We start from the raw sequence: 57,671 nt of genomic DNA on the forward strand, positions 1-57,671 counted from the left end.
GGTACTCGGCGTAGCACAGCGGGCAGTCCGGGTGCGCATCGAACATCTCGTCGTCGACGAAGGCAGTAGCCAGGGTGCGTTCGCCGTCGGGGCTGGCGAGGATGTCGGCTTCGGCCGGGTGAACCAGGCGCTCGTCGAACTCGTGGTGGCCGGCGATGTGGTCGAAGTGGGTGTGGCTGGCCACGGCCAGCAGCGGGCGGTCGGTGAGCCAGGGCAGTTGTTCGCGCAGGCTGACCAGGCCGGAGCCACTGTCCACCAGCACGTCGCGCTCGCGTCCCTGGATGTGCCACATGTTGCAGCGGTAGAAGGGGCGGACGTAGGGCTCGTGGATCAGGCTGACGCCGTCGTAGCAGTGACGGACCTCGAACCAGCGGTCACGGGTGACGATCTTCATGAGTCGGATTCCGGGTGGGATGCGCGACGCGTCCGGCGCGCGGGTGACTGTGCATTCACCCTAACCTCTCCCAGAGGGAGAGGGAACCGTTCGGAACCTGGGGGGGGGGAGTGGCCGGCGCCGGTAGCTGCGCCAGACACCCGGCTCCGCGCGTTTCCCGCTCCCTCTGGGAGAGGGCAGGGCGGCGGGGCGGGTTGGGGATAACCCGCCCCACGTCGCAAGCAACGTAGGGCGAATAACCGCTTGCGGTTATCCGCCGATGGCCGTGGTGCGAGGGCCGATGGCGGATAACGCTGGCGCGTTATGCGCCCTACGGGACCTGGGTTACGGCGCGAAGGGCGCCGCTTCCATCACTTCCACGATCAGCGGGCGATCGCTCGGCGCGGTGCGCAGCAGCTCCTGCAGGTGGTCGTGGTCGCGGGCGCGCTCGGCGGCGCAGCCGAAGCCGCGGGCAATGGCGAGGAAGTCCGGGGTGTAGATGTCCACGCCCAGTGGGGTGATGTCGCGGCGTTCCATGTAGCGCTTGATCTCGCCGTAACCGTGGTTGTTCCACAGCAGCACGACGATGCCCACCTTGGCTTCCACGGCGCTGGCCAGTTCGGTCATGGTGAACTGCAGGCCACCGTCGCCCATCAGGCTGATCACCGGGCGGCCCGGCTCACCGAGCTTGGCGCCAATGGCGGCCGGCAGGCCGTAGCCCAGGGTGCCGTAGCCGGTGGAGGCGTTGAACCAGCGACGACCGCCGTCCAGTTCCACCAGGTGGTTGCCGCTGTAGACGGTCTGGGTCGAGTCGCCGACGAAGCGCGCGTCGGGCAGCACTTCGAGGATCTTGTCGAACAGGGTGCGGTAGTGCGCCCAGCCGCTGAAGTCCTCGGCCAGTTGCGCGCGCACCTTGGCTGCGCGCTGGGCGCCGGGGCTGGCGGCGTCGGCCTCGCGGGCAGGCAGCAGCTCCAGCAGGGCGCGCATGGCGGTGCGGGCGTCGGCCTGGATGGCGATGGTCGGCGCGAAGTTGCGCATCAGCTGCTGCGGGTCGATGTCGATGCGGATCAGCTCGCCGCCGATCTTGAAGTTGCCGTCGAACACCACGTCGTAGTCGGTCTCGCCCAGCTCGGTGCCGATGGCCAGCACCACGTCAGCCTCCAGCGCCAGTTCACGGACCGGGATCAGCGACTGGTTGCTGCCGATCAGCAGCGGGTGGCTCGGCTGCAGCAGGCCCTTGGCGTTGATGGTCTGCGCGGTCGGCGCATCGAGGGCAATGGCCAGCGCGCGGGCTTCGGCCTGGGCGGCTACGCAGCCACCACCGAGCAGCAGCAGCGGCTTCTGTGCCTTGGCCAGCTTGGCGGCGGCCTCGTGCAGCGGCGAGCGGGCCGGGGCCGGGCGGGCCAGCTGCACGCGCGGCAGCACCTGCATGTGGTCGGCCGGAGCGGTGATGATGTCCAGCGGCAGCTCGATGTGTACCGGGCGCGGGCGCTCGCTGTCGAACACGGCGAAGGCGCGGGCCAGCACGGCCGGCAGCTCGTCGACGCTCATCAGGGTGTGGCTGAAGGCGCTGACGCCGGCAACCATGGCGCGCTGGTTCGGCAGCTCGTGCAGGTAGCCGTTGCCGTGGGCCAGGCGCGAGCGCTCGTTGACGCTGGAGATCACCAGCATGGGGATGGAGTCGGCGTAGGCCTGGCCCATGGCAGTGAGGATGTTGGTCATGCCCGGGCCGGTGATGATGAAGCAGGTGCCCGGCTTGCCGGTGACGCGCGCGTAGCCGTCGGCCATGAAGCCGGCGCCCTGTTCGTGGCGCGGGGTGATGTGGCGGATGCCGCTGTGGGGCAGACCGCGGTACAGCTCGACGGTGTGTACGCCGGGGATGCCGAAGACGGTATCGACGCCCCAGGCTTCGAGTTGCTTGACGAGGAATTCGCCGCAGGTGGTCATGGCAGTTCCTTACTATTCGTGGGTGAGGTCATCATGCAAAAGGGCGCGGAGATCAGCTCGCCGCGCCCTCTTGCCTAGCGCAAGTTCTTATCAGGCCGCGTCGGCTACCGGCGCCGGGCGGGGCGACAGCAGGCTGACGACGATGAAGCTGACCAGGCCGATGGCCAGGCTGTAGTAGATCGGGGTATTGGCGTCGAGGCCATCCTTGAACATGAACACCAGGGCGGTGATGAAGCCCAGGGCCATGCTGGTGATGGCGCCGGCGGTGGTGGCGCGCTTCCAGTAGATGGCGCCGATCAGCGGGATCAGCATGCCGCCCACCAGCAGGTTGTACGCCAGGGTCAGGGCGTTGAGCACGTCGTTCACCACCAGGGCGATGCCCAGTACCACGATACCGGTGAGCAGGGTGCAGATGCGGTTCAGGCTCAGGCGGGTGGAACGCTGGCCGGTGAAGATCGGCAGCAGGTCTTCGGTGATGGTGGTGGAGGCGGCAAGCAGGCCGGCGCTGGCGGTGGACATCATCGCGGCCAGGGCAGCGGCGATCACCAGGCCGCGGATACCGTCCGGCAGGGCGGCGCTGACGATGGCGGCGAAGGCGTTGTTGACGTTGTCCAGGTCAGGCAGCAGGACCTTGGCGCACATGCCGATCAGCGCGCCGACCAGGCCGTAGATCACGCAGTACACGCCAGCGGCGGTGCCGGCGTACTTGGTGACCTTGTCGTCGCGGGCGGTGAACACGCGCTGCCAGATGTCCTGGCCGATCAGGATGCCGAAGAAGTAGATCAGGAAGTAGGTGATGATCGTGTCGTAGCCGATGGTGTGGAAGCTGAAGGCGCTGGCCGGCAGCTTGGCGACCAGCTCGTCCCAACCGCCGACGCGGTACAGGCAGATCGGCAGCAGGATGAACATCAGGCCGACGGTCTTGATGATGAACTGCACGATGTCGGTCAGGGTCAGGGACCACATGCCGCCGATGGTGGAGTAGATCACCACGACGCCGCCGCCCAGCAGTACGGACACCCAGAACGGCAGGCCGAACAGGACCTGCATCACGGTGCCGATGGCCAGGGTGGAGACCACGCCGATCATCAGCGCGTAGGCGAACATGATCACCGCCGAAGCCTGGCGTGCCATGGGGTTGTAGCGGCGCTCCAGGACCTGGGTAACGGTGAAGATGCGCAGCTTGAGCAGCGGTTTGGCGAGGAACAGGTTCAGCGCGATGATGCCCGCGCCCAGGGCGGCGCACAGCCAGAAGCCGGAGATGCCATGGACGTAGCCCAGGCGCACGGTGCCCACGGTGGAGGCGCCGCCCAGCACGGTGGCGGCCATGGTGCCCATGTAGAACGACGGGCCGAGGTTGCGGCCGGCCACGAGGTAGTCTTCGTGGGTCTTGGCGCGGCGCATGCCGTACCAGCCCAGCCACAACATGCCAGCGGCATATATCAGTACGACGATCAGATCTAATGCCATGGTCGGCTCCTCACACTTGCATTGTCATTGTTGCCGCGCGCTTGTGGCGTGCGGTAGGGCATCGGACCGGCGGCAACCGGTCCGATGGGGGCTTTCAGGTAGAGCGTTTCGCGTCAGGCCACGAAGCCTGGATCAGGCAGACGTCTCGCTGATGCTGCGGACCGGGCGGTCATGGCTGCCGACCCAGCGCGGGCCCTTGGGGCCATAGACGCCAGCGGGTTCGGGGAAGGTGCGCAGCAGGGCAAGGTAGAGCAGGGCGGCCATGCCGAGGGTCACCGGCAGGCTGATGTCGATACCGCCGGCCAGGTTGCCCAGTGGGCCGACGAACTGGCCCGGCAGGTTGACGAAGCACAGGCCCATTGCCGCGCTCGGGATCCACGCACCCATGCCGCGCCAGTTCCAGCCGTTGTGGAACCAGTAGGCGCCGCCTTCCTGGCCACGGGTGAACACCTGCAGGTCATCGGCGTGGTAGAAGCCACGGCGGATCACCAGGCCGAGGATCATGATCACCATCCAGGGGCTGGTGCAGGTGATGATCAGCACGGCGAAGGTGGACACGCTCTGCACCAGGTTCGCGGCGAAGCGACCGATGAAGATGAAGGCGATGGACAGCAGGCCGATCAGCAGGGTGGCCTGCACACGGTTAAGCAGGCGCGGGAACACGCTGGACATGTCCAGGCCGGTGCCATACAGCGAGGTGGTGCCGGTGGACATGCCGCCGATCACCGCGATCAGGCACACCGGCAGGAAGAACCAGCTCGGCGATACGGCCAGCAGGCCGCCGACGTAGTTGTTCTGGGCGATGTAGTCCGGGGCGTTGACCGCAACGATGGTGGCGGTGGCCAGGCCGAACAGGAACGGGATCAGGGTCGCCAGCTGGGCGCAGATCACCGCCAGCATGATGCGCTTCTGCGAGGTCTGGCGCGGGATGTAGCGCGCCCAGTCACCGAGGAAGGCGCCGAAGGACACCGGGTTGCTCATGGCCAGCAGGGCGGCGCCGATGAAGGCAGCCCAGAAACCTTCGCTGCCCATCTGCACGGTGCCGGCGTAGCCAGCGTCGAAGGGGCCTGCGAAGGCGAACAGGCCGAGCAGGAACAGCAGGCTCGCGGCCCACACGGCGATCTTGTTGACCATCAGCATGAAGCGGAAGCCGTAGATGCAGACGATCAGCACCAGCACGGCGAACAGACCGTAGGCCAGGCCCAGGGTCAGGTCGGTTTCCGGCAGGTCGAACAGGCGCTTGGCGCCGCCGATCAGCGCATCGCCCGAGCTCCACACGGAGAGCGAGAAGAAGGCGACGGCGGTGAGCAGCGACAGGAACGAGCCGACGATCCGCCCGTGCACGCCGAAGTGGGCACCCGAGGAGACCGCGTTGTTGGTGCCGTTGAGCGGGCCGAACAGGCCCATGGGCGCGAGGATGAGCGAACCGACCAGCACGCCGAGGACGATGGCCCAGACGCCGGCCTGGAAGGACAGCCCGAAGAGCACCGGGAAGCTGCCGAGCACGGCGGTGGCGAAGGTGTTGGCGCCACCGAAGATCATGCGGAACAGGTCGGTGGGCGTGGCGTTGCGTTCGCTATCGGGGATCTGTTCGACCCCGAATGTCTCGATCGTTGTGATTGCGTGTGCGTTGTTCTTGTTATCCATGACTTCCTCCCGGGGAGCCCTGTCTTTATGGCGTCGGCGACGGTGACAGGTGCTCGTGTGTGGCCAGCCAGCGGCCCTGTTTCGGATCACGGCGGAAGACGATGGTCTCCCGTTCGTGGTTCAGGCTTTCCTCTCCCTGGATGCGCAGCCGCGTGGTGACGTCGTGGCAGAACACGGCCACGTCTTCGCCCTGCAGGCTCACAAAGGTGTTGCTCGAAAGGCAGTCAAGGACCTCGAAACCATCGTCACGCAGCCAGCTTTCCCACACCTCGCGGTAAGCCGCGCGCGAAAGCAGCGGCTGCGGCCAGGTGTGGAAGATGAAACTGGCGTCTTCGCTGAAGGCGGCGAAGTAGGCTTCGGTGTCGGTGCGCGCGAAGGCTGCCACGAGAACGCGGGCAGCCTCCAGCACCTGTGCTACGCAGGCGTCATTATTCATTGGTGTGCTCGTGCGCTCAGCGGCGCTCTACGCCCGGGAGGATGCAGAGCATTTCGTACAGCAGGTTGGCGCCGAGCAACGAGGTGTTGCCGGTGGTGTCGTAGGGCGGGGAGACCTCGACCAGGTCGCAGCCGATGATGTCCAGGCCCTGGCAGCCACGGACGATCTCGATCGCCTGAATGGTGGTCAGGCCGCCGATTTCCGGGGTGCCGGTACCGGGCGCCCAGGCCGGGTCGATGCCGTCGATGTCGAAGGACAGGTAAACCGGGCCGCCGCCGACTTTCTCGCGGACTTCGGCCATCAGCGGTTCCAGCGACTTGTGCCAGCACTCTTCGGCCTGCACCACGCGGAAGCCCTGCTTGCGGCTCCAGTTGAAGTCTTCGGCGGTGTAGCCCTGCGCACGCAGGCCGATCTGCACCACGCGGTCGCAGTCCAGCAGGCCTTCTTCCACGGCGCGGCGGAAGGTGGTGCCGTGGGCGATCTTCTCGCCGAACATGTGGTCGTTCACATCGGCGTGGGCGTCGATGTGGACCAGGCCGACCTTGCCGTGCTTCTTGTGGATGGCACGCAGGATCGGCAGGGTGATGGTGTGGTCGCCGCCCAGGGTCAGCGGGAGGATGCCGTGGTCGAGGATCTTGTCGTAGGACTCCTCGATGATGCGCACCGCTTCCATCAGGTTGAAGGTGTTGATCGCCACGTCGCCGATGTCGGCGATGTTCAGCGAGTCGAACGGCGCGGCGCCAGTGGCCATGTTGTACGGCCGGATCATCACCGACTCGGCGCGGATTTCGCGCGGCCCGAAACGAGTGCCGGAGCGCAGGGAGGTGCCGATGTCCAGGGGCACGCCGACGAAGGCGGCGTCCAGCTCGTTGAGCTCTTCGGGGGACTGGATATGCGGCAGGCGCATCATGGTGGCGATGCCGCCGAAACGCGGCATTTCGTTACCGCCCAGGGGCTGGTGAAGTTTCTTGTCCATGGGGAGGGCCTCAGGCTGATCGCTGTCTTCGTGGAAACAGGCTTGTTGAATACTGAGATCGGATTCTCATCAGACTGGGTAGTGGAAAAAATCGCTGGCTACAAATAATCACTTCAGAGTTTTCTAAACTAATGGCGGTCGCTAGACTGCGCCACCTGGCCGCAGCAGACGGCTCGCCGGGCTTGTGGTCTGCGGTTCCTGAATAGATAGCTGGCTTGCTATCATCCGTTTTTCAGGTACAGAAAGTACTGAACTAGAGCGGCCTGGCCGCGGTTTTGCGGAGTCTTCATGAGCGCGAGCGCACTGCCCGACGTCAAACTGCTGCGGATTTTCGCCTGCGTGGTGCGCAGCCAGGGCTTCGCCGCCGCCCAGCAGGAGCTGAACCTGTCGACCTCGGCAATCAGTACCTACATGAGCCAGTTGGAGAACCAACTGGGCATCGTGCTCTGCCACCGCGGCCGGGGCGGCTTCGGGCTGACCAGCAAGGGCGAGCTGTTCCACCAGGAAACCCTGCGCATCCTCGGCGAACTGGAAGGCTTCGAACGCTACGCGGCGACCCTCAAGGGCGAGCTGCGCGGCACCCTGAACCTCGGCGTGCTGGACTCCACCGTGAGCGATCCGGCGCTGCCGCTGGCCGACGTGATCGGCTCCTTCAGCAGCCTGCACCCGGCGGTGCACCTGCATCTGCAGGTACAGAGCCCGTACGAGCTGCAACTGGCGGTGCTGGATAACCGTCTTGACCTGGCCATCGGCTCTTTCTTCAGCCGGATGAACGGCCTGGTCTACCAGCCTCTTTATAGAGAGCAGCACTGGCTGTACTGCAGCGACCGCCACCCGCTGTTCGACGGCCGGCGCATCCCCGCCGAGCTGATCACCCAGCAGCGCATGGTCGGCCGTGGCTACTGGAGCCAGGCGGAACTGGCGCGGCACGGCTTCAAGCACAGCGCCGGCACCGTGGAGAGTATGGAAGCGCAGCTGATCCTGATCCTCTCCGGCGGCTACATCGGCTACCTGCCCGAGCACTACGCGCACCCCTGGGTAGAGCAGGGCCGCCTGCGTGCGCTGCTGCCGGCGACCTTCGGCTACCAGGCGCCGTTCTCGCTGATCCTTCGCCGTGGCCGGTCCCGCGAGCCGCTGATCCAGAACTTCCGCGACCTGCTGCGCACCCAGCCGAGTCAGTCATGAGCCGCGCCCGCTGCCCGCGCTGCGAGCGTCCGCTGAACCATTGCCTGTGCGCGCTGATCCCGCATCTGGACAACCGCACCCGCGTGCTCCTGCTGCAGCACCCGAGCGAGGTCGGGCATGCGCTGAATACCGCACGCCTGGCGGCGCTTGGCCTGGTCAATGCAGAACTGCTGGTCGGCGAGGATTTCAGTGGCCTCGACCTGTCCGCCTGGGATGCCTGCCTGCTGTTCCCCGGTGAATCCGCCGTGGCGCTGGCCGAGCTGGCCGCGCAGCCTGTGGATAAACCACGCCTGCTGGTGGTGCCCGACGGCACCTGGCGCAAGGCGCGCAAGCTGCTGCACCTCAACCCGAACCTCGCGGCGCTGCCGCGAGTCGTGCTGCCGGAAGGGCTGACCTCGCGCTACCGCCTGCGCAAGGCGCCGGCCGAGGGTGCGCTGTCGACCATCGAGGCGGTAGTCCATGCGCTCGATGCGCTGGATGCGCCGCAGTCCCACGCCGACCTGCTGCGTCCGTTCGATGCACTGATCGAAGGGCAGATTGCGGCGATGGGGGAGGAAACCTTCTTGCGCAACCACGGGCCGCGTAGCTCATAGCGCGATCCGCTGGCCGGGCCGGTGGATGCCCTGCGGTCCGCGCGCGGAATCGATGGGTATCGCTGCGCTCCACACCATCCTACGTCGTGATTGTCCTGTGAATATCTATGCTTGCGGGGACAAGGTGCGGTAGCGCTCCACCAGCAGGGGAATGGCGCGCTCGCGCCAGAAAGTGCAGCTGACCATCCCGCTGGACATGCCACCGTGGGCATGGCGCGGCAGGTGCACGTGGCTGGGATGATGCAGGCCGGTGCCGGCCAGTTGCTCGAAAAGCCGCGTGAGCAGCTGCGTCAGCTCCGTCTCGCTGGCGGGCCAGGGTGTGGCGGCGAGGTGCTCGGCCATTTCCCGCCACAGGTACGGGTCGCCGCGCAGGCCCCACTGGATGGGTTCTTCGTGGAAGAGGTCGGCCACTGAGGTGAGACGGGACATGGGGGACTTCCTTGTGGAGTGTTCCTGAGGCCGCGTGGGCGGGGAGTGCAGTGTCACCGCTCTCGAGGGAGTCTGGAAAGGTCGTCCGCGCATCGATTTCTGCCCGACGGGCATCCCCGTGCCAGCACCGCCGTTATACTGCGCCCCTCATTCCCCTTCGCGAGGTGTTCGTCCGATGCGCAATTGATGCCGCCGTGGTTTCACGGCCCGCTTCCTTCCCTGGCCCGTTCCCGGGGGATTTCCGGCATCAATCTGGTAGTGCGCATGACGAGCCCGTTCACCCTGGCGCTGCAAGGCGTCTCATTCCAATTGCCCAGCGGCGAGCCGCTGCTGAGCGACCTCAATGAAACTTTCGACGAGCGCCGCACCGCGCTGGTCGGGCGCAATGGCGTGGGCAAGTCCGTGCTGGCGCGGATCATGGCCGGCGAGCTGCCTGCCAGCGCTGGCCGCTGCCAGGCGTTCGGGCCGGTGCATTACCTGCCGCAGCGTATCGAGCCGCAGGCGTTCCGCAGCGTTGCCGAGCTGGCCGGTGTGCAACCCCTGCTGGATGCGCTGACGCGAGTCGAGGCCGGTGGAGTCGATCCCGCGGACTTCGAACGCCTCGACGGCCACTGGGATGTCCGCGCGCGCCTGGAGGCCGAGCTGGCTGCTGCCGGGCTCGCCCATCTGCTGCCGGACACGCCCGCCTCGCGTCTCAGCGGCGGCGAATGCACGCGGGTGGCGCTGCTTGGCGCGTGGCTCAGCGGGGCGGACTGGTTGATCCTCGATGAGCCGAGCAATCACCTTGACCGCGCCGGCCGCGAGGCCCTGCGTGAGCAGCTGCAACGCTGGCGCGGCGGCCTGATCCTGATCAGCCATGACCCTCTGCTGCTGGACGACATGCAGCGCATCGTCGAGTTGTCGCCCTCGGGCCTGCGCAGTTATTCCGGCGGCCATGCCTTCTACCGCGAGGTACGCCAGCAGGAGCAGGACAGCGCCCAGCGCGAGTTGCAGCGGCGCAAGCTGGAGCGCGATCGCCAGCACCACGCCATGCAGGAACAGCGCGAGCGCCAGGAACACCGGCAGGCGAAGGGGCGCAAGGAGGCGAAGCAAGCCAACCAGGCGAAGATCCTCGTCGACCGGCAGAAGGAGCGCAGCCAGACCAGCATTGCGCGTCTGGCCACACAACAGGAAGAGCGTCGGGAGCGGCTGGCGCGGGACGTTCACGAGGCTTTCGGGCAGTTGCGCGAAGACGCCATGGTGGTCCTGAACGCACCGGACTGCGAGCTGCCCGAGTCCCGTGGCGTGTTGCTGCTGGAGGCACTGCGCCTGCCGTTCGGCAATGCCGCGCCACTGGACTTGCAGTTGAGCGGCCCGCGCCGCGTAGCGGTCAGCGGGCGCAACGGCAGCGGCAAGTCGACCCTGCTCAAGGTGCTCGCGGGCGTGCTCGACCCTGCGGCGGGCTCGTGCGAAGTGCGGGTGCGCAGTGCCTATCTGGATCAGCATCTGGCCGCGCTCTCGCCCGAGCGCTCGGTGCTGGACCTGCTGCAGGAGCGCAATCGCGTGGCGGACCCTTCGGTGTTGCGCACCCGGCTGGCGCAACTGGGATTGCCGGCGGCACGGGTCGAGCTGTCCAGTGGCCTGCTCAGCGGCGGTGAGCGGCTGAAGGCGGCGCTGGCCTGCGAGCTCTATGCCGAGCATCCGGCGCAGCTGCTGCTCCTGGATGAGCCGGACAACCACCTCGACCTGCCATCGCGCGAAGCGCTGGAAAACCTGCTGCGGCAATACCGCGGCGCGCTGCTGGTGGTGTCCCACGACGAGGCATTGCTTGCCCGGCTGGAGCTGGAGGCGCGGCTGGAATGTGCGGAGGACGGTTGGCGCTGGTTGGTCGGCTGAGGCTTTACCGGCCGGGAAGAGCTGGGTAGGATCGACCTCCCTCTCTTTCCGGCTGCCTCTGCCGTGTTCCGCCCAGGCGTTGATTCGCGAAGCGGGCATTCATGCTGCCGACGCTCCAACGGCCGTCACCTTGCGTGGCGCGCTATCCCTTTGTGATCTGCTGAATCAGGATGCATTCATGCTCATTCGCCAACGCATCGCTGCGGATAATCCGCGGCTGCTCGATATCTGGCTGGGCGCCGTGCGCGCGACCCACCACTTTCTCCAGGCGTCGGACATCGACGCACTGCTGCCCCAGGTCCGTGACCTCTACCTGCCCGCCGTCGAGGTCTGGGTGGCGGTGGACGACGATGACCGTCCGCTGGGTTTCATCGGGCTCAACGACAGCCATGTGGAAATGCTCTTCATCGACCCGGAACGGCGTGGCCAGGGCATCGGCCGCGCACTGCTCGATTTCACGCGCGAAAAGCGCGGCACGCTGAGCGTCGACGTCAACGAGCAGAACCCGCAGGCGGTGGGGTTCTATCTGCATTACGGCTTTGTCCAGACCGGGCGTTCGCCGCTTGATGGCGAAGGCCGGCCCTTCCCTTTGCTGCATATGAGTCTGCCTGCCGGGGCGTAAACGACCCGCTTTTGTAGGATGGCGTGGAGCGAAGCGATACCCATCACAAGGCTGTCAAGCAAATCTGATGGGTATCGCAAGCTCCACCCATCCTACTGCCTGCTTCCTGGCTGCCTGGAAAGAGACTCGCTATGTCGCCGTACAGCCTCAGACGGTTGCGCGGCTTACGCCGTCTCGCCGCTGCCGAAGCGAATGCTCCGCGCGCCGAGCTTGAGCAGGCTGTCGGCGAACAGGTCGCTGGCGGTCTGGCGGCAATCCCAGGCGGCTTCCCAGTCTTCCTGGCGGCGCCAGTGCAGGCGGCCGACCAGGCGCTGCGGTTCGCCTTCGGCGTGCAGCTCGCTGGCGAGGTAGCCCGTGCGTAGATAGAACAGTTCCTGCAGGTGCGACAGGTAATCGCCCAGGCGCGCGGCGATGTGCGGGCGTTGCTGCGGCGTTACGTCGATCTCGATCTGCAGGATGAAGTGCGGATTGTCCACGCAGGCATGGGCGGTGATCGGGGCGGGTTGCGTCATGTTCCTGGGCTCCCTGGCTTGAACCGAATGCCTGGCGAGGGTAAAACCTCAACTTAAGTTGAGGTCAATAGCCCATGAAAAATACTTCTTCCTGCTCCAAGCACCGCGAGCTGAGTGTCGGCGAGCTGGCCAAACGCGCCGGCGTGGCGGTTTCCGCGCTGCACTTCTACGAGGCCAGGGGCCTGATCAGCAGTTCGCGCAATGCCGGCAACCAGCGCCGCTATTCACGTGACACGCTGCGCCGGGTGGCGGTGATCAAGGTCGCGCAACGGGTGGGCATTCCCCTGGGCGAGATCGCCGAGGCGCTGGGCTCGCTGCCGACCGGGCACAACCCGACGGCAGCGGACTGGGCGCGATTGTCGGCACGCTGGCGGGAGGACCTGAACGAGCGGATCGAGAAGTTGCTGCTGCTGCGCGATCAGCTCGACGGCTGCATCGGCTGCGGCTGCCTGTCGATGGAGGCCTGCCCGCTGCGCAATCCGGGGGACCGCTTGGCGGAGGAGGGGCCGGGGGCGCATTGGCGGGGGAGGTAGAGTGAGTGTGCAGGGGGCTCAAGAGCTGAGGAGCCCCTCTCCCTTCAGGGAGAGGGTTAGGGGGAAGGGAAAACCGCGTGCCGAAGCTGAACGAAGTACTTACCGCTCCCGCAAAGCCTCCCACCGCGCCTTGAGCACTGGCTTCAAGATGTAGTCCAGCACGCTCTTCTCGCCGGTGATGATATCCACGGTCGCCACCATGCCGGGGATGATCAGCAGGGGCTTGGCATCGGTGCCCAGGTGGTTCTTGTCGGTGCGCACCTGGATCATGTAGAAGCTGTTGCCCTTGTCGTCGGTGATAGTGTCGGCGCTGATCACTTCCAGCTTGGCCTTGAGCCCGCCGTAGATGGTGTAGTCGTAGGCGGTGAACTTCACCGTGGCCGGCTGGCCGGGGTGGAGGAAGGCGATGTCCTGCGGGCGCACCCGTGCTTCCACCAGCAGGTTGTCCTCCAGCGGGACGATTTCCACCATGTCGTTGCCCGGCTGCACCACGCCGCCGATGGTGTTGACCTTGAGCTGCTTGACGATGCCGCGTAGGGGCGCGACCACCAGGGTGCGGTTGACCTTGTCATCGATGGCACGGCTGGTGGCGGTGAGCTTGTTGAGGTCGGTGCGGACGTCGTTGAGTTCCTTCAGCGCGTCGCTGCGAAAGCCCAGTTTCGACTCTTCCACCTTGCGCTGGATCTCGTTCACCGCCGCCTCGGCTCGGGGGATGGCGAGGTTGGTGGCGTTGAGGTCACCATTGATTTCCACCGCGCTGCGGCGCAGGCGCAGCAGTTCCACCGGGGAGACCGCGCCGGCCTTCACCAGCGGCTCGGACATGTTGATCTCCTGCTGTACCAGCCCGAGGCTCGAGCGGTACTGCTGGACCTTGGCGCGGAACTCCTGCAGCTCCTGGCCCTTCTGCCGCAGCTGTTCCTGGAGGATGTTCAGCTCGCTGTTCTGCCGTTGCATGCGGGTCTGGTAGAGCGCCAGCTGGTCCTCCACCACCTGCGGCGCGGCCTTCTTCAGGTCGTCGGTGAACACCGGCTCACGCCCTTCGGCTTCCGCGCTCAGGCGTTCGACACGGGCTTCGAGGGAGTTGCGGTCGGCCTCGGTCTCGCCCTTGTTGGAGGAGAATCGGGTGTCGTCCAGGCGCAGCAGCGGCTGTCCCTTGTTCACCACCTGGCCCTCGCGGACGAAGATTTCCGAGACGATGCCGCCCTCCAGGTTCTGGATGGTCTGCACCTTGGAGGAGGGAATGGCCTTGCCTTCGCCCTTGGTCACTTCCTCGATATCGGCGAAGTAGGCCCAGGTGATGGCCGCTACCAGCAGCCCGAGCGCCGCCCAGAGGGTGATGCGGGTGGCGTTGGGCGAGTCTTCCAGCAGGGTGCCCTGGACCTCGGGCATGAATTCGGTGTCGCGGGCGCCGTTGCCGCCCAGGTAGCCGCGGATCGATTGCGAAAAGTGCATGGCCATTACCCCGCTGCCGGGCCGACATGGCCCTTGCGCAATGCTTCGATGACCGCGTCTTTCGGGCCGTCTGCGACGATTCGGCCGCTGTCGAGCACCAGCAGGCGGTCGACCAGGCTGAGCATCGATGTGCGGTGGGTGACCAGCAGCAGCGTCTTGTCGCGGCAGGCCTCGTGCAGGCGTTTGCGCAGGATTTCCTCGCTGCTGTTGTCCATGGCGCTGGTGGGTTCGTCGAGCAGCAGAATCGGCGGGTCGAGCAGCATCGCGCGGGCCATCAGCACGGCCTGGCGCTGGCCGCCGGAGAGCAGCTGACCGCGTTCGCCCACCGGTCGGTCGAAGCCGGCCGGGTGTTGCCGGGCCAGTTCGCTGACGCCGGTCAGTTCGGCCACTTCGAGCATCCGCGCATCGCTGACGTAGCGCGCGCCGAGGGTCAGGTTGTCGCGCAGGCTGCCGGCCAGCAGCGGCAGGTCATGGGCCACGTAGCCGATCTGCTGGCGCAGGTCGGAGACATCCAGCTGGCGCAGGTCCAGGCCGTCGAGCAGGATCTGCCCTTCGTCCGGGTGGTAGAAGCCCATCAGCAGACGGCCGAAGGTGCTCTTGCCCGAACCGCTCTTGCCGATGATGCCGATCTTCTCGCCGGGGGCCATGCGCAGGCTGACGTGGTTCAGCGCCGGGGTAGTCTGCTCCGGATAGCTGAAGCTCAGCTGGCGGACTTCCAGCGCGCCGTGCAGCTGGGTGCGCTCCAGCGGGCGCTGGCGGGCCTGGCGCTCCTGCGGCAGTTCCATCAGCGCGTCGGTGCTCTTCATGGTCAGGCGTGCCTGCTGGTAGCGGGTGATCAGCCCGGCGATCTGCCCCAGCGGGGCGAGCACGCGGCTGTTGAGCATGTAGCTGGCGACCAGTGCGCCGACGCTGAGGTTGCCGTCGAGGATGCTGTAGACCCCGGCGCAGATCATCGCCAGGCCGGCGAACTGCTGGAGGAACAGGGTGCCGTTAGTGGCCAGCGCGCTGAGGAAGCGCGCGTGGTTGTCCAGCCGCGCCAGGGCGCCGTGGGTGGATTCCCAGCGGTACTGGCGCTCGCTTTCTGCGCCGCAGGCCTTGAGGGTTTCCAGGCCGCCGAGGGTCTCGATCAGCAGGGCCTGGCGTTCGGCACCCAGGGTCAGGCTCTTCTGCACGGTGTCGCGCAGGCGGCTCTGGATGATCAGGGCGAACACGATGGTGATGGGGAAGGCCAGCAGCGGCACGGCCACCAGCCAGCCGCCCAGCAGGCCGATGACCAGGATCATCAGGAGCGAGAAGGGCAGGTCGATCAGGCTGGTCAGGGTCAGCGCGGTGAGGAATTCGCGCAGGCCCTGGAAGTCATGGATGCTCTGCGCGAAGCCGCCGACGGTCTCGGGCTTGGCCTTGAGCGACATGCCGGTGATGCGTTCGAACAGGGTGGCGGAGAGAACCACGTCGGTCTTCTTGCCGGCCATGTCCAGCAGGTTGGAGCGCAGCACCCGCAGCAGCAGTTCGAACAGCGTGCCGATCAGCAGGCCGGCGGCGAGCACCCAGAGGGTCGACAGCGCCTGGTTGGGCACCACGCGGTCGTAGGTCTGCATGACGAACAACGGCACCAGCATGCCCAGCAGGTTGATCAGCAGGCTGGCGACCAGGGCGTCCGTATAGAGCCAGCGCGACAGCCGCAGGGTGTCGCGGAACCAGGCTTCGACGCGCGGTACCAGCGGTTTGCGCGCCGCTTCCAGTTCGTGACGCGGGCGCGCGAAGAGGGCCTGGCCGCTGTACTGGGCGGCCAGCTCGTCGGCGCCGACGGCCTGTTCGCCGCCTTCGGTCTCGCAGGGCAGGATCAGCGCCTGGCCGTCTTCGCGCCACTGGCGCAGCACGGCGCTGCGGCCGTCGTTGAGCAGCAGCAGGACCGGCAGGTTCAGGTTGGAGATGCTGCGCAACTCGCGTCGCAGCAAGCGGCCCTGCAGGCCGGCACGGGCGGCGGCCCGCGGCAGCAGGGCGGCGGAGAGTCGCTGGTCGCGCAGCGGCAGGCCGGCGGACAGGCTGTTGCGGCTCACCGCGCAGCCATGCAGGCGGCAGAGGATCAGCAGTCCGTCGAGCAGGGGATCGTCATGGCTCAGGCGCGGATCGCCCGGTGCGGGTGTGCCGCGCTCCTGGATGATCATGGTCACGCTACTTCCTCCCGGGCCGGGACGACCCGCGCCAGCGGCACCCGGCGAACACTTGCAGGTGTTCGCCGGCTGTGGCCGGTCGTCGGGTTTTCCGTGCCCCTTCGTATCGCTTCACGGCCGTCGCCCCGACGCCGGGCAGCGCGGGGCAGAGTGACGAGCGCGTGCGATTTTCTTATTTCAGATCAGGCAGGCGTGCCTCATTCTTCACATCCGACAGGGCCACGGCCTCGTGCGGCGCGACGACATGCTGCGAGCGCAGCAGGGCGCCCATGCTGCCGAGCACGCGGTACATCGAGTATTCCTCGGTGTAGCGGACCTCGGTGTAGCGGCGGTTGGCGGTGAACAGTTCGTTCTCGCTGTCCAGCAGGTCGAGCAGGGTGCGCTGGCCAAGGGTGAACTGCTGCTGGTATGCCTCGCGCACCTTGCGGGTGTAGTCGGCATATTCGCGGGCGGGCTGGGTCTGCTTCTTGGAGTTCTCCATCGCGTCCCAGGCCAGCGAGAGGTTTTCGTTGAGCAGCCGCAGCGCGTTGTTGCGGATGTCCTGGGCCTCGTTGATCTGGTGCGAGGTGGCGTTCAGGTGGGCCTTGTCGCGCATCCCGTTGAACAGGTTGTAGCGCATCACCACCTGGGCTTCCCAGCTGTTGTAGTGGCCTTCGTCGCCGTCGACATTGTTGTTGGCGGCCTTGGCCAGCTCGGCGTCGAAGCGCGGGTAGAAGGGCGCCTTGGCGGCCTCGTACTGGGCCTCGGCGGCGTTGACGTCGGCCTGGGCCGATTTCAGCAGCGGGTTTTCATTGAGCATGCCCTGGCGCGCGGCGAGCAAGTCCGCCGGGACTTCCGCCTTCACGGTGGAGGGCGCTTCGAGCTGGTCCGGCATGCGGCCGGTGGCGCTATAGAAGCTGGCCTCGGCATCGGCCAGGTTCACCTCTTCGGTGTAGAGGTTGTTCTGCGCCAGGGCCAGACGGGCGATGGCCTGGTCGTTGTCGGCGGTACTGCCGACACCACGCTCGCTGCGCAGGCGGATCTGGTCGCCGATGCGTTCGTGGGCCTGCAGGTTGTTCTTGGCCAGCGTCACCATCTCGCGGCGCTTGAGCACATCGAGGTAGACCTCGACGGTGCGCAGGGCGGCGGTTTCCGAGGTGCCGAGGATACGGAAGGCCTTGGCGTTGACGTTGGACTCGTTGCGCTTGACCTCGTTGGGGGTGCCGAAGCCGTCGAACAACATCTGCCGCAGACGGATTTCCGCATCGCCGCGGGTCAGGGTCTCGTCGTTGTGGTTACCCGCTGCGCGGGTGCTGGGGCTGTCGGTGTTCTCGCGGCCATAGCCCGCGACAAGATCGACGGTTGGCAGGTAGCCGCCCCTGGCGAATTTGAGCTCTTCATCCGCGGTGAGACGGCTGTTTACGCTCTGGCTGATTTCCGGGTGGTATTGCAGCGTGCTTTGTATAGCTTCGGTCAGCGTCATGGCTTGCCCATGAGTCCCCGACACCGCCAAAAATACACCGCTCCATAGTGCCGCGTTACGACTGCGCATGGCTTTGCTCCTGGTGTTCTTGTACTTCGATGCTCTTTGGTCGCCAATTTATTGGCTTTTTTCTCTTATCAAGCGTTTCACGCCTGTAACATCAGAGCTAAGAACAACTTTTCGAAAACCTCAGAAGAATTTTTCACAAGGGTTATTCGGAAAAAATCTTATGAGCCGTGTGAAAAGCAGCACATTGTTTCTGCGTGCAAGCCCTCGTGTTTCCTGGGTATGGGCCGGAGCAGGCGCTTGCAGAAGAAGCCAGGTACGGTTTGTAGCAGTTAGGGCGGGGACCACCGCAGAAGGACAAGAATCGCGTGGCCAGCATGACAAAAAATTGTCGCTGGCTTTTTGATGCAAAAGCGCTAGCAGTCCTTTTCGCACCCTTCGCAACTTTCTTCGCAGCATCCGGATACAAGCGTGCCATGGCCTGTTTCGGTCAATCGTGCGTCGGTGGAACCGGCCACGGGATGTGCAGCGGAGGAAGGACTCATGGCTACTTTGATGGGTGTCGTCAGCAAGGTAATCGGCGAAGTGTTTGCGGTAGCCGCCGATGGATCGCGTCGTCCTTTGGAACAGGGAGACAAGGTTTTTGTCGGTGAGCAGCTGGTCACCGGCGCCAACGGCGCAGTCGCGCTGAAGATCGCGGGAGGCGGCGAAATCACGCTGGGGCGTGACAGCGCCCTGCCGCTGACCTCACAGATGCTGTCGGCCGCGCACCAGGCAGACCAGGGTGACCAGTCGGTTGCCCAGCAGCAGCCGGCGACGCCGACCCAGCAGGACGTCACCGACGTCAAGGCCTTGCAGGCCGCCATCGCCGCGGGCATGGACCCGACCCAGGCTGCCGAAGCCACCGCCGCCGGCCCGAGCGCCGCGGGCGCCGCCAACGGCAAACCCGGTGGCGGGCACTCCTTTGTGCTGCTGACCGAAGTGGGCGGGCATATCGACCCGACCATCGGCTTCCCCACCGGGCCCATCGGGTCCGGGCCCCTGCCCCTGCGTGAGTTCGACGGCACCCCGGACGTGCGTCCCGAGGCCGAACCGCCCGTCGTGCCGCCGGATGGCGTGCCGAGCGCCGGCCCCAGCGGCCCTGGTGGCTCCAACGTGTTCGAGGCCGGCCTGCCCGGCGGTATTCCCGATGGTGTGGGGGAGGGGGCGACCCACTCCGGCACTCTGGGCTACAGCTTTGGGCCAGATGGCGTTGGCAGCTTCTCCTGGGGCACCGCAGGGCTGCCCAGCCTGACCTCCGGTGGCGTCGCCATTACCTATAGCGTCAGCCCCGATGGTCATGTGCTCACCGGCAGCGCCAATGGCACGCCGGTCTTCACCGTGACCCTCACCGATATCAACACCGGTGCCTTCGAGGTCACCCTGCTGCAGCCGGTGGATCACCCGGTCAAGGGTTCCGAAGACACCCTGAACTTCGATATCCCCTACACCATCACCGACGGCAACGGCACCCCGGCCAACGGCACGCTGACCGTGGGTATCGTCGACGATGCGCCGCAGGCCAGCCTGTCCGCCGACATTGGCGTGGACGTGCTGCTGCAGACCCATGACGCCAACACCGCTGGCGCTGCCTTCGACACCTCCACCGCCGACTACAGCTCGGCCTTCCAGGTGACCGCCAACTACGGCGGCGATGGCGCCGGCACCACCCAGCTCAGCTACAACCTGAACCTGGTAGGCGGCAACGGCACCGACTCGGGCCTGACCAGCGGCGGCGCGACCATCTACCTGTACAGCGTGGGCGGCGCCATCGTCGCTTCCACCTCCGCCAGCGCCGCTGGCATCTCCGGCGAGAACACCATCTTCAGCCTGTCGGTGAACGGCAATAGCGGTGTGGTCACCCTGACCCAGTTCAGCGCCGTGGACCATGCCCTGCCGGGCAGCGATGGCAACTACGCCAGCCAGAACGCCGTGCTCGATTCCGGACTGGTGCAACTGCAGGGCAACCTGACGGTGACCGACCGTGATGGCGATAGCGTTTCCTCCAGCAGCTCGCTGGACCTCGGCGGTCGCGTCAGCTTCACCGACGACGGGCCGACCATCGCCGTGGGCGATACCGAAGGCCTGCACCTGACGGTGGACGAGTCCGCCCTGGGGACCGACGCCACCAGCAGCGTGGCGGCGGGCGATCTGTTCAACGCCCAGTTCGGCGCTGACGGCGCCGGCTCGATCACCTACAAGGTCGAGACCCAGGACAACACCGACAGCGGCCTGAAAGACACCGCCACCGGCAGCCAGATCTTCCTGTTCAATACCGCCAGCGGCGTCGAAGGCCGCGTGGGTGGCGTGAACGGTGAAGTTGCGTTCCGCGTGACCCTCGGGCAGGACGGCAAGATCACCCTGGATCAGGTCCGCGCGCTGGTGCACCCGGACAACACCGACTCCAATGATCCGCTCAGCATCGGTGCAGGCAAGATCAGCCTGACCGCCACCGTGACCGACGCCGATGGCGACCATCAGAGTGCCGGGCTCGATCTGGGCAGCAAGCTGACCTTCCTCGACGACGGCCCGAGTATTTCCGTGGGCAGCACCGAAGGTCTGCACCTGACGGTGGACGAATCCGCCCTGGGGACCGACGCCACCAGCAGCGTGGCGGTCGCCGATCTGTTCAACGCCCAGTTCGGCGCTGACGGTGCCGGCTCGATCACCTACAAGGTCGAAACCCAGGACAACACCGACAGCGGCCTGAAAGACACCGCCACCGGCAACCAGATCTTCCTGTTCAACACCGCCAGCGGTGTGGAAGGCCGCGTGGGCGGCGTGAACGGTGAAGTCGCCTTCCGCGTCACCCTCGGGCAGGACGGCAAGATCACCCTGGATCAGGTCCGTGCTCTGGTGCACCCGGACAACACCGACTCCAATGATCCGCTCAGCATCGGCGCCGGCAAGATCAGCCTGACCGCCACCGTGACCGACGCCGATGGCGACCATCAGAGCGCCGGCCTCGACTTGGGCAGCAAGCTGACCTTCCTCGACGACGGCCCGCGCATCGCGCCCATCGAAGGCGGCGACCTGCACCTGAGCGTGGACGAAACCACCCTGGGCCAACCGGCGACCAGCACTGGCTCGGTGGCCGAGCTGTTCAACGGCCAGTTCGGCGCCGATGGCGAAGGGTCGATCACCTACAAGATCGAAGCCGCCAACAACACTGACAGCGGCCTGACCGATACCGCCAGTGGCCAGCGGGTAATCCTCTTCAACACCGCCAATGGAGTGGAAGGGCGCCTGGAAACCAGCGGCGAAACTGCCTTCCGCGTGACCCTCGGACCGGACGGCAAGGTCACCTTGGAGCAACTGCGCGCGCTGGTGCATTCCGACACCAGTGATCCCAATGATTCGCTGAACCTGGCCGGCAAGATCGCCCTCAGCGCGATCATCACCGACAAGGACGGCGACAGCGCGACCACCTCGATCGACCTGGGCGGTAAGCTGACCTTCCTCGACGATGGTCCGAGCATCACGCCGAACACCGCTCATGACCTCCAGCTGACCGTGGATGAATCCACCCTGAACCTGGATGCCACCAGCACAGCCAGTGTTTCCGACCTGTTCACCGCGCACTTCGGTGCCGATGGTCCGGGGCAGATCACCTATAAAATCGAGACCGAGGACAACACCGACAGCGGCCTGAAGGACACGGCCAGCGGTGACCAGATCTTCCTGTTCAACACCGCCAGCGGTGTGGAAGGCCGGGTCGGTGGCGAGAACGGCGCGGTCGCCTTCCGCGTGACCCTGGGCCAGGACGGCAAGATCACCCTCGACCAGGTGCGCGCCGTCGTGCATCCGACTCCGGGTGACAACAACGAAGGGGTAAGCCTCGATGCGAACACCCTGACCCTGACCGCCACCATCACCGACAAGGACGGCGACAGCACCTCGGCGAAAATCGACCTGGGTAGCAAGCTGACCTTCCTCGACGATGGCCCGAGCATCGCGCCATGCGAGGACGTGGACATCAAGCTGACGGTGGATGAGACCCACCTGAACGTCGATGCCACCAGCTCGGCCACGGTGTCCGACCTGTTCACCGCGCACTTCGGCAACGACGGCGCGGGCACGATCACCTACAAGGTCGAGACCAATGACAACACCGACAGCGGCCTGAAGGACACGGCCACTGGCAGCAAGATCTTCCTGTTCAACACCGCCAGCGGTGTGGAAGGCCGCGTCGGGGGGGAAGACGGCACCGTCGCCTTCCGCGTGACCCTGGGCCAGGACGGCAAGATCACCCTCGACCAGGTGCGCGCCGTCGTGCATCCGGACACCACGAAGTCCAATGAAGGCGTCAGCCTCGCGCCCGACAGCGTGACCCTCACTGCCACCATCACCGACAAGGACGGTGACAGCGCCCAGGCCCACATCGACCTGAGCGGCAAGCTGACCTTCCTCGACGATGGCCCTAGCATCGCGCCGAGCACCACCGCCGACATCAAGCTGACCGTGGACGAAACCCACCTCGGCGTGCCGGACACCAGCAGCGCTTCGGTGGCCGACCTCTTCACCACCCACTTCGGTGCGGACGGCGCCGGTACCATCACCTACAAGCTGGCCGGAGCCGACAACACCGACAGCGGGCTGAAAGATACCCAGAGCGGTGAGAAGGTCTACCTCTACAACACCGACAACGGCATCGAAGGTCGCCTGCAGGGCACCGATACCGTCGCTTTCCGCATCTACGTCGATGGCGACGGCAAGGTCACCCTGGAGCAACTGCGTGCCCTGGCGCACCCGGACACCGGCAACCCCGATGATTCGCTGAGCCTGACCGGCCAGGTCACCCTGACTGCGACCATCACCGACAAGGATGGCGACAGCGCCAGCGCCCACATCGACCTGGGCAGCAAGCTGACCTTCCTCGACGACGGCCCGAGCATCGTGCCGTGCCTGGACGCCGACATCAGCCTGGAGGTGGACGAGTCCGACCTGTCGAACAACGCCCGCGTCGAAGTCAGCCTGGTGTCCCAGTTGTTCACGCCGAGCTTCGGCGCTGACGGCGCGGGCACCATCACCTACAAGGTGACCACAGTCGATGGCACCGACAGTGGCGTGCAGACCACCCAGGGCCAGGCCATCCTGCTCTACAACGTGAATGGCACCGTGGTTGGCAAGGTCGCCGCTACCGGCGACATCGCCTTCGTGGTCAGCGAGGACCAGGGCGCGCTCATGCTCGACCAGCGCCTGGCACTCAAGCACCCGGATACCACCAACCCGGATGAGGCACTGCGCCTGCCCGACGGCAAGATCACCCTCACCGCCACCATCACCGATGGCGACGGCGACAAGGCTTCGGCCCAAGTCGACCTCGGCACCAAGATGGTGTTCTACGACGATGCCCCGACCATCACCGCGAATACCCAGGGCGCCCCGAACCTGGTGGTGGACGAGACCAACCTGGCCAGCAATGCCAGTGCGGACTTCTCCGGCCAGTTCAACGGAAATTACGGTGCGGACGGTCAGGGCTCGCTGAGCTACAAGGTCGAAGCCGTTGCCAATGGCGGCGACAGCGGCCTGCAGACCAGCCAGGGCCAGACCATCCTGCTGTTCAACGAAGGCAGCAGCGTGGTCGGCCGCGTGGGCGGCCCAGCCGGTGCCATTGCCTTCAAGGTCACGGTCGCCGATGGCGTCGTCACCCTCGACCAGCAAATGGCGCTCAAGCATTCGGATGCCAGCAACCCCAATGACTCGGTGAGCATCGCCGGCGGCAACATCAACCTGGTCGCCACCATCACCGATGGCGACGGCGATTCCAGCCGCGCGCAACTCGACCTGGGCGACCGCCTCACCTTCAAGGACGACGGTCCGAGCATCAGCGCCAACAGCCAGGGTGCGCCGGTCCTGACGGTGGACGAAACCAACCTGGCCGCCAACGCCAGCGCGGACTTCTCCGGGCAGTTCACCAGCAGCTTCGGCGCCGACGGCGCCGGTACCCTGACCTACCAGCTCAGCGCCGTTACCAACGGCATGGACAGCGGCCTGAAGACCACCGACGGCCAGACCATCCAGCTGTTCAACGAAGGCGGCAATGTCGTCGGCCGCATTGGCGGAGACCAGGGGGCTGTCGCCTTCAAGGTCACCCTTGCCGGTGGCGTGGTCACCCTCGACCAGCAGATGGCGCTGCAGCACTCGAACGCCAGCAACCCCGATGACTCGGTCAGCCTGCTGAACAACAAGATCAACCTGGTTGCCACCATCACCGATGCCGACGGCGACTCGCTCTCCGCCAGCCTCGACCTGGGCGGCCGGCTGACCTTCAAGGACGACGGCCCGAGCATCACCGCCAACGCCGGCCAGGCGCCGGTCCTCACGGTGGATGAAACCGTCCTGACCACCGATGCCACCGCCAACTTCAGCGGCGCCTTCACCTCCAACGGTGGTGCTGACGGCGGCACCGTCAGCTACAGCCTGTCGGCGACCGACGGCACCGCGAGTGGTCTGCAGACCACCAGCGGGCAGAGCATCGTACTGGTCAAGGTCAGCGATACAGTGGTCGAGGGCCGCGTGGGCAACACCGGCGGCGCGGTCGCCTTCAGCCTGACCCTGAACAGCACCACCGGTGACCTGACGCTCGATCAGAAACTGGCGTTCAAGCACGCTGACACCACCACCCCCAACGACCCGGTGAGCCTGCTGGGCAGCAAGATCGCCCTGGTGGCGACCATCACCGACGGCGATGGCGACCAGCAATCCGCCAGCGTCGACCTGGGCGGCAAGCTGGTGTTCAAGGACGACGGCCCCGCGCTCATCGCCGGTGGCAACGTGACCGGCCAGGTCATGGAGGATGCGCTGCCCGGCGGCAACCCCGATGGCGCCAGCGACACCACGACCGCCAAGGGCTCGCTCACCAGCCTGGTGAACTTCGGTGCGGACGGTCCCGGTGCCTTCTCGCTGACCGGCGACTACTCCTCGCTGACCTCGCAGCACCTGACCTCCGGCGGCGTGGCTCTGGTCTACAGCGTGGTCGGCAACCTGCTGACCGCCATGGCCGGCGCCAAGACCATCTTCACCCTGTCGGTGGATACGGCGGGCAACTACGAGTTCAAGCTCGTCGGGCCGCTGGATCATCCGCTGCACAATGGCAGTGATACGGAGCAACTGGCGCTCAACCTCGGCGGCCTGATCAAGGCTACCGATGGCGACGGCGATCCGGTCAGCCTGGGCAGTGGCTCACTGGTGATCAACGTGCAGGACGACCTGCCGGTGGTACACAGCGAGCCACCGTGCCAGGACGTATCCGAAACCCCCGGCTTCGTGCTCAACGGCACGCTTGACGTGAGCTTCGGCGGCGACGGCCGGGGTGCCTTCGACCTCAGCGGCAATACCGCGCCGGATGGCCTGACCTACGTGGTCACCCAACTGCCGGGTGGCGGCTCGCAACTGACGGCCTATGACGGCTCCAACGAGGCGTTCTTCGTTCTCAAGGTCAATGCCGACGGCACCTACAGCTTCGAAGTGCTCAATTCGCGGCCGATCTCGACGGTGGAATACGATCTTGCCCAGCTCGCCGCCGGCGGTCCGCGTCCGTCGGCCTCCTTGACGTCTGACGGCCTGACGGTGGTCTTCACCAGCCCCAACGGCGATGTGAACCCCTCCAGCAATGGCATGGGTGTGGGCGGCAACAACCTCATCACCCCCGGCGAGAACCTCAACATCGCCTTCAGCGAGAAGATCTACGACGTCAGCTTCGACGTGCAGAAACTCTCCACCAGCGATGTGCTCAGCTGGAAGGTGCTCGGTGAAGGTGGCGTGGTGCTGGCGACCGGCACCTATTCGCCGCCGGCCGGCAATGGTGAGAACAGTTCGGTCTCCTTCAACCTGCTGACCGATGGCCACTTCACCAGTGGTTCGGCCTTCCAGCTGTCCGAAGGCGGCTTCAACTCGGTGGTGCTGAGCAGCAGCAGCGGCGACTATCGTCTGGTCACCGTGTCTGCCGGGCAGTCGGTCCTGCCGGAGAACCTGGACCTCAACTTCCACGTCGGCCTTACCGATGGCGACGGCGACAGCGCCGGGCTGAACCTGTGCCTGGACCTGAGCTCCCCGCAGTCGATCCTGGTGGTGGGCAGCAACAGCAGCGACCTCGACGGGGCCAGCACCCAGCACACCCTGCCCAACCCGCAGGATGTGGACAAGTCCGGGACCATCAGTGGCGGTGCCGGCAACGACGTGCTGGTGGGCGATCCGGGTGGCGTGTCGGTCTATACCCAGCCGGGCAAGAACTACAACATCTCGCTGATCGTCGATACCTCCGGCAGCATGAAGGACCCCTCCGGTACCGGCAGCCTGTCGCGCATGGACCTGGCGAAGAACGCGCTGGTGAACCTGGTCAACGCCATCAAGGGCCACGACGGGGTCATCAACGTCAGCCTGGTGTCGTTCGGCGACAGCGCCACCCGCGTCAGCTACAACGGCCTGACGGCAGCCAACGTGGCCTTGCTGATCTCCGCGATCAACGCGCTCAGCGCCAACGGTGCGACCAACTATGACGATGCCATGCAGAAGGCTTCGGCATGGTTCAACACCCAGGTCGGCACCAACCACGCCGATGCGGCCCACGGCTACGTCAACCTGGCGTTCTTCCTCACCGACGGCAACCCGACCGTCTACAACGGCAACTCCGGCAGTGGGAACAGCACCAGCTACAACGACATGAACGTCGCGATCACCTCGGGCAACGACATGCTGCATCATGCCGGCACCCTCGTCGGTGACAACTCGGTAGCGGTCAATGCCATCGGTATCGGCAACGGCATCAACAGCGACTACCTGCGCTACTTCGACAACACCAACACTACCGGCACCGTGGTGACCAATGTCGACGGTACCAACCTCTCCAATACGGTCGGCCAGCCGCAGATCATCAACACCGCCGAGCAGTTGCAGGCGGCGCTGCAGGAAGGCTTCAGCACCAGCACACCGGTGAGCGTGGGCAACGACCACCTGGTCGGCGGCGCGGGCAATGACATCATGTTCGGCGATGTCATCAACACCGACCAACTGGCCTGGGCCGGGCATGCCGCCGGCACGCACAACGGCCAGGGCTTCCAGGGACTGGTGGACTACCTGACCGCCACCAACGGCACCGCGCCGACGGCGGCCACGATCAGCAACTACATCATCCAGCACGCGGATCAGCTCAACGTCGCCGGTGACATGCGCGGTGGCGACGACACCCTCGAAGGCGGCGCCGGCAATGACCTGATGTTCGGCCAGGGCGGCAACGACAAGCTGATCGGCGGGCCCGGCGACGACATCATGTACGGCGGCACCGGCGCGGATGAGTTCATCTGGAAGTCCGGCGATACCGGCCACGATGTGATCAAGGACTTCAACATCGCCGAGCACGACGTGCTGAACTTCGCCGACCTGCTGCAAGGGGAGGCCGCCACGGCTTCGTCGCTGGCGCATTACCTGACCTTCTCGGTCAACGCCGGCACCACCACCATTGGCGTCAGCCCGATCAGCAATGGCACCGTCACCCAGACCGTCGACCTGGCCAACGTCGACCTCGCCGCCAAGTACGCGGGCCATGCCGGCAACGGCGTGCTCTCGGCGGGGGATACCCAGACCGTGCTCAACGGCCTGCTGGGCGATCACGCGATCAAGACCGACACCGTCTGACCCCGTGTGAAACCCCTGGAAACCGCCGCCTTCGGGCGGCGGTTTCGTTCCTGCCCGGCGCAATGGGAAATGGGGAGGGTGGGGGCACGGCTATACGGCTGGTGAATGATCGTCGCCCTGTGTCCTCACTGGCGCCTATGCTCGGGCCCACACCATCCTCCCCAACGAACAACAAGCAACGAGGTTTCCCATGCGCGAAGTGGTGATCGTCGACAGCGTCCGTACCGGCCTGGCCAAGTCCTTCCGTGGCAAATTCAACATGACCCGTCCGGACGACATGGTCGCCCATTGCATCGACGCGCTGCTGGCGCGCAACAACCTCGATCCGCTGCTGGTGGACGACTGCGTGGTCGGCGCCGGCTCCAACGAAGGCGCCCAGGGCCACAACATCGGCCGCAACGCCGCCGTACTGTCGCGCCTGGGTACCCATGTCGCCGGCATGACCCTGAACCGCTACTGCTCCTCGGGCCTGCAGGCCATCGCCATTGCCGCCAACCAGGTGGCTTCGGGCTGCAGCGACATCCTCGTGGCCGGCGGCGTCGAGTCCATCACCCTGACCATGGGCAAGCAGAACCTCGACAACTTCGTGAACCCGCGCCTGAAGGACGAATTCCCCGGCATCTACTACCCCATGGGCCAGACCGCCGAGATCGTCGCCCGCCGCTACAACGTCACTCGCGAGCAGCAGGACCTTTACTCCCTGCAGAGCCAGCAGCGCACCGCCCGCGCCCAGGCCGAAGGCCTGTTCGACGATGAAATCGTGCCGATGAGCGTGAAGTACCTGGTGGAAGACAAGGCCACCGGCGAGAAGAAAGTGCTCGACGGCGTGGTCGACCGCGACGACTGCAACCGCCCGGAAACCACCCTCGAAGGCCTGAACTCCCTCAAGCCGGTGTTCGCCGAGGACGGCTCGGTCACCGCCGGCAACGCCTCGCAGCTCTCCGATGGCGCCTCGATGACCCTGATCATGAGCCTGGAGAGAGCCCTGGAACTGGGCCTCAAGCCCAAGGCCTTCTTCCGCGGCTTCACCGTCGCCGGCTGCGAGCCGGACGAAATGGGCATCGGCCCGGTGTTCTCGGTGCCCAAGCTGCTCAAGGCCAAGGGCCTGCAGATCGCCGACATCGACCTCTGGGAACTCAACGAAGCCTTCGCCTCGCAGTGCCTGTACGCGCGCGATCACCTGGGCATCGACAACGAGAAGTACAACGTCAACGGCGGCTCCATCTCCATCGGCCACCCGTTCGGCATGACCGGCTCGCGCCAGGTCGGCCACCTGGTGCGCGAACTGCAGCGCCGCAACCTGCGCTACGGCATCGTCACCATGTGCGTGGGCGGCGGCATGGGCGCCACCGGCCTGTTCGAGGCGGTGCGCTGAGCACGGCGGGCGAGGGCGCAAGCCCTTGCCCGGATGGCACCGATCGCTCCACGCAAGCGGTTCGGTGTCGCTGAGAGACCCCCGGCGGTGACGCCGGGGGTTTTTCATTCACGGACATTTCCTGCACGACTCGAAGCAGGGTCGACGCCACACACCGGAATGGTATGATGGCCAGAGTGTGATGTATGACATCACACTCTCGCGATGATCATCAGCTTCCGCCACAAGGGTCTGCAGGCCTTCTACGAAACGGGAACGACGCGTGGGATTCGTGCCGATCATGCTCGGCGGCTGGCGCGCATGCTGCCGTTTCTGAACAACGCAGCAGTGGCGGCGGACCTCGCCGTACCTGGCTGGCGCCTGCACCCGCTGAAGGGAAATCTGGAGGGATTCTGGTCCCTGTCGGTCAGCGGCAACTGGCGGTTGATCTTCCGCTTTATCGGTAGCGACGTCGAACTGCTCGACTACCTCGATTACCACTGAACTTGCAGACTCCAGGAGGAGGCGCATTCATGGCAATGGCCAACCCCCCACATCCAGGTGAAACGCTGCTGGAAGATGTTCTCCCCGAACTGGGATTGAGCGTGGCGGCGCTGGCGCGGCACTTGGGATATGCGCGCGAAACCCTGTCACGTGTCCTGCATGGGCACGCTCCTGTCGGTCCTGACCTTGCGTGGCGCCTTGAGCTGGCCGGAATTGGCAGCGCACGCGTCTGGCTCGGAGTGCAGGCTGATTACGATCTGTGGCAGGCGCAGCACCGCGAGCACCCGCGGATCGAGCGACTCGCCAGCAGCGCCTAGGGTAGGAGGTTTTCTCCCGCCAATGAAAAACCCCGGCGAGCAGGCCGGGGTTCGTGTGGCCAGGACCTGAGGGAGATCAGCGTCCGACGCGGGCGAACAGGTCGGAGGCCTGCTGCATGCGGGTGATGTACAGCATCACCTCGCGTTCAGCATCGAAGCGCGTGAAGTAAGGGCCTTCCAGCGTTCCTTCGCGAGTGGAGAAGAAGTACTGACCATTGACCGCACTGATGCGGTCACTGCGGTAATGGGTGGCCGCCTGGCCGTCGCCGACGCGTTGTCCCAACATGAGCTGACCTCCCGAACGAAAGGATTAATTGAATCGAGTGTATGTCGCAAAGCCCCGCCGTGCCTGGGCTACGGAGGAATGGCGACGAACGGCAGTCAATCGTTTCAGCGATGAAACACTCACCCGCATGGGCTTCACATTCCCTTGACTATGCTCAGTGTCCGGCGGCGGTCGCCGCCGTGCAGGGTCGAGAAAAGTTAATTATTTTGGTTATAAGAAAATCAAAATATATTCTTTTTAATGCGTAAAGACCTTGTGCATAGTGGTTACCAACACGAACAAGGAGAGACCCATGAGCTTGCGACTCGGCGACATCGCCCCCGACTTCGAACAGGAATCCAGCGAAGGCCGCATCCGTTTCCATGAATGGCTCGGCAACAGCTGGGGCGTTCTGTTCTCCCACCCGGCCGACTTCACCCCAGTGTGCACCACCGAGCTGGGCCTGACCGCCAAGCTCAAGGACCAGTTTGCCGCCAAGGGCGTGAAGGTGATCGCCCTGTCCGTCGACCCGGTGGACTCCCACGTGAAGTGGATCGAAGACATCAACGAGACCCAGAACACCGTGGTCAACTTCCCGATCATCGCTGACGCCGACCGCAAGGTCTCCGAGCTGTACGACCTGATTCACCCGAACGCCAACGACACCCTCACCGTGCGTTCGCTGTTCGTCATCGACCCGAACAAGAAGGTGCGCCTGACCATCACCTACCCGGCGAGCACCGGGCGCAATTTCAACGAGATCCTGCGCGTCATCGACTCGCTGCAGCTCACCGACAACCACAAGGTCGCAACGCCCGGCAACTGGCAGGACGGCGACGACGTGGTGATCGTGCCCTCGCTCAAGGACGAGGAAGAGATCAAGCAGCGCTTCCCCAAGGGCTACCGCGCCATCAAGCCCTACCTGCGCCTGACGCCGCAACCGAACAAGTGATCCGAAGCGGCTGCGCGTCGGCCAGCCTGCGTTGCCAGCGACAGCGAGATGCTCATGTGCTTCAGCACACTCCGCTCTCACTGCCGCTGGCGCCCTGCCTGACTCTAGCTCGCGCGCTCCGGAGGCTGACGTCTCAACCTCGAGCGGAAATCGGGCCGGTTCGCCGGCCCATTTTTTATCCTTCATGCGCGGACCACGCCGCGCTTTTTTATTCAAGCTCTGCTTTCTGTTCGATCTATTCGATCTGACTTGCCCGCCAAACGGGAAGAAGACGCAAGCCCACGCCAAGGAGAAGACCATGGGTCATTCCACCTGGCGCCGCAGCCTGGCCGTCGCTCTTCTCGCGAGCCTGCCGATCGGCGCCTACAACAGCCCCGCCCAAGCCGCCGATGCACCGAAAGAGGTGCGCCTGGATTACGCCTACTACGCGCCCACCAGCCTGGTGCTCAAACACTTCGGCTGGCTGGAGAAATCCCTCAAGCCGCAAGCCACCGAGGTGCGCTGGGTGTTCAGCCAGGGCAGCAACCGCTCGCTGGAATACCTCAACGCCGGCAGCACTGACTTCGCCTCGACCGCAGGCCTCGCCGCCGTGCTCAGTCGCGCCAACGGCAGCCCGCTGAAGACCGTCTACATCGCCAGCCGTCCGGAGTGGACCGCGCTGGTGGTGCCCAGGGATTCGCCGCTCAAGTCGGTGGCCGACCTCAAGGGCAAGAAGATCGCCGCCACCAAGGGCACCGACCCCTACCTGTTCCTGTTGCGCAGCCTGCAGCAGGCGGGGCTGGACAAGAGCGAAGTGGATATCGTCCACCTGCAGCACCCGGACGGCCGCGCCGCGCTGGAACAGGGCAGGGTGGACGCCTGGGCCGGCCTCGATCCGCACATGGCCGCCAGCGAGCTGCAGGCCGGTTCACGACTGCTGTACCGCAACGTCGACTTCAACAGCTACGGCGTGCTCAGCGTCACCGAGAAATTCAAGAAGGAACAGCCGGAGCTGATCAAGCAGGTCATCGCCGCCTATGAAGAGGCGCGTCAGTGGGCCGTGGCGCACCCGGAGGAGACCGCGAAGCTGCTCGCCGAGGAAGCCAAGCTGCCGCTGGAAGTGGCCAAGCTGCAACTCTCGCGCACCGATTTCAGCAAGCCGCTTCCGGGCGCCGAACAGGTGGCCGCACTGAAGGCCGCCGCGCCGATCCTGCTGGACGAGCAACTGGTGCGTCCGGGCACCGACGTCACTGCCGTGGTCGATCAGCTGATCGCGCCGACACTGGCCGGTGAGGTGATCGGCAAGCCCGCCGTCGCCAGGGCGGAGCAGTAAGCCATGCCGTCCCAGAGCCTGCCCCTGGCCCGCCAGCGTCGCGCACTGAAACTGCGTTGGCCACGGCTGAGCTGGCGCGCCTGGCTGGTGCCACTGCTGCTGTGTGCGGCGCTGGAGCTGTCGGTGCGCATCGGCTGGCTGGCCGAGCACCAGATGCCGGCGCCCAGCAGCGTTGCGCTGACGCTCTGGCAACTGGCCCAGGGCGAACTCTGGAAGCATGTCGCGGCCAGCCTGGCGCGGGTCGCTGCCGGTTTCTTCATCGGCGCGGCGGCGGCCGTGCTGATCGGCACCTGGGTGGGGCTCAGCCAGCGCGCCGAGGCCTATCTGGAGCCGACCTTCCAGGCGCTTCGAGCAATCCCCAGCCTCGCCTGGGTGCCCTTGCTGCTGCTCTGGCTGGGCATCGACGAAACCCCGAAGATAGTGCTGATCGCTCTCGGCGCCTTCTTCCCCGTCTATCTCTCGCTGGTGGCTGGCGTGCGCAATGTCGACCGCAAGTGGGTGGAACTGGGCCGGCTTTATCACCTGTCGCCCTTCGCTCTGGTGCGGCGCATCCTCCTGCCGGCGGCGCTGCCGAGCCTGTTCACCGGACTGCGCGGCGCGCTGAGCCTGAGCTGGATGTTCCTCGTCGCCGCCGAACTGATTGCCGCCACGCGCGGCCTGGGCTACCTGCTCAGCGACGGCCGGGAAACCTCGCGGCCGGACATCGTCATCGCCGCCATTCTGGTGCTGGCGGTGCTCGGCAAGCTCAGTGACAGCCTGCTCAAGGCGCTGGAACAGCGTGCGCTGGCCTGGCGCGATACTTTCCTTGGCAATGGAGTGAGCGGATGAGCGCGCTGCTGGAACTGCGGGATATCCGTAAAAGCTTCTCCGGCGTGCGGGTGCTGGACGATGTCAGCCTGAGCCTGGCGCCGGGCGAGGTGGTCAGCCTGCTTGGCCCCAGCGGTTGTGGAAAAAGTACGCTGTTGCGCATCGCCGCCGGGCTGGACGACGAGTTCGCCGGCTCGCTGGAGCGCAACCCGCTGTTGGGCTTTGGCCCGGACGGCGGTAGCGGCCGTGGCGGTGGTGGCGTCGGTGTGGTGTTTCAGGAACCGCGCCTGTTGCCCTGGCTCACGGTGGCGCAGAACATCGGCTTTGCCGACGGCTGGCTGGCTGACGATCAGCGCATCGAGCATCTGCTGCGCGACGTGGGGCTGGAAGGCAAGGGCGAGTTGTTGCCCAAGCAGCTCTCCGGCGGAATGGCGCAGCGCGCGGCCATCGCCCGTGGTCTCTATGGGCGGCCGCAAGTGCTGTTGCTGGACGAGCCTTTCAGCGCGGTGGACGCCTTCACTCGCATCCGTCTGCAGGACCTGATCCAGCAACTGGCGCTGGAGTACGACATCAGCATCCTGCTGGTCACCCACGACCTCGATGAGGCCTTCTACCTCAGCGACCGCGTCCTGCTGCTGGGCGGTACGCCCAGTCGCCTGCGCCGCGAATTCCCCGTGCCGCTGCCGCGTCCGCGCGATCGTCGCGCCGTGGAGCTGGCCTTCCTGCGCGGCGAAGCGCTGACCGAGCTGCACCTGTCCCACGTCATCTGACGCCTGCCGATTCTCCGACCTGCACACCTTGCCCGCGATCCGCGCGCAAGGTGCATTCCTGTTTATCTAACTAAAATGCATAACTAAATGAATAAATACCATTTATTGGAATATGAGAAGGGCTGTTAAGGTCTATGCACATTGGTTAGCAGGGCGGCATTTGTACCGCCCTGATCGTTATAAGGAAGCGTGCAGATGTATGTAGTCACCCTTGCCGGCAGCCCCAGCCAGCGTTCCCGTTCCGGTGTCCTCCTGGACATCGCGCGGAACTGGCTGCATGCCCACGGCGCCGAGGTGCGCTCCTACAGCGTGCGTGACTTCCCGGCCGAGGACCTGCTGCATGCGCGCTTCGACAGCCCGCGGGTGGTCGAGCTGATCGAACAGGTCCTGCGCGCCGACGGCCTGGTCATTTCCACCCCGGTGTACAAGGCGTCCATCGCCGGTGCGCTGAAGGTGATTCTCGACCTGCTGCCGGAGCGGGCGCTGGCACACAAGGTGGTGCTGCCCCTGGCGACTGGCGGCAGCAATGCCCACATGCTGGCGGTGGACTACGCGCTCAAGCCGGTCCTCGCCGCGTTGAAGGCCCAGGAAACCCTGCACGGCGTGTTCGCCGAGGAGAGCCAGGTGCAATACGCCGAGGGCAATACCCCGGCGCGCCTGGAATCGACCCTCGAACACCGACTGCTGGAATCCCTGGAACAGTTCCACGGCGCCCTGGCGCGCCGGCCGAAACCCATCGACCCGAACCTGCTCAACGAACGGCTGATCAACGCCCGCTGGAGCATCTGACCGACCCATTCAACGCAGGCGAACGCCCAGCCCCAACCCGGCAAGCGTCCCCGCGTCAAATAAGAAAAGGCCCTCACCGTCCCGACAACGGGACCGCAGGTCCGGCAAGCACACTCGATAAAGGAGCACTCCCATGCGGACCCTCACTTTGCGTAGTGGACTGGCGGCCCTGCTGATCGCGGCCCTGTCCTACAACGCCCAGGCAGACGAACAACCCGGTACCGTGCGTATCGGTTACCAGAAGTACGGCACCCTGGTGCTGCTCAAGGCCCGTGGCACGCTGGAGAAGCGCCTGGCCGAACAGGGCGTCAAGGTGCAATGGACCGAATTTCCCGGCGGCCCGCAGCTGCTGGAAGGGCTGAACGTCGGCAGCATCGACTTCGGCGTCACCGGCGAAACCCCGCCGGTGTTCGCCCAGGCCGCTGGTGCCGATCTCGTCTACGTCGCCCATGAGCCGCCGGCGCCGACCAGCGAAGCGATCCTGCTGCCCAAGGACTCGCCGATCAAATCCGTCGCCGAGCTCAAGGGCAAGAAGGTCGCCCTGAACAAGGGCTCCAACGTGCACTACCTGCTGGTGCGCGCGCTGGAGAAGGCCGGTCTGAAGTACAGCGACATCCAGCCCGTGTACTTGCCGCCGGCCGACGCCCGCGCCGCCTTCGAGCGCGGCAGCGTGGATGCCTGGGTGATCTGGGACCCGTACCAGGCCGCCGCCGAGAAGCAGCTCTCCGCCCGCACCCTGGTGGACGGCACCGGCCTTGTGGATAACCACCAGTTCTACCTGGCGACTCGCCCCTACGCGAACAACCATCCGCAGGTGATCACCACCCTGATCGACGAAGTGCGCTCGGTCGGCGAGTGGTCGCAGCAGAACCCGCAGCAGGTCACCGACCAGGTTGCGCCGCTGCTAGGCCTGCCGGCGGACATCACCTTCACTGCGGTGAAACGCCAGGGCTACGGCGCCCAGCCGATCACCCCGGAAGTCACCGCCGCGCAACAGAAGATCGCCGACACCTTCACCCAGCTGAAGCTGATCCCGAAGGCGCTGAGCATCAAGGACGTGGTCTGGACGGCGCCGGCCAAGGTGGCCGCCCAGTAACCCTGTAGGAGCGGGCCTGACGCCAGGTGCAATGCGGTTCGCGGGCATGGCCCGCTCCTGCACAAAGCAACACGAAATACCCCAATCCCATCATCGCGCGGCTACGCCACGCCGGCGCGCTTATCTGGAGTTACTGCGATGAGTCTCAACATCTTCTGGTTCCTGCCGACCCACGGCGACGGCCATTACCTGGGCACCGCCGAAGGGGCCCGCGCCGTGGACCACGGTTATCTGCAACAGGTCGCCCAGGCCGCCGACCGCCTCGGCTTCGGCGGCGTGCTGATCCCCACCGGTCGCTCCTGCGAGGACTCCTGGCTGGTCGCCGCCTCGCTGATCCCGGTGACCCAGCGCCTGAAATTCCTGGTCGCCCTGCGCCCGGGCATCATTTCCCCGACCGTGGCCGCCCGCCAGGCCGCAACCCTCGACCGGCTCTCCGGCGGGCGCGCGCTGTTCAACCTGGTGACCGGCGGCGACCCGGACGAACTGGCCGGTGACGGCCTGCACCTGAGCCACGCCGAACGCTACGAAGCCTCGGTCGAGTTCACCCGCATCTGGCGCCGCGTGCTGGAAGGCGAGACCGTCGACTACGACGGCAAGCACCTGCAGGTAAAGGGCGCCAAGCTGCTCTATCCGCCGATCCAGCAGCCGCGTCCGCCGCTGTACTTCGGTGGCTCTTCCGATGCCGCCCAGGATCTGGCTGCCGAGCAGGTCGAACTGTACCTGACCTGGGGCGAGCCGCCGGCCGCCGTCGCCGAGAAGATCGCCCAGGTACGCGAGAAGGCCGCGAAACAGGGGCGCAGCGTGCGCTTCGGCATCCGCCTGCACGTGATCGTCCGCGAGACCAACGAGGAAGCCTGGCAGGCCGCCGATCGCCTGATCTCACACCTGGACGACGAGACCATCGCCCGTGCCCAGGCTTCGCTGGCGCGCTTCGATTCCGTCGGCCAGCAACGCATGGCTGCCCTGCACGGCGGCAACAGGGACAACCTGGAAGTCAGCCCCAACCTCTGGGCCGGTGTCGGTCTGGTGCGTGGCGGCGCCGGCACCGCTCTGGTCGGCGACGGCCCGACGGTGGCGGCGCGTGTGAAGGAGTACGCGGAGCTGGGCATCGACACCTTCATCTTCTCCGGCTACCCGCACCTGGAAGAGTCCTACCGGGTCGCCGAACTGCTCTTCCCGCATCTGGAACTGGCTCAGGCACAGGCACCGCAGGCGCGTGGCTACGTCAGCCCGTTCGGCGAGATGGTCGCCAACGACATCCTGCCCAAGGCAGCTGCAGCGAGCTGAGCAAACGTAGGGCGAATAACGCGCAGCGTTATCCGCCGTCGATCCCGAACGGCGGATGAAGCGTTCCGCTTCATGCGCCCTACGATCGAAGAATCCGGAGAGATGAGATGAGCGTTACCAACAACCTTGCCCAGCGCCTCGCGCCCTGGGCCCTGCCGGTGGGCCTGGTGGTCATCTGGCAGCTGGCGGTGGAGTTCGGCTGGCTGTCCAGCCGCATCCTGCCCGCGCCCAGCGCCGTGGCCGAGGCCGGCTACCACCTGGTGGTCAGCGGCGAGCTCTGGCAGCATCTGGCGATCAGCACCTGGCGCGCCGCCGTCGGCTTCGTCATCGGCGGCAGCATCGGTCTGGTGCTGGGCCTGATCACCGGCCTGTCGCAATGGGGCGAGCGCTTCCTCGACAGCTCGGTGCAGATGATCCGCAACGTGCCGCACCTGGCGCTGATCCCGCTGGTGATCCTGTGGTTCGGCATCGACGAGTCGGCGAAGATCTTCCTGGTCGCCCTCGGCACGCTGTTCCCGATCTACCTCAACACCTACCACGGCATCCGCAACATCGATCCGGGGCTGCTGGAAATGTCCCGCAGCTACGGGCTGTCCGGCTTCGCGCTGTTCCGCCAGGTGATCCTGCCGGGCGCGCTGCCCTCGATCCTGGTGGGCGTGCGCTTCGCCCTGGGCTTCATGTGGCTGACCCTGATCGTCGCCGAAACCATCTCCGCCAACTCCGGTATCGGCTACCTGGCGATGAACGCCCGGGAGTTCCTGCAGACCGACGTGGTGGTGCTGGCGATCCTGCTCTATGCCGTGCTCGGCAAGCTCGCCGACCTCGCCGCCCGCGGCCTGGAACGCGTCTGGCTGCGCTGGCACCCGGCCTATCAGGTCAAGGGAGGTGCGGCATGAACGCAGTCAACCCTTTGTCTCAAAAGCAGCTGCCGCAGCAACTCAAGAAAGGCATCCCGCTGGCGCTGGAGAACGTGCGCAAGCGCTTCGGCGACCGCGAGGTGCTCAAGGGCATCGACCTGCGGATTCCGGCTGGCCAGTTCGTCGCCATCGTCGGCCGCAGCGGCTGCGGCAAGAGCACCCTGCTGCGCCTGCTGGCCGGGCTCGATGAGGCCAGTGACGGCCAGTTGCTGGCCGGCTCCGCGCCGCTGGAAAGCGCCCGCGAAGAGACCCGCCTGATGTTCCAAGACTCGCGCCTGCTGCCCTGGAAGCGGGTGATCGACAACGTCGGCCTGGGCCTGAAGGGCGACTGGCGTCCGATGGCGCTGGACGCGCTGGCGGCGGTGGGGCTGTCCGACCGTGCCAACGAGTGGCCGGCGGGCTTGTCTGGCGGCCAGAAGCAGCGCGTGGCCCTGGCCCGCGCGCTGATCCACCAGCCGCGCCTGCTGCTGCTCGATGAGCCGCTGGGTGCGCTGGATGCTCTGACCCGTATCGAGATGCAGCAACTGATCGAGAACCTCTGGCAGCAGCATGGTTTCACCGTGCTGCTGGTCACCCACGACGTCAGCGAGGCTGTGGCCATCGCCGACCGGGTGATCCTCATCGAGGACGGTGAGATCGGCCTGGACCTCAACGTCGAGCTGCACCGGCCGCGTGCCCGTGGCTCGGCCAGGCTGGCCGCACTGGAGGCTGAAGTGCTTGAACGCGTGCTGTCGCTGCCGGCCCAGCCGCCCGAACCGGAACCCGTTTCCCCACTGCCCACGCAACTGCGCTGGGCGCTTTGAACCCACAGTGAAATCCCTATTCTCCCAAGGAGCTACGCCATGACCATCAAAGCCATCAACGTCCGCAACCAGTTCAAGGGCACCATCAAGGAAATCGTCGAAGGCGATGTGCTGTCGGAAATCGACGTGCAGACCGCTGCCGGCATCGTCACTTCGGTGATCACCACCCGTTCCGTGAAGGAGCTGGAACTGGCCATCGGCAGCGAAGTGATCGCCTTCGTGAAATCCACCGAGGTCTCCATCGCCAAGCTGTGAGTGCGGCGCTGGAAGAGGCGGGCAGTCCGGAAACGGGCTGCCCGTTTTCTTTTACGCTGCCTGCCGAGGCGCTCCCGGCGCTTTGTCGGATGGGTATCGCAAGCTCCACCCATCCGACGAAGCGCCCAACTTTACGCCCGCAACTGATGACTAGAGCAATTGCTCTACTTCCCCTAGACTCCGCTCAAACCAACAAGAGAAAGGAGTCCCGCATGTCCCTGAGTCCCTCTGCCTTCGCGTTGCTCGGCCTGGTCGCCTGGACCGTGCTGCTGGTCCTGCTGCTGGTCAACCAGCGCGGCCTGCTGGTGATGTCCGGCCGCATGAAGGTCAACGTCTTCGCCGCCGACGGCAGCAACACCCCCGGCACCTTCGGCCAGCGCCTGGTGCGCGCCCACGCCAACTGCGTGGAGAACGTCCCACTGTTCTGCGCCGTGCTGCTCTACGCCATGGGCACTCAGCAGACTGTGATCACCGACCCGCTGGCGCCGGCCCTGCTGGTGGCGCGCATCGTCCAGTCGGTGGTGCACCTGCTCAGCACCTCGGCGCTGGCGGTGTGGGTGCGTTTCGCCGCTTTCCTCGTCCAGCTGATCATCCTCATCTGGTGGCTGCTGCGCCTCTCGACCCTGATCTGACCGGCGACCGGAACAGTTGCACCACGCAACTGTTCCTATGGGGCGATACCGCCATGACTTAGCATGGCGGACCGCATACGCGTCGAGGCACTCATGCACGTTTCATCCGGCCGCTGGCAGTTCGGCCTGTTCCTGGCCCTGGTCACCGCCGTCCTCTGGGGCATCCTGCCGATCAAGCTCAAGGAAGTCCTGAAGGTCATGGACCCGATCACCGTCACCTGGTTTCGCCTGGTGGTGTCCGGTGGCCTGCTGCTCATCTACCTGGGCCTCACCCGCCAGTTGCCGCGCTTCTCGCCGCTGGGCAAGCGCGGCAAGGGGCTGGTGCTGATCGCCATCCTCGGCCTGACCGGCAACTACGTCTGCTACCTGATCGGCCTGCGCCTGCTCACGCCGGGGACCACGCAACTGGTGATCCAGATCGCGCCGATCCTGCTGCTGCTGGGCAGCCTGTTCGTTTTCAAGGAGAGCTTCAGCATCGGCCAGGCGTTCGGCCTTGCGGTGCTGATCTTCGGCTTCGGGCTGTTCTTCAACCAACGCCTGGCCGAGCTGTTCGGTTCGCTCGGCGAGTACACCACCGGTGTGCTGATCGTGGTCTTCGCCGCCTTCATCTGGACCTTCTACGGCCTGGCGCAGAAGCAGCTGCTGACCCAGTGGACCTCGGTGCAGGTGATGATGGTGATCTACCTGGGCTGCGGCGCACTGCTCACGCCCTGGGCGAATCCGCTGGAGGCCCTGGACCTGTCCCCGCTGCAGGGCTGGCTGCTGTTGGCCTGCTGCCTGAACACCCTGGTGGCCTACGGCGCCTTCGCCGAGGCGCTGGCGCACTGGGAAGCCTCGCGGGTCAGCGCGACCCTGGCGATCACGCCGCTGGTGACCTTCGCCTCGGTGGCGCTGGCTGCCTCGCTGTGGCCGGAATTCGTGCGGCCCGAGGACCTCAACGGCCTGGCCTATGTCGGTGCGCTGCTGGTGGTCAGTGGCTCGGCGCTCACTGCGCTGGCGCCTTCGCTGCTGCGCAGCTACCGGGCGCGAAAGGCGCGCATCGCCAACATCTGAGTTCCCGAAGGGCCGCCGTGAGGCGGCCTTTTGCTTTCCATCGTTTTCGCCCGATCGTTCTCGTCCGGCTTCAATTCTGCAAATGATATGTATTATCATTTGTGTAATTCGATAGTTGCCGGTGGCCCAGCGCCCCGGTTCTGGGGGCGACGTGGTAGCGGGCAAGTGTGGGGCAGGGCGGCGACGCCAAGAGGCGTGCGTCGATGGATGAGCGTTTCTCCCGTTCGGTGTCCCAGGCCTATCGCTCCTTCCACGGCGAATTGCTGCGCTTCCTTCGCAAGCAGCTGGGCAGCTCGGCGGACGCCGCCGACCTTGCCCAGGACGCCTTCGCCCAATGGCTCAAGTCTTCCTCGCGGCATCAGGTAGAGCAGCCGCGCGCCTTCCTGTTCCAGGTGGCGCGCAACCTGCTGCGTGATCACTGGCAGCGCTCCCGGCGCTTTGCCTGCGAGCCGGAAGAGGCCACGGATACTGACCAGCAACCGGCCGCCGAAGGGGGCGAACCCGTGGTGCAGTTCGAGCGACAACGTTATCTGCGGCAGCTTTCCCAGGCACTGGACAGCCTGCCGCCCCGCCGACGTGAGGCCTTCATCCTGCACAAGTTCGACGGCCTGTCGCAGCCCGAGGTGGCGCGGCGCATGGGGATTTCACTGAGCATGGTGGAGAAGCACGTCGCCAGTGCGCTGTTGCACTGCAAGCGGCACGTTCAGGGAGAGGGCGAAGCATGACGCCGCAAGAGGAGCGCCAGCAGGTGATCGACGAACTGGCCGCCAAGTGGTTCAGTCGCCAGCGCTCGGGCGCCTGTGATGCCCGCGAGCGCCAGGCCTTCGCCGACTGGCTGGCGGAAGACCCGGCCCATGCATCGGCCTACCGTGAGATCGAGCAGCTGTGGATCGATCTCGACCAGCTGCGCCGGCCCGCCATCGCGCCGCGTCGCCGCTCCATTCTGCCCTGGCGCGGGCTTGCCGCCGCCAGCGTATTCTGCGCGGCATTGTTGCTGGCCAACGACTTCAGTGGCGGCCGCCTGGCCGATCCGCAGCAGGTGCAATCCACCGCGCCGGGCGAGCAGCGCGAGGTCACGCTGGTCGATGGCTCGCGGGTGTTCCTGGCGGCGGATTCCACACTGCGGGTGGACTACTCCGAAGGCTGGTCCGAGGGCTGGCGCGATGTGCAATTGCTGCGCGGCGAAGCCTATTTCGAAGTGACCCACGACGCCGACCGGCCCTTCCGCGTGACCGCCGGCGACAGCCGGGTGCGGGTGCTCGGCACCGGCTTCGATGTGCATCGCGAGGGCGATGGGCTGACCGTCGCCGTGCGTCACGGCAAGGTGGCGTTGCAGGCGCAGCTCGGTGCGCCGGCTGAGCAGACGCTGACGGCGGGGGACCGCGCCCGGTTGCTCGGCGGGGCAGGGGAGGCGGAGGTCGATCACGTACCGGTCGCCTCCATCGCCGCCTGGCGCGACGGCATGCTCGCCTTCCGCAACCAGCCGCTGGGTGCGCTGGTGGACGAGCTGTCGCAATACCGCGCGGCGCCGATTCGCCTGGGTGATGAGCGACTGGCGCAGAAGCCCATTTCCGGCAACGTGCGCCTGGCCCGCCCGGACGACTTCCTTGCGGCCCTGCCGGTGCTGCTGGACGTGCGCGTGCAACGCAAGGCGGACGGCAGCGCGATCATCCTGCCGCGCTGACTTCCCCGTTCCTGCGCTTGGCCTGAGGGTAGGGCGGATAACGCGCCAGCGTTATCCGCCGCAAAGGAACCGGCGGATAACCTGTTCCAGGTTATTCGCCCTACAGCGCTGGCTCCTACAAAAACAGCAACGACCCAGATTCGATTCTTTTTGAGAAATATTTTTATTTGCAGGTGTGGGTTTTTCTCGAATGAGGGTCTTCCCCGTCATTCGCTGCGAAACGCGCAGCGCTTTTCGACCCTGGGGAGGGCCTTGCATGCAGTCTCGTTTCAACTTCCCGTTCGCGCGCCCGCTGGGCTGCGCCGTGCTGCTCGGCAGCCTGATGATGGCCGAGTACAGCCGCGCTGCCGACTGGCAGGTCGACCTGCCGGCGCAGGCGCTGAGCGAATCCATCGGCAGCCTGTCGCAGCAGGCCGGCGTACAGGTGCTCTACGACGCCTCCCAGCTGGACGGCCTCAAGGCGCCGGCGGTGAGCGGTCGCTACAGCCTGCGTGAAGCGCTGGAGCAGTTGCTCAAGGGCTCGTCCCTGGAGCTGGTCGAGGCGGGTGACGGTTTCGTCGTGCGCCGCTCGGGCAAGGTCGACAAGTTCAGCGACAACGCCATCGAGCTGGACTCGCAGACCATCGTCGGCAGCGGCCTGTCGGTGGATTCCAGCAACGTCGGCCGCTCGACCCTGACCCGCAAGGACATCGAGCGCATCCAGGCCGACAACATTCCCACCCTGCTGCAGACGCTGCCCGGCGTGACCATGGGCGGCTCGCCCAAACCGGGTGGACAGACCGTCAACATCTGGGGCCTGGGCGATGCCGAGGACGTGCCCTTCACCCTCGATGGCGCGACCAAGAGCGGCTTCGAGCGCTACCAGCAAGGTACCGTGTTCATCGAGCCGGAGCTGATCAAGCGCATCGAGGTGGAGAAGGGCCCGCACTCGGTCTACAACGGCAACGGCGGCTTCGGCGGCACCGTGCACATGGAGACCAAGGACGCGCCGGACATGCTGCGTGACGACCAGAACGTCGGCGCCATGCTCAAGTACGGCTACCACTCCAACGACCAGCAGAAAATATACAGCGGCGCCGTCTATGGCCGCACCGAGGACCGCAAGGTCGACGCGCTGGCCTACCTCACTGCCCGTGACGGCCGCGACATCAAGCTCGCCGGGCACATCCCCGACCCGAACAACAACTACCCGATCAACCCCAGCCGCCTGCCCAACAGCGCCCAGGACCTGGACGCCGGGCTGTTCAAGCTGAACCTGCACCCCAACCTCGACAACGACATCAGCTTCGCCTACAGCCGCTCCCACAGCACGCGCTGGACGCCGTTCTCCTCGGCGTCCTATCCGACACCTCCGACCCAGTCGAGCATCGACCGATACGGCTACGAGGATGCGCTCAAGCGTCTGCTGGCGCACCGCGACACCACCGACACCACTTGGTCGGGCAAGTACGAATACCACCCGATCGACAACCCGCTGATCGACCTGATGGTGCAGTACTCCGAGTCGCACATCGACCAGACCGACGAGCGCAACCCGGACGCCTTCTTCCAGGTCTCCACCGGTGGCCGCAAGATGGACACCGACTACAAGGACAAGGTGCTGGAGCTGCGCAACACCAGTCTGTTCGCCACCGGCCCGGTGCAGCACGCGCTCACCGTGGGCACGCAGTTCCACCGCCACACCCGCACCACCGACATGTACATCCCCGGTTCCACCTACGACACCGCGCGCTACAACTACGGTCACTTCCAGCCGACCTTCATGCCCAGCGGCAAGCAGAACACCAACAGCGCCTACATCCAGGACGCGCTGACCCTGGGCAGCGTGACCATCACCCCGTCGCTGCGCTTCGACCACGTGCGCAACCAGGGCAAGGACAATGACGCGCCGCTCTACAACAACGCAGCCCAAGGCCATGACTACAGCTCGCAGACCTACAGCGGCTGGTCTCCGCGCCTGTCGCTGTTCTGGACTGCCACCGAGCGCCTGGGCTTCTTCGCCGACTACAGCCGCACCTGGCGCGCGCCGGTGATCGACGAGATGTACGAGGTGCAGAACAGCAGCACGGTCAGCGCCACCAGCCGTGACCTGGACCCCGAACGCATCCACGCACTGCGCTTCGGATCGCTGGTCAACCTGCCGGACCTGTTCATCAACGGCGACAACCTGCAGGTGCGCACCACGCTGTTCCAGAACAAGATCAAGGACGAGATCTTCCGCACCCGCAGCGTCGGCTGCGAGCAGCAGGCCATCGACAATGGCACCATTTCCGGCAGCTGTGGCGACTATCTGCCGCTGTCCAACTACCGCAACCTGCCGGGCGTGACCTACAAGGGCTTCGAGGTCGAAAGCTTCTACGACAGCCCCTGGCTGTTCGGCGGGCTGTCGTACTCGTGGGTGACCGGCAAGCACGACGGTGCCTACAGCAACCCCTGGGGGCCGAACGTATGGGCACGTGACGTGCCGCCGGCCAAGTGGGTCGCCACCCTGGGCACCAAGATCCCGTCGTGGGATGCGCAGGTCGGCTGGCAGGGAGAGTTCGTCCGCAAGACCGACCGCCTGCCCAGCGACAAGTATTCCGGCGGCATGGGCACCAGCGTCGGCGACATCTTCTGGGACCAGACAGTGAATGACAGTTACGACACCCACCGCGTGTTCGCCAGTTGGAAGCCGCGCCGCCTGGGCCTGGAGAACACCGAGCTGAACTTCACCGTGGACAACCTGTTCAACCGCGATTACCACCCCGCGCTGGCCGGCGACAGCGTGTACAGCCAGGGCCGCAACGCCAAGTTCAGTCTCACCCAGTACTTCTGAAGTCTCCCTCGTGGGACACCTGTAGGAGCGAGCCATACTCGCGATCGCGGGCATGGCTCGCTCCTACAGAGATACTCGATGCCCGATACCTGTAGGGCGCATAAACGGAACGCTTTCTACGCCGGCTGCGACGATGGCGGATAACGCTTGGGGCGTTATGCTCCCTACCTGCATACCAACGAAAACGGGCGCCCGAAGGCGCCCGTTTCGTAACGGCAATGCAGGGTGAGTCAGGCGGAGGTCGGACGCACGACGCGATAGACCAGTGCACCGATCACACCGCCCACCAGCGGGCCGACCCAGAACAGCCACAGCTGCTTCATGAACAGCGGGTCGGCAAAGATCGCCACGCCCAGGCTGCGCGCCGGGTTCACCGAGGTGTTGTCGATCGGGATGCTGATCAGGTGGATCAGGGTCAGCGTCAGGCCAATGGCGATCGGCGCGAAACCGGCCGGCGCCAGTTTGCTGTCGGTAGCGCCCATGATCACGAACAGGAAGAACGCGGTCAGCAGCACCTCGATGGCCAGCGCCGACTGCATGCTGTAGCCGGTCGGAGAGCCTTCACCGAAACCGTTGGCGGCGAAGCCCGCCAGCACGTCGAAGCCCGGCTTACCGGAAGCGATGTAGAACAGCACGGCACCGGCGAGCACGCCGCCGATGATCTGGGCGACGATGTACGGCACGACGTCCAGGGTGCGAACGCGGCCGCCGGCCCACAGGCCGAGGGTGACGGCAGGGTTGAGGTGGCAGCCGGAGATCGGACCGATGGCATAGGCCATGGTCACGACCGTCAGGCCGAAGGCCAGGGCGACACCCAGCACGCCAATGGCGTGGGCCGCGAAGATGGCGCTGCCGCAACCACCGAACACCAGCCAGAAAGTGCCGATCATTTCGGCGGAAAGTTTGCGAAGCATGCTGCCTCCAGAGGCAAAGAGAAGCCCGGAATTCGGGCTTGCGCATGCTAGGGAAACGGGAGGTTGGCGCGGTGTAGGGGATTTCCCAAGGTGTAGGGAATACCTTCTGAAGGGGGAAGCGGTGGGGCGGACAGCGCGCCATGCGCTATCCGCCGTCCCTTCAGACCTGCGTGCCCAGTAGTTCCGCCCGGCGCAGCCAGCCTTGCCGCTGCTCCTCGCCGGAACCGCGCACCGGGCTGAACTCCTCCAGGTGGTGCAGTGCAATGCCACAGGGCGCGAGGATGCAGCGGGTCATCTGCCGGTGGGCCGGGGCTCCCTGGCGCAGGCGGTAGTGCCAGTGAGTCTGGTCGTGGCTGACCAGCAGATCGGCGCTGCGTCCTCCCAGCAGCGGCTCGAACTCGCGGGACTCCAGCGAGCGGTAGCGGAAGGCGAAGCCCGGCTGCAGCACGCGGTCGAAGAAGCCCTGCAAGAGCGCCGGCAGGCCGCCCCACCAGATCGGATAGACGAAGGCGATGTGCTGCGCCCAGTGGATCTGCCGCTGGGCTTCGAGCACATCCGGCTCCAGGTTCTGGCTCTGTTCGTAGCCGCCGCGCAGCACCGGGTCGAAGTTCAGCTCGCCGAGCCTGAGCGTGTGCACCACATGGCCCTTGGCGCGGGCGCCGTGGGCGTAGGCCTCGGCCACCGCGTGGCAGAAGCCGCCGGGCTTGGGCGAGCCCAGCACCAGCAGCACGCGCTTGCCGTCGCCCTCGATCGGGGTGGCGCCGGAGCGGGGCGGCTCAACCATTCTGCCCGGCCTCCAGCATGGTCTCCGGGCGCACCCACTGGTCGAACTCGGCGTCGGTCAGGTAGCCCAGTTCCAGTGCGGCTTCGCGCAGGGTCTTGCCTTCGGCGTAGGCCTTCTTGGCGATCTCGGCGGCCTTGTCATAGCCGATGTGCGGGTTCAGCGCGGTCACCAGCATCAGGCCGCGATCGAGGTGCTCGCGCATCTTCGCCGCATCCGGCTCCATGCCGGCGACGCAGTGGGTGTTGAAGTTGCGGCAGCCGTCGGCCAGCAGGCGTGCGGATTCCAGCAGGTTGTGGACGATCACCGGCTTGTAGACGTTGAGCTGCAGGTGGCCCTGGCTGGCGGCGAAGGTGATCGCGGCGTCGTTGCCGAAGACCTGGCAGGCGAGCATCGACAGCGCCTCGCACTGGGTCGGGTTGACCTTGCCGGGCATGATCGAGGAGCCCGGTTCGTTGGCCGGCAGCTTCACCTCGGCGAAGCCCGCGCGGGGACCTGAACCGAGCAGGCGCAGGTCGTTGGCGATCTTCATCAGTGCCACGGCGAGGGTCTTCATGGCGCCGGCCAGGGTCACCAGCGGTTCGTGGCCGGCGAGGGCGGCGAACTTGTTCGGCGCGGAGACGAAGGGCAGGCCGGAGAGGTCGGCCAGCTCGGCGGCAATGGCATCGGCGAATTCCTTGGGAGCGTTCAGCCCGGTACCGACGGCGGTGCCGCCCTGGGCCAGCTCGTAGACCGCCGGCAGCGCTGCGCGCAGGGCGCGCTCGGCGTAGTCCAGCTGGGCGACGAAGGCGGAAAGCTCCTGGCCGAAGGTGACTGGTGTGGCATCCATCAGGTGGGTACGCCCGGTCTTTACCAGGTTGGCGTGGCGCGCTGCCTGCTGGGCGAGGCCGCCGCTGAGTTCGGCGATGGCTGGCAGGAGGTCGTTCTGCACCGCCTGCGCGGCGGCGATGTGCATGGCGGTGGGGAAGCTGTCGTTGGAGCTCTGCGCGCGGTTCACATGGTCGTTGGGATGCACCGGCTTCTTGCCACCGCGGCCGTTGCCGGCGATCTCGTTGGCACGGCCGGCGATGACTTCGTTGACGTTCATGTTGCTCTGGGTGCCGCTGCCGGTCTGCCAGACGACGAGGGGGAACTGGTCATCGTGCTCGCCCGCCAGCACTTCGTCGGCGGCTTCCTCGATCAGGCTGGTGATGTTCTCCGGCAATTCGCCCAGCTGCGCGTTGACCCGCGCGGCGGCCTTCTTGATCAGCGCCAGGGCATGCACCACGGCCAGCGGCATGCGCTGTCCGCCGATGGCGAAGTTCTGCAGCGAGCGCTGGGTCTGCGCACCCCAGTAGGCGTCGTCGGGGACCTCGATGGGACCGAGGCTGTCGGTTTCGGTGCGGCTCATGGTGCTTCTCCGGAAAAGGGTCTCGGCCAGTTTAGGCCGCTGTGGGGCTTCCGGGTTCCACTCCGGCTCAATGGCCGTGATAGAGCGGTTTGGCTGGCGTGCGAGACTCAGCGACAGGCAGGTGCCAGAGGGCAGTCACCAACGGGCGTGCGTGGAACCAACCCAGCCGAGCGCGCCATTCACCGGCACCAGGTCGCCCTCGTCGCTGCGCAGCGAGCCGTCGAAGCGGCCGAACCACTGGCAGGTCTCGGCGAACAGCGGGCCCAGGCGCGGGCAGGCGCGGTGCAGCTTGCGCGGGGTAAAGGTGAGATCGACGCGCTCATCGCTGCCGCGTAGCTGCCAGGGCGACAGCGGGTCGTGCGGCACCTGACGGATATCCACAGGGCCGTCCAGCGCCTGCAGCTCGCCGCCGAACCACAGGGCGTTCTCGCTCAGGTGGCTGTTTTCCGTCCAGCCGGCGCCGAAGTTGCCGGCGATGCCGCCGGGCGCGGCGAAGGCGGCGCGGGTCCATTGGGTGTTGAACGGCCAGACGCCCCGGCCGAAATCCAGCGCGGCGAAGCTCTGGCCGTCGGTGCAGCGGTAGGTCTTGTGGCCGAGGGTAAGGCTGCCGCTGATCGGCAGGCCCATCTGCCGGCTGCAGGCATGGAAGCACTTGCCACCCATGGGCACCACCAGGTTGACCGACTCCAGGTGCGCCGGGCGCTGCACTTCCAGCGAGAGATTCAGCGGCTGGCCGCCCAGGTTCGGCGCGCAGGCGGTGATGCGCAGCTGGCCGGGCTGTTCATCGAAGCCCAGGCACAGCTGGCCGTGCTCGAAGCGATGGCTCTGGTTGGGCGTGTCCGGCAGGTGGCAGCCCAGGCCGAAGGGGCTGAACTGGGTGCGGTGCACCGACTGTCCGGTTTCCAGGTCGAGGAAGTACACGGCGCCGTAGCCCAGGTAGTCGAGGTCGGCGATGGTGATCGAGAGCATCCAGCCCGGCGCATTGATGCACCAATGGTTCCAGCGCTTGCGCCGGCCGGCATTGCCGGACAGCTGGCAGAGCGTCTGTGGCCGCGACGACCAGCCCACGGCCGCGCTGTTCAGGCGGCCGCGCGCATCGCACAGGGGCGGCGCGGCGACGAGTGTCGGCGGGTGGGTGAGGGTGTTCATCGGTCACATCCATGTGGCAACGCGCCGCAGCATGACGTTTCGGGAACTGTACGACAAGAGAAGCCGGTCACTTCCGGGCCATTTGGCACTCTCTTGAGCACATTCCGAACTTAGGCGCAGAATGGCGGGTCCCACCCGGACACCCTTCAGACTCACAGGACTGCCCCATGACCGTTCTTCGTTCCCTCTGCACCGCAGCACTTCTGGTTGGCTTCAGTTCCGTGGCACTGGCTGACGCCAACGCCGAGGCGGAGAAGTTCCTCAAGCAGGTCCATGCCGACAAGCTGACCGTGCCGGTCTACGCGCAAGTCCAGCAGATGCTCGCCCAGCGCTTCGCCCAGGCCAAGGCGCCGGACAGCAAGAAGGCCGTGCTCGACCGCTACCAGGCCAAGGCCAACGCCGAACTGGACCGCGCGGTGGGTTGGGACAAGCTCAAACCCGAACTGGTCAAGCTCTACACCAGCAACTTCAGTGAATCCGAGCTCAAGCAGCTGAACGACTTCTACGCATCGCCCCTGGGCCGCAAGGTGCTGGAGAAGATGCCGCGCCTGACCGCCGAATCCGCCCAGCTGACCCAGGCCAAACTGCAGACCGCGGTAGAGCCGGTGAACAAGCTGATGGCCGACATGGACAAGGAGCTGGGCGTGAAGGCCCCGGCCGCTCCGGCCAAGAAGCCCTGATCGTCCTGACTTCCACCCGCCTTGACCGTACTGACTGCCAGCGAGACCCGACATGAGCATGCGTGACCGTATCCAGACTGCCCTGAGTGCCCTCGAACCCCAACACCTTGAGGTGCTGGATGAGAGCCACATGCACAGCCGCGGACAGGAAACGCACTACAAGGCCGTGATCGTCAGCCCGGCGTTCGCCGGACTGAACGCGGTGAAGCGGCATCAGAAGGTCTACGCCACGCTCGGCGAGCTGATGAGTCAGTTCCATGCCCTGGCCATGCACACCTACACCCCCGAGGAGTGGGCGCAGCAGGGCGCGGCACCGGATTCGCCGACCTGCCGTGGCGGCAGCAAGCATGATCTGCATTGAGAGCCTGATGCACTGATCGGCGGCTGACCAACCGCGTGCGGGGTTCGCCCCGCTCCGGTAGAATGCGACTCACAGCGCCGGCTTCAGCCGGCGCTGTCATTTTCAGCTGTCGATCAGCCTGTGTTTCCAAACGTTCGTTTCCAAAGAAGCCCGGTCCGCCCTTTACGCGGGCGACCACTGGAGTGATGCATGACCACCGAAAGAATCGTCGTCGCGGCGTTGTACAAGTTCGTCTCCCTGCCCGACTACGTCGCCCTGCGCGAACCGCTGCTGCAGACCCTGCTGGACAACGGCGTGAAGGGCACCCTGCTGCTCGCCGAGGAAGGCATCAACGGCACCGTCTCCGGCACCCGCGCCGGCATCGACGGCCTGCTCGCCTGGCTGCGCACCGATGCGCGCCTGGCCGATGTCGACCACAAGGAGTCCTACTGCGACGAGCAGCCGTTCTACCGCACCAAGGTCAAGCTGAAAAAGGAAATCGTCACCCTCGGCGTGCCCGGCGTGGACCCGAACGCCAAGGTCGGCACCTACGTCGAACCCCAGGACTGGAACGCACTGATCTCCGACCCGGAAGTCCTGCTGATCGACACCCGCAACGACTACGAAGTGGCCATCGGCACCTTCGAGGGCGCCATCGACCCGAAGACCAAGTCGTTCCGCGAATTCCCTGACTACATCCGCGAGCATTACGACCCGGCGAAGCACAAGAAGGTCGCGATGTTCTGCACCGGCGGCATCCGTTGCGAGAAGGCCTCGAGCTACATGCTCAACGAAGGCTTCGAAGAGGTGTTCCACCTCAAGGGCGGCATCCTCAAGTACCTGGAGGAAGTGCCCGAGGCGCAGACCCTCTGGCGCGGCGACTGCTTCGTGTTCGACAACCGCGTGACCGTGCGCCATGACCTGACCGAGGGCGACTACGATCAGTGCCATGCCTGCCGCAACCCGATCTCGGTCGAGGACCGCGCTTCGCAACACTACGCGCCGGGCATCAGTTGCCCGCACTGCTGGGACACGCTGTCGGAGAAGACCCGCGCCAGCGCCCGCGAGCGGCAGAAGCAGATCGAACTGGCGCGCCAGCGCAACCAGCCGCACCCCATTGGCCGTGATCCCCGCGCGGAGAACTGATCCATGACCAGCCGCCTGCTCTACGTGATGGACCCGATGTGCTCCTGGTGCTGGGGTTTCGCCCCGGTCGCCAGGCAGCTGGTGGAGCAGGCGCGCGCCGCAGGTGTGCCGCTGGCGCTGGTGATGGGCGGGCTGCGCACGGGGCAGGGCGCCGCGCTGGAGCCGACCACCAAGCGCTACATCCTCGAACACTGGCACGCGGTGCATGAAGCCACCGGCCAGCCGTTCCGCTTCGAAGATGCGTTGCCCGACGGTTTCGTCTACGACACCGAACCGGCCTGCCGGGCGGTGGTCACCGCACGCCGCCTGGACGAGGACTGCGCCTGGGCGCTGGTCGGCGAAATCCAGCGGGCGTTCTACGCCGAAGGCCGCGACGTCACCCAGGCCAGTGTGCTCAGCGAACTGGCCGAACAGGTCGGCCTGCCGCGCATCGAGTTTGCCGAAGCCTTCGACAGCCAGGACAACCACCTGGCGACCCTGGCCGACTTTTCCTGGGCCCGCGACCTGGGCATCGCCGGCTTCCCTACGCTGCTGGCCGAGCGCGACGGCCAACTGGCCCTGCTGACCAACGGCTACCAGCCACTGGGCGAACTCGCCCCGCTGCTGGAGCGCTGGCTGGAGCGCGGGCGGCATGCCTGAGCTGTCCGATGACCGACTGAGCTGGGCGGAGATTCGCCGGCTCGCTTTCCGTCATCGCAAGGCCCTGCTCCTCGCCAATCTGGTCGCCGTACTGGCCACCGCCTGCAGCGTACCGATCCCGCTGCTGCTGCCGCTGCTGGTGGACGAAGTGCTGCTGGGCAAGGGCGACGCCGCCCTGCAGGTGATGAATCACTGGCTGCCCGCCGGCTGGCACAAGCCGGTCGGCTACATCGGCCTGATGCTGCTGGTAACCCTGGTGCTGCGCAGCTGCGCGCTGGTGTTCAACGTACTGCAGGCCAAGTTGTTCGCGCGGTTGTCCAAGGACGTGGTGTACCGCATCCGCCTGCGCCTGATCGAACGCCTGAAGCGCATCGCCCTGGGCGAATACGAGACCCTCGGCGGCGGCTCGGTCAGCGCGCACCTGGTGACCGATCTCGACACCCTCGACAAGTTCGTCGGCGACACCCTGAGCCGCTTCCTGGTGGCGTTGCTGACTCTCTGCGGCACCGCCGGCATCCTGATCTGGATGCACTGGAAGCTGGCGCTGCTGATTCTGCTGTTCAACCCGCTGGTGATCTTCGCCACGGTGCAGCTGGGCAAGCGCGTGAAGCACCTGAAGAAGCTGGAGAACGACAGCACTTCGCGCTTCACCCAGGCGCTGACCGAAACCCTCGAAGCCATTCAGGAAGTGCGCGCCGGCAACCGCCAGGGCTTCTTCCTCGGTCGCCTTGGTGTGCGTGCCCGCGAAGTGCGCGACTACGCCGTCGCCTCGCAGTGGAAGAGCGACGCTGCCGGGCGCGCCAGCGGTCTGCTGTTCCAGTTCGGCATCGACCTGTTCCGCGCCGCGGCCATGCTCACCGTGCTGTTCTCCGACCTGTCCATCGGCCAGATGCTCGCGGTCTTCAGTTACCTGTGGTTCATGATCGGACCGGTGGAACAACTGCTCAGCCTGCAGTACGCCTACTACGCCGCCGGGGGGGCGCTGACTCGCATCAACGAGCTGCTGGCGCGCGCCGACGAGCCGCATTACCAGCACCGCCGCGATCCGTTCGCCGGGCACACCAGCGTCGGCATCCAGGTGCGCGACCTGAGCTTCGCCTACCGCGACGAACTCGTGCTGGACGGCCTCGACCTGGACATCGCTCCCGGCGAGAAAGTCGCCATCGTCGGCGCCAGTGGCGGCGGCAAGAGCACCCTGGTGCAACTGCTGCTGGGCCTCTACCAGCCACAGTCCGGCAGCATCCGCTACGGCGGCGCGGCGCTGGAGGAGATTGGCCTGGATTGCGTGCGCGAGCATGTGGCCGTGGTGCTGCAGCACCCGGCGCTGTTCAACGACACGGTGCGCGCCAACCTGACCATGGGCCGCGAGCGCGGTGACGAAGCCTGCTGGCGCGCGCTGGAAGTAGCGCAGTTGGCGGACACCATCCGCGCCCTGCCGCAGGGGCTGGACAGCGTGGTCGGGCGTTCCGGCGTGCGCCTCTCTGGCGGCCAGCGGCAGCGCCTGGCGATTGCCCGCATGGTGCTCGCCGAACCGAAGGTGGTGATCCTCGATGAGGCCACTTCCGCCCTCGATGCCGCCACCGAATACGCCCTGCACCAGGCACTGGAGCGCTTCCTCGAAGGGCGCACCACGCTGATCATCGCCCACCGCCTGTCCGCGGTGAAACAGGCCGACCGCGTGCTGGTGTTCGACGGCGGACGCATCGCCGAAGACGGCGACCACCAGCAACTCATCGCTGAAGGCGGGCTCTATGCGCGCCTGTACGGACACCTGCAGCAGGGCTGATCAGCCGTAGCGGGTGACTTCGAGGAAGGCCACGCAGTTGCCCATGTCGTGGAAGACCCGCGCACTGCCGATGTCGTTGTAGGGAATGCCCAGCAGCAGATCGAGCAGGTGGGCATCGCTGCGGTAGTGCGGGCGCCAGTCCAGCAGGCCTTCGAGGTAGGCGATGTCCGGCACGCCGGGGAGGAAGTTACCCATCAGCAGGCGCCCGCCGGGCAGCAGGCGGGCGAACAGGTTGCGGGTCAGGTCGCGGGCGTCGTGGTCGTCCAGCACCTCGTAGAGGCCCGGCGAGTAGATCAGGTCGAAATGGCAGAGGTCCTGGCGTCCGTAGAACAGGTCGTCCAGGTTGCATTGCTGCGTCTGGACGCCGAGCGCGGCATAGCTGGCCTCCACCGTCTGCAGGGACAGCGCCTGCGCGTCCAGCGCGGTGAACTGGCGGAACTGGCCATGGCGCAGCGAGCGCGCCAACTCGGCCTCGCGCAGGTGTCCGCAGCCCACACAGAGAATGCGTGCCTGGCCGCTGAGCTGTTGGCAGCAGCGGTCGATCTCGCGTGCCAGCAACTGGCGGCGCGAGCGCAATGCGCGGGAGGCGGGAGCGGAGCTGGCGTAGCGGAACAACTCTTCGGTCGGCCCATCGGGCAGCAGCGAACGCAGGGTGCTGTCGATGCCGTAGAGGTAGTCCATCAGCACCGCGTTGCCGGCACCTTCGCCCATCGGCCGCTCGCGGCGCCGGGGGAAGGGCACCACGCGCGGGGCTTCGGCTGGCGGCGCGCTGCCGGTGGCGAGCGCCAGCAGGTCGGTCTCGTCGTCCCGGAGGTGACGCAGCTGCTGTTCGAGTTGCTCGATGGCTTCGGTTAGCGAGTTCGGATTCTGCTGGGTGCCGTTGTCCATGCCGTCCACCTGGGATACCGCTCAGTGATGAGAAAGCGCCACCGGCCTTGCCGGTGATCCGTCCAACACCTTAGGGGGCACTTGGCCCCGGGCCATCATCTGAATGAATGACGGCCGCGAAAATTCAGCGCTGCCCGAGCCGCACCAGCAGGCTGACCAGTTCGGCCTGGCGGCTGGTGTGGGTCTTGCGGAACAACGCACGCAGTTGGCTGCGTACCGTATTGATCGAAGTGCCGAGCTGGTCGGCGCACTGTTCGGGCGTCAGCCCGCGGACCAGCAGGTCGCCCAGGCGCTGCTCGGCCGGGGTGAGGCCGAACAGTTCGCCCAGCAGGCGGCTCTGGCGGTGTGCGTCGAGCAGCGCCAACAGCACCAGTGGGCGCTGGAAGGGCTGGTTGAAGCTGGCCTCGGCGGGCACCGGGGTGACCAGCAGTTCCTGCCCGCTGCCATCGCCCAGCGGCAGCCAGCCGGCATTGCCCTTGCCGGCGCGGGGCGCGGCCTGGCGTACCAGGGCCTGGAGCTTCGCGTCGTGCTGGCGGCAGTGCAGGCGGCCGAAAACCTCATGGAACAGCCCGCCGCGCAGACCGAGTCGCTGCTGAGCGGCCTGGTTGGCGTAGAGCACGCGGGCGTTGCCCTCGAGCAGCCACAGCGGCGTGGGGTGCTGGTCCAGCAGCAGGTCGCGGTGGGCCAGTTGCTGGCGCATCTCGTCGATACGCCCGAACATCCGCGCGGCGCGGGTCAGGTGCTCGCTCAGGCGGGTCAGCAGGGTCTGTTCCTGCGGGGTGGGGTAGCGCGCGCCGAGGCTGGTCAGCACCGACAGGTAGACGCCGGAGTTGGCCTGCTCGTTGAGTTTCAGGCACGACACGTTGTGCATGCCGTTGGGGCGCTGGAATTCCTGGTAGTACGGGTCGCGGGCCATGCGCTGCGGGCCGTATTCCTCGCGGTCGTGGTACCAGTGGCCGACCGGGCGGTGGAGCATGAAGCCCTTGGACGGATCGATGGTGCAGAATTCGCGGTTGTAGGTCTCGATGGCGCCGGGGTCGCAGAGGTTGATCTCGCTGGCCAGTGCGCCGCTCTCGGTCTGGTCCCAGAACAACAGGGCACCTTGCTGGCGGCCGCTGGCCGAGATCAGCTCAGTGAGCAGCGGCAGCCAGTTGGCTTCGTCGAGTACGCACTCGTAGGTCAGCCCCACCAGCCGGTCGTACCGCCTGTCCATATCCCGCCGTGGCATGGCCGCTCCATCCGTTGATTGCGGATCGCACTGTTCGCCGTGCGCTTTCAACGTGCTCGCTCACCGTGCAGATTGCACTTTGCAGATTGCACGATCGAGGTATGGCACATGGCCTTGAGTGTCGCAAGGCCACTAATCGGCCTGTTTCGGATGAATCGTGGGATGGCGACGGAAGGCATTTCACACAACGAATTGGCACTTTTCCGCCGGACGGCTGGAATCCGGACCACCAAGCTCATGCAGACAGTTTGAGGATTTCCCGCGATCGGCTAGAAGTTAAGGAAGGGGCGGCCTGACAGAAAAGTCCCGGGGTGAGCCGTCACTACCCCTGCGGCCTGCCAGGAATTGAAAGAAGGAAGTCGAAACTGGTTATGGATGCAATGGGACTGTTGCCGACCCGGCGTACGACGCGTCTGCTCAAGCTGGTCTGGCCGTTCATGGTCGTGGTCCTGCTACAGACGCTGATCGGCAGCGGCAGCTTCTTTATTCTCTCCGGGGTGCGCGCCTATGTGGGCGGCGAGAGCCTCTGGTCCAAAGGCCAGAAGGACGCCATCCACTACCTGCAACTCTATGGTCAGAGCCGTGATTCGGCGGATTACGAGCGCTACCGCACCGCCATTGCGATTCCCCAGGGCGACCGGACCTTCCGCGCCGCCCTCGATCTCAGCCAACCCGACCTGGAACTGGCCCGCGCTGGCGCCCTGCAGGGTGGCATCCATCCCGACGACGTCGGTGCGCTGATCTGGCTGTACCGCTATTTCCACGAGTACAGCTACTTCGACCAGGCCGTGAAGATGTGGATCATCGGCGACGCCTACCTCGACCAGCTGGAGCAGCTGTCCGACGAGATGAGCGCGAAGATCCGTGCCAATGACGTCCGTCCCGGCGACCTGAGCTACTGGAACAGCCGCATCCAGGCCATCAACGACGGCGTCACGCCGGCCGCCATGGCTTTCTCCGCCGCACTGGGGCAGGGCTCGCGGATGATCATGTGGGTGCTGCTGGTGGTCAACGGTCTGACCGGACTGGCGCTGATCCTCCTGGCGGTCTGGCGCACGCGCAAGCTGCTGCACCAGCAGCGCGCCTTCGAAAGTGCCCTGGACACCGAGAGGGAACGTGCGCAGACCACCCTGGCGGCCATCGGCGACGGCGTGGTGACGCTCGACCAACATGAGTGCATTGCCTACTTCAACCCGGCGGCGGAACGTCTGATCGGCTGGGACAACTCCATGGCTGTCGGCCTGCCGCTGCGTTCACTGCTGCGGGTGCTCGACGAGAACTCGCAGGTGGAGGGCCTGCCGCTGGTGGGGCAGATCCTGCGCGCAGAGGTGGATGGCGGCAGCGAGACCAGCAAGCTGATCCAGCGCCTGGATGGCACCAGCGTGGCCGTAACCCTGGTGGCGACCCCGATTCACGCCGATGGCCGTGTGATCGGCGTGGTGCTGGTGCTGCACGACATGACCCGCGAGCGCCAGTACATGGCCAGCCTGTCGTGGCAGGCAACTCACGACGCACTGACCGGCCTGACCAACCGCCGCGAGTTCGAGTTCCGCCTGAAGCAGGCTCTGGAAAGCTCGGCGGACTCCCACGACCAGCACTCGCTGATGTACCTGGACCTGGACCAGTTCAAGCTGGTCAACGACACCTGCGGCCACGCCGCCGGCGACGAACTGCTGCGCCAGGTCTGCTCCGTGCTGCAGCAGTGCCTGCGCGACGGCGACACCCTGGCGCGCCTGGGCGGTGACGAGTTC

General features: G+C 66.0%; 48 protein-coding genes and 1 pseudogene (2 of these 49 running past the window's edge). 31 read left to right on the top strand and 18 right to left on the bottom strand.

All coding sequences use genetic code 11. The features are described 5' to 3' along the window. From IB256_RS03765 to speB, 6 genes are all read right to left on the bottom strand, one after another. On the bottom strand, positions 1-394 hold the 5' portion of the coding sequence (locus IB256_RS03765; RefSeq protein ID WP_192401322.1) for an MBL fold metallo-hydrolase. Its footprint begins 332 nt before the window's first position; only the first 394 of its 726 coding nucleotides appear in the window; it begins with the start codon at positions 392-394; its stop codon lies off the left edge, out of view. 324 nt (positions 395-718) lie between these two features. Beyond that, positions 719-2,320: a 5-guanidino-2-oxopentanoate decarboxylase gene (locus IB256_RS03770; protein ID WP_192401324.1), complete on the bottom strand. Its 1,602-nt coding sequence runs from the start codon at positions 2,318-2,320 to the stop codon at positions 719-721. Positions 2,321-2,410: 90 nt separating this feature from the next. Beyond that, the gene (locus IB256_RS03775) at positions 2,411-3,790 is read right to left on the bottom strand and encodes a sodium:solute symporter (RefSeq protein WP_138212723.1); all 1,380 of its coding nucleotides are present in this window, start codon (positions 3,788-3,790) and stop codon (positions 2,411-2,413) included. 132 nt (positions 3,791-3,922) lie between these two features. Further along, the gene (locus IB256_RS03780; protein ID WP_192401326.1) at positions 3,923-5,437 is read right to left on the bottom strand and encodes a purine-cytosine permease family protein; all 1,515 of its coding nucleotides are present in this window, start codon (positions 5,435-5,437) and stop codon (positions 3,923-3,925) included. 25 nt (positions 5,438-5,462) lie between these two features. Next, positions 5,463-5,873: a YybH family protein gene (locus tag IB256_RS03785; protein WP_192291150.1), complete on the bottom strand. Its 411-nt coding sequence runs from the start codon at positions 5,871-5,873 to the stop codon at positions 5,463-5,465. Positions 5,874-5,889: 16 nt separating this feature from the next. Then, positions 5,890-6,849, bottom strand: a complete 960-nt coding sequence (speB, locus tag IB256_RS03790; RefSeq protein WP_081520337.1) for an agmatinase — start codon at positions 6,847-6,849, stop codon at positions 5,890-5,892. Between the two features lie 288 nt (positions 6,850-7,137). Here speB and IB256_RS03795 point away from each other — a divergent pair, with 288 nt between their 5' ends. Continuing rightward, positions 7,138-8,034 carry a LysR family transcriptional regulator gene (locus IB256_RS03795; RefSeq protein WP_024765259.1) on the top strand — a complete coding sequence of 299 codons (897 nt, stop codon included), beginning with the start codon at positions 7,138-7,140 and terminating at the stop codon, positions 8,032-8,034. Beyond that, positions 8,031-8,627 carry a tRNA-uridine aminocarboxypropyltransferase gene (locus IB256_RS03800; RefSeq protein WP_192401328.1) on the top strand — a complete coding sequence of 199 codons (597 nt, stop codon included), beginning with the start codon at positions 8,031-8,033 and terminating at the stop codon, positions 8,625-8,627. Before IB256_RS03795 ends, IB256_RS03800 begins: the two co-directional genes overlap by 4 nt. Positions 8,628-8,732: 105 nt before the next feature. Here the strand turns inward: IB256_RS03800 and IB256_RS03805 are convergent, their stop codons facing one another. Next, entirely contained in the window at positions 8,733-9,056 is a 324-nt protein-coding gene (locus tag IB256_RS03805) for a hypothetical protein (RefSeq protein WP_192291146.1), read from the bottom strand. A gap of 264 nt (positions 9,057-9,320) precedes the next feature. On the opposite strand from IB256_RS03805, the gene IB256_RS03810 reads away from it, so the two are divergent. Further along, positions 9,321-10,931, top strand: a complete 1,611-nt coding sequence (locus IB256_RS03810) for an ATP-binding cassette domain-containing protein (protein WP_192401330.1) — start codon at positions 9,321-9,323, stop codon at positions 10,929-10,931. 178 nt (positions 10,932-11,109) lie between these two features. Beyond that, positions 11,110-11,553, top strand: a complete 444-nt coding sequence (locus IB256_RS03815) for an acetyltransferase (protein WP_192291142.1) — start codon at positions 11,110-11,112, stop codon at positions 11,551-11,553. A 164-nt stretch (positions 11,554-11,717) separates the two neighbouring features. On the opposite strand, the gene IB256_RS03820 is transcribed toward IB256_RS03815, so the two are convergent. Then, positions 11,718-12,065: an antibiotic biosynthesis monooxygenase gene (locus IB256_RS03820; RefSeq protein WP_192291140.1), complete on the bottom strand. Its 348-nt coding sequence runs from the start codon at positions 12,063-12,065 to the stop codon at positions 11,718-11,720. Positions 12,066-12,139: 74 nt separating this feature from the next. Between IB256_RS03820 and soxR the strand changes: the two genes are divergently transcribed. Beyond that, entirely contained in the window at positions 12,140-12,598 is a 459-nt protein-coding gene (gene soxR, locus IB256_RS03825; RefSeq protein WP_192401332.1) for a redox-sensitive transcriptional activator SoxR, read from the top strand. Between the two features lie 99 nt (positions 12,599-12,697). On the opposite strand, the gene IB256_RS03830 is transcribed toward soxR, so the two are convergent. From IB256_RS03830 to IB256_RS03840, 3 genes are all read right to left on the bottom strand, one after another. Further along, positions 12,698-14,050 (bottom strand): HlyD family type I secretion periplasmic adaptor subunit, encoded by a 1,353-nt coding sequence (locus IB256_RS03830; protein ID WP_192291136.1) that lies wholly within the window; start codon positions 14,048-14,050, stop codon positions 12,698-12,700. Between the two features lie 5 nt (positions 14,051-14,055). After that, a complete protein-coding gene (locus tag IB256_RS03835; protein ID WP_081519193.1) occupies positions 14,056-16,218 on the bottom strand; it encodes a type I secretion system permease/ATPase in 2,163 nt (720 codons plus the stop codon). A 178-nt stretch (positions 16,219-16,396) separates the two neighbouring features. Further along, entirely contained in the window at positions 16,397-17,686 is a 1,290-nt protein-coding gene (locus IB256_RS03840; RefSeq protein ID WP_405307457.1) for a TolC family outer membrane protein, read from the bottom strand. Between the two features lie 67 nt (positions 17,687-17,753). Here IB256_RS03840 and IB256_RS03845 point away from each other — a divergent pair, with 67 nt between their 5' ends. The 5 genes from IB256_RS03845 (at position 17,754) to IB256_RS03865 (ending at position 29,542) form a co-directional block, all read left to right on the top strand. After that, a complete protein-coding gene (locus IB256_RS03845; protein WP_138212732.1) occupies positions 17,754-18,098 on the top strand; it encodes a hypothetical protein in 345 nt (114 codons plus the stop codon). A 137-nt stretch (positions 18,099-18,235) separates the two neighbouring features. Continuing rightward, positions 18,236-27,367: a retention module-containing protein gene (locus IB256_RS03850; protein ID WP_192401340.1), complete on the top strand. Its 9,132-nt coding sequence runs from the start codon at positions 18,236-18,238 to the stop codon at positions 27,365-27,367. A 190-nt stretch (positions 27,368-27,557) separates the two neighbouring features. Then, positions 27,558-28,742 (top strand): thiolase family protein, encoded by a 1,185-nt coding sequence (locus IB256_RS03855; protein ID WP_192291132.1) that lies wholly within the window; start codon positions 27,558-27,560, stop codon positions 28,740-28,742. Between the two features lie 204 nt (positions 28,743-28,946). Beyond that, positions 28,947-29,225 carry a type II toxin-antitoxin system RelE/ParE family toxin gene (locus tag IB256_RS03860; RefSeq protein WP_192401342.1) on the top strand — a complete coding sequence of 93 codons (279 nt, stop codon included), beginning with the start codon at positions 28,947-28,949 and terminating at the stop codon, positions 29,223-29,225. Between the two features lie 29 nt (positions 29,226-29,254). Then, a complete protein-coding gene (locus IB256_RS03865) occupies positions 29,255-29,542 on the top strand; it encodes a HigA family addiction module antitoxin (RefSeq protein ID WP_192291129.1) in 288 nt (95 codons plus the stop codon). 76 nt (positions 29,543-29,618) lie between these two features. Here the strand turns inward: IB256_RS03865 and IB256_RS03870 are convergent, their stop codons facing one another. Beyond that, positions 29,619-29,828, bottom strand: coding sequence for a DUF6316 family protein (locus IB256_RS03870; RefSeq protein WP_081519197.1), 210 nt, complete (start codon positions 29,826-29,828; stop codon positions 29,619-29,621). A 292-nt stretch (positions 29,829-30,120) separates the two neighbouring features. Here IB256_RS03870 and IB256_RS03875 point away from each other — a divergent pair, with 292 nt between their 5' ends. The 15 genes from IB256_RS03875 (at position 30,121) to IB256_RS03945 (ending at position 44,979) form a co-directional block, all read left to right on the top strand. After that, complete coding sequence (locus IB256_RS03875; protein WP_045212297.1) at positions 30,121-30,759, top strand: peroxiredoxin; 639 nt, start codon at positions 30,121-30,123, stop codon at positions 30,757-30,759. A 298-nt stretch (positions 30,760-31,057) separates the two neighbouring features. Then, complete coding sequence (locus tag IB256_RS03880; protein ID WP_192401344.1) at positions 31,058-32,071, top strand: aliphatic sulfonate ABC transporter substrate-binding protein; 1,014 nt, start codon at positions 31,058-31,060, stop codon at positions 32,069-32,071. Positions 32,072-32,074: 3 nt separating this feature from the next. Beyond that, positions 32,075-32,899: an ABC transporter permease gene (locus IB256_RS03885; protein ID WP_151187888.1), complete on the top strand. Its 825-nt coding sequence runs from the start codon at positions 32,075-32,077 to the stop codon at positions 32,897-32,899. Beyond that, a complete protein-coding gene (locus IB256_RS03890; RefSeq protein ID WP_192291123.1) occupies positions 32,896-33,648 on the top strand; it encodes an ABC transporter ATP-binding protein in 753 nt (250 codons plus the stop codon). The genes IB256_RS03885 and IB256_RS03890 overlap by 4 nt, the downstream gene beginning before the upstream one ends. A gap of 195 nt (positions 33,649-33,843) precedes the next feature. Further along, positions 33,844-34,437 (top strand): NADPH-dependent FMN reductase, encoded by a 594-nt coding sequence (ssuE, locus tag IB256_RS03895; protein WP_192401346.1) that lies wholly within the window; start codon positions 33,844-33,846, stop codon positions 34,435-34,437. Positions 34,438-34,570: 133 nt separating this feature from the next. Next, positions 34,571-35,533, top strand: a complete 963-nt coding sequence (locus tag IB256_RS03900) for a sulfonate ABC transporter substrate-binding protein (RefSeq protein WP_192291121.1) — start codon at positions 34,571-34,573, stop codon at positions 35,531-35,533. Between the two features lie 138 nt (positions 35,534-35,671). After that, complete coding sequence (ssuD, locus tag IB256_RS03905) at positions 35,672-36,820, top strand: FMNH2-dependent alkanesulfonate monooxygenase (protein ID WP_192291119.1); 1,149 nt, start codon at positions 35,672-35,674, stop codon at positions 36,818-36,820. A gap of 107 nt (positions 36,821-36,927) precedes the next feature. After that, positions 36,928-37,716 carry an aliphatic sulfonate ABC transporter permease SsuC gene (gene ssuC, locus IB256_RS03910; RefSeq protein ID WP_081519203.1) on the top strand — a complete coding sequence of 263 codons (789 nt, stop codon included), beginning with the start codon at positions 36,928-36,930 and terminating at the stop codon, positions 37,714-37,716. Further along, complete coding sequence (ssuB, locus tag IB256_RS03915) at positions 37,713-38,540, top strand: aliphatic sulfonates ABC transporter ATP-binding protein (protein WP_192291115.1); 828 nt, start codon at positions 37,713-37,715, stop codon at positions 38,538-38,540. The genes ssuC and ssuB overlap by 4 nt, the downstream gene beginning before the upstream one ends. Before the next feature lie 39 nt (positions 38,541-38,579). Further along, positions 38,580-38,795, top strand: coding sequence for a TOBE domain-containing protein (locus IB256_RS03920; RefSeq protein WP_017517652.1), 216 nt, complete (start codon positions 38,580-38,582; stop codon positions 38,793-38,795). A 212-nt stretch (positions 38,796-39,007) separates the two neighbouring features. After that, on the top strand, positions 39,008-39,427 hold the full coding sequence (locus IB256_RS03925; protein ID WP_192291113.1) for an MAPEG family protein: 420 nt from the start codon (positions 39,008-39,010) through the stop codon (positions 39,425-39,427). A 93-nt stretch (positions 39,428-39,520) separates the two neighbouring features. Then, on the top strand, positions 39,521-40,480 hold the full coding sequence (locus tag IB256_RS03930; protein ID WP_192291111.1) for a DMT family transporter: 960 nt from the start codon (positions 39,521-39,523) through the stop codon (positions 40,478-40,480). A 203-nt stretch (positions 40,481-40,683) separates the two neighbouring features. After that, positions 40,684-41,205, top strand: coding sequence for a sigma-70 family RNA polymerase sigma factor (locus tag IB256_RS03935; protein ID WP_081519207.1), 522 nt, complete (start codon positions 40,684-40,686; stop codon positions 41,203-41,205). Continuing rightward, positions 41,202-42,164, top strand: a complete 963-nt coding sequence (locus IB256_RS03940; RefSeq protein ID WP_192401348.1) for a FecR family protein — start codon at positions 41,202-41,204, stop codon at positions 42,162-42,164. Before IB256_RS03935 ends, IB256_RS03940 begins: the two co-directional genes overlap by 4 nt. A gap of 256 nt (positions 42,165-42,420) precedes the next feature. After that, complete coding sequence (locus tag IB256_RS03945) at positions 42,421-44,979, top strand: TonB-dependent receptor (RefSeq protein WP_192401350.1); 2,559 nt, start codon at positions 42,421-42,423, stop codon at positions 44,977-44,979. A 230-nt stretch (positions 44,980-45,209) separates the two neighbouring features. Here the strand turns inward: IB256_RS03945 and aqpZ are convergent, their stop codons facing one another. The 4 genes from aqpZ to IB256_RS03965 form a co-directional block, all read right to left on the bottom strand. Then, on the bottom strand, positions 45,210-45,893 hold the full coding sequence (gene aqpZ, locus IB256_RS03950) for an aquaporin Z (protein WP_192291105.1): 684 nt from the start codon (positions 45,891-45,893) through the stop codon (positions 45,210-45,212). Positions 45,894-46,053: 160 nt separating this feature from the next. Further along, positions 46,054-46,677 (bottom strand): NAD(P)H-dependent oxidoreductase, encoded by a 624-nt coding sequence (locus IB256_RS03955; RefSeq protein WP_192291103.1) that lies wholly within the window; start codon positions 46,675-46,677, stop codon positions 46,054-46,056. Beyond that, positions 46,670-48,064 carry a class II fumarate hydratase gene (locus IB256_RS03960; protein WP_192291101.1) on the bottom strand — a complete coding sequence of 465 codons (1,395 nt, stop codon included), beginning with the start codon at positions 48,062-48,064 and terminating at the stop codon, positions 46,670-46,672. The genes IB256_RS03955 and IB256_RS03960 overlap by 8 nt, the downstream gene beginning before the upstream one ends. 135 nt (positions 48,065-48,199) lie before the next feature. Beyond that, positions 48,200-49,213, bottom strand: coding sequence for a DUF2804 domain-containing protein (locus IB256_RS03965; RefSeq protein ID WP_081519213.1), 1,014 nt, complete (start codon positions 49,211-49,213; stop codon positions 48,200-48,202). 121 nt (positions 49,214-49,334) lie between these two features. Here IB256_RS03965 and IB256_RS03970 point away from each other — a divergent pair. The 5 genes and pseudogenes from IB256_RS03970 (at position 49,335) to IB256_RS03990 (ending at position 53,804) form a co-directional block, all read left to right on the top strand. Next, positions 49,335-49,893 (top strand): annotated as a pseudogene (locus IB256_RS03970) (DUF2059 domain-containing protein). A 52-nt stretch (positions 49,894-49,945) separates the two neighbouring features. Next, complete coding sequence (locus tag IB256_RS03975; protein WP_138212761.1) at positions 49,946-50,254, top strand: BolA family protein; 309 nt, start codon at positions 49,946-49,948, stop codon at positions 50,252-50,254. 189 nt (positions 50,255-50,443) lie between these two features. Beyond that, positions 50,444-51,379: a rhodanese-related sulfurtransferase gene (locus IB256_RS03980; protein WP_192291099.1), complete on the top strand. Its 936-nt coding sequence runs from the start codon at positions 50,444-50,446 to the stop codon at positions 51,377-51,379. A gap of 36 nt (positions 51,380-51,415) precedes the next feature. After that, positions 51,416-52,018 (top strand): DsbA family protein, encoded by a 603-nt coding sequence (locus IB256_RS03985; RefSeq protein ID WP_192292495.1) that lies wholly within the window; start codon positions 51,416-51,418, stop codon positions 52,016-52,018. Beyond that, positions 52,011-53,804: an ABC transporter ATP-binding protein gene (locus IB256_RS03990; RefSeq protein WP_192291097.1), complete on the top strand. Its 1,794-nt coding sequence runs from the start codon at positions 52,011-52,013 to the stop codon at positions 53,802-53,804. Before IB256_RS03985 ends, IB256_RS03990 begins: the two co-directional genes overlap by 8 nt. Here the strand turns inward: IB256_RS03990 and IB256_RS03995 are convergent, their stop codons facing one another. After that, a complete protein-coding gene (locus tag IB256_RS03995) occupies positions 53,805-54,692 on the bottom strand; it encodes a class I SAM-dependent methyltransferase (RefSeq protein WP_192291095.1) in 888 nt (295 codons plus the stop codon). 124 nt (positions 54,693-54,816) lie between these two features. Further along, a complete protein-coding gene (locus IB256_RS04000; protein ID WP_225601590.1) occupies positions 54,817-55,920 on the bottom strand; it encodes a helix-turn-helix transcriptional regulator in 1,104 nt (367 codons plus the stop codon). A 380-nt stretch (positions 55,921-56,300) separates the two neighbouring features. Between IB256_RS04000 and IB256_RS04005 the strand changes: the two genes are divergently transcribed. Beyond that, on the top strand, positions 56,301-57,671 hold the 5' portion of the coding sequence (locus IB256_RS04005) for an EAL domain-containing protein (protein ID WP_192401622.1). Its footprint extends 1,080 nt past the window's final position; the window shows 1,371 of its 2,451 coding nt (coding positions 1-1,371); its start codon is at positions 56,301-56,303; its stop codon lies off the right edge, out of view.

This window comes from Pseudomonas sp. PDM17 (assembly GCF_014851985.1).
Classification (GTDB): Bacteria; Pseudomonadota; Gammaproteobacteria; order Pseudomonadales; family Pseudomonadaceae; genus Pseudomonas.

Bases quoted from the DNA above. Each gene is read 5' to 3' on its own strand.
- IB256_RS03770 (WP_192401324.1), bottom strand. From the start codon at position 2,320: ATGACCACCTGCGGCGAATTCCTCGTCAAGCAACTCGAAGCCTGGGGC.
- IB256_RS03775 (WP_138212723.1), bottom strand. From the start codon at position 3,790: ATGGCATTAGATCTGATCGTCGTACTGATATATGCCGCTGGCATGTTG.
- IB256_RS03780 (WP_192401326.1), bottom strand. From the start codon at position 5,437: ATGGATAACAAGAACAACGCACACGCAATCACAACGATCGAGACATTC.
- IB256_RS03785 (WP_192291150.1), bottom strand. From the start codon at position 5,873: ATGAATAATGACGCCTGCGTAGCACAGGTGCTGGAGGCTGCCCGCGTT.
- speB (WP_081520337.1), bottom strand. From the start codon at position 6,849: ATGGACAAGAAACTTCACCAGCCCCTGGGCGGTAACGAAATGCCGCGT.
- IB256_RS03795 (WP_024765259.1), top strand. From the start codon at position 7,138: ATGAGCGCGAGCGCACTGCCCGACGTCAAACTGCTGCGGATTTTCGCC.
- IB256_RS03800 (WP_192401328.1), top strand. From the start codon at position 8,031: ATGAGCCGCGCCCGCTGCCCGCGCTGCGAGCGTCCGCTGAACCATTGC.
- IB256_RS03805 (WP_192291146.1), bottom strand. From the start codon at position 9,056: ATGTCCCGTCTCACCTCAGTGGCCGACCTCTTCCACGAAGAACCCATC.
- IB256_RS03810 (WP_192401330.1), top strand. From the start codon at position 9,321: ATGACGAGCCCGTTCACCCTGGCGCTGCAAGGCGTCTCATTCCAATTG.
- IB256_RS03815 (WP_192291142.1), top strand. From the start codon at position 11,110: ATGCTCATTCGCCAACGCATCGCTGCGGATAATCCGCGGCTGCTCGAT.
- IB256_RS03820 (WP_192291140.1), bottom strand. From the start codon at position 12,065: ATGACGCAACCCGCCCCGATCACCGCCCATGCCTGCGTGGACAATCCG.
- soxR (WP_192401332.1), top strand. From the start codon at position 12,140: ATGAAAAATACTTCTTCCTGCTCCAAGCACCGCGAGCTGAGTGTCGGC.
- IB256_RS03830 (WP_192291136.1), bottom strand. From the start codon at position 14,050: ATGCACTTTTCGCAATCGATCCGCGGCTACCTGGGCGGCAACGGCGCC.
- IB256_RS03835 (WP_081519193.1), bottom strand. From the start codon at position 16,218: ATGATCATCCAGGAGCGCGGCACACCCGCACCGGGCGATCCGCGCCTG.
- IB256_RS03840 (WP_405307457.1), bottom strand. From the start codon at position 17,686: ATGACGCTGACCGAAGCTATACAAAGCACGCTGCAATACCACCCGGAA.
- IB256_RS03845 (WP_138212732.1), top strand. From the start codon at position 17,754: ATGGCTTTGCTCCTGGTGTTCTTGTACTTCGATGCTCTTTGGTCGCCA.
- IB256_RS03850 (WP_192401340.1), top strand. From the start codon at position 18,236: ATGGCTACTTTGATGGGTGTCGTCAGCAAGGTAATCGGCGAAGTGTTT.
- IB256_RS03855 (WP_192291132.1), top strand. From the start codon at position 27,558: ATGCGCGAAGTGGTGATCGTCGACAGCGTCCGTACCGGCCTGGCCAAG.
- IB256_RS03860 (WP_192401342.1), top strand. From the start codon at position 28,947: ATGATCATCAGCTTCCGCCACAAGGGTCTGCAGGCCTTCTACGAAACG.
- IB256_RS03865 (WP_192291129.1), top strand. From the start codon at position 29,255: ATGGCAATGGCCAACCCCCCACATCCAGGTGAAACGCTGCTGGAAGAT.
- IB256_RS03870 (WP_081519197.1), bottom strand. From the start codon at position 29,828: ATGTTGGGACAACGCGTCGGCGACGGCCAGGCGGCCACCCATTACCGC.
- IB256_RS03875 (WP_045212297.1), top strand. From the start codon at position 30,121: ATGAGCTTGCGACTCGGCGACATCGCCCCCGACTTCGAACAGGAATCC.
- IB256_RS03880 (WP_192401344.1), top strand. From the start codon at position 31,058: ATGGGTCATTCCACCTGGCGCCGCAGCCTGGCCGTCGCTCTTCTCGCG.
- IB256_RS03885 (WP_151187888.1), top strand. From the start codon at position 32,075: ATGCCGTCCCAGAGCCTGCCCCTGGCCCGCCAGCGTCGCGCACTGAAA.
- IB256_RS03890 (WP_192291123.1), top strand. From the start codon at position 32,896: ATGAGCGCGCTGCTGGAACTGCGGGATATCCGTAAAAGCTTCTCCGGC.
- ssuE (WP_192401346.1), top strand. From the start codon at position 33,844: ATGTATGTAGTCACCCTTGCCGGCAGCCCCAGCCAGCGTTCCCGTTCC.
- IB256_RS03900 (WP_192291121.1), top strand. From the start codon at position 34,571: ATGCGGACCCTCACTTTGCGTAGTGGACTGGCGGCCCTGCTGATCGCG.
- ssuD (WP_192291119.1), top strand. From the start codon at position 35,672: ATGAGTCTCAACATCTTCTGGTTCCTGCCGACCCACGGCGACGGCCAT.
- ssuC (WP_081519203.1), top strand. From the start codon at position 36,928: ATGAGCGTTACCAACAACCTTGCCCAGCGCCTCGCGCCCTGGGCCCTG.
- ssuB (WP_192291115.1), top strand. From the start codon at position 37,713: ATGAACGCAGTCAACCCTTTGTCTCAAAAGCAGCTGCCGCAGCAACTC.
- IB256_RS03920 (WP_017517652.1), top strand. From the start codon at position 38,580: ATGACCATCAAAGCCATCAACGTCCGCAACCAGTTCAAGGGCACCATC.
- IB256_RS03925 (WP_192291113.1), top strand. From the start codon at position 39,008: ATGTCCCTGAGTCCCTCTGCCTTCGCGTTGCTCGGCCTGGTCGCCTGG.
- IB256_RS03930 (WP_192291111.1), top strand. From the start codon at position 39,521: ATGCACGTTTCATCCGGCCGCTGGCAGTTCGGCCTGTTCCTGGCCCTG.
- IB256_RS03935 (WP_081519207.1), top strand. From the start codon at position 40,684: ATGGATGAGCGTTTCTCCCGTTCGGTGTCCCAGGCCTATCGCTCCTTC.
- IB256_RS03940 (WP_192401348.1), top strand. From the start codon at position 41,202: ATGACGCCGCAAGAGGAGCGCCAGCAGGTGATCGACGAACTGGCCGCC.
- IB256_RS03945 (WP_192401350.1), top strand. From the start codon at position 42,421: ATGCAGTCTCGTTTCAACTTCCCGTTCGCGCGCCCGCTGGGCTGCGCC.
- aqpZ (WP_192291105.1), bottom strand. From the start codon at position 45,893: ATGCTTCGCAAACTTTCCGCCGAAATGATCGGCACTTTCTGGCTGGTG.
- IB256_RS03955 (WP_192291103.1), bottom strand. From the start codon at position 46,677: ATGGTTGAGCCGCCCCGCTCCGGCGCCACCCCGATCGAGGGCGACGGC.
- IB256_RS03960 (WP_192291101.1), bottom strand. From the start codon at position 48,064: ATGAGCCGCACCGAAACCGACAGCCTCGGTCCCATCGAGGTCCCCGAC.
- IB256_RS03965 (WP_081519213.1), bottom strand. From the start codon at position 49,213: ATGAACACCCTCACCCACCCGCCGACACTCGTCGCCGCGCCGCCCCTG.
- IB256_RS03975 (WP_138212761.1), top strand. From the start codon at position 49,946: ATGAGCATGCGTGACCGTATCCAGACTGCCCTGAGTGCCCTCGAACCC.
- IB256_RS03980 (WP_192291099.1), top strand. From the start codon at position 50,444: ATGACCACCGAAAGAATCGTCGTCGCGGCGTTGTACAAGTTCGTCTCC.
- IB256_RS03985 (WP_192292495.1), top strand. From the start codon at position 51,416: ATGTGCTCCTGGTGCTGGGGTTTCGCCCCGGTCGCCAGGCAGCTGGTG.
- IB256_RS03990 (WP_192291097.1), top strand. From the start codon at position 52,011: ATGCCTGAGCTGTCCGATGACCGACTGAGCTGGGCGGAGATTCGCCGG.
- IB256_RS03995 (WP_192291095.1), bottom strand. From the start codon at position 54,692: ATGGACAACGGCACCCAGCAGAATCCGAACTCGCTAACCGAAGCCATC.
- IB256_RS04000 (WP_225601590.1), bottom strand. From the start codon at position 55,920: ATGCCACGGCGGGATATGGACAGGCGGTACGACCGGCTGGTGGGGCTG.